Consider the following 41,319-nt stretch of genomic DNA (forward strand, 5'->3'; position numbering starts at 1 on the left):
AGAGGTGACGGACCTTTTCATCTATGAAGGAAAAATCGATGTACTTATCAATCTTGCGGAGCATATGATCAGCTGGAACTAAATCTTCAATGGATACCAGCTCGTAGTTTTGTTGTTTATCTCGATTCGAACGCAGCATACCCTACACCTTCTGTTATCAATGTTACAATAATTATACCATATTAACGCGGTGCTGTATTGAATTAACTGAACAAAAGAAAAGCTGTCGAGACTTACTTTCTCGACAGCCTGAAAAGCCGTGATACGGCTTTTTTTATCGAGCAATGCTGGGTTACAACTTGTTCGCCCTATCCTGCTCCTCTATTCTCCACCCAGCGGAGTAAAGCTTACTCCATATGCTACCGCAGCTGTCAGAACTGCACTCCAAAATACAATCCCGATCGTCATCCACAAAAACAGCTTTCGTGGCTCGGCGCTGAACGAAATACCGATTGCTGCTCCCAATGGAGCTCCGGTTATAAGTGGAGACAATAAACCAAGTCCAGCAATGCCATACTTATGCCAAATGCGGGTCATAGTGCCGCCTCTTCCTCCCGATTTGCTTTGAAATCGACGTACTAGCCAATTGCGCAGCGACGATCCGAAGAAAATAACGACAATTGCACTGGCTATAGAGCCTAATGAGCTCAGGAATGCTGTCATAACAGGATGAAGCTTAAGAGCAAAGCCAAGCGGAATCGCTGCCCATAGTTCCAATATGCCGGTTCCAAGGACTGAAGCCCATGAAAGCAGACTACTCATATCCATCACCTACATTACAAAAAAAATGATAATTCCAATCCATATCTTTTCCACCTTCCAAGCTGTTCGTAACAGTCTTAGAAAGTACATACGTATCAGCAGGCAAATTGTTACAAGAAAATGATCGTCACTTTTTCGCATCACGGCTTAAAATAGTGTACAATGCAATAATGAACATGAATCGAAATTGTATAGGGAATTAGGAGATGCAGGAATGGCAAACGAAGAAATTATATTAACTCCAGATGGTCTGGCCAAATTAGAACAGGAGCTCGAAGAGCTCAAAACAGTAAAACGCAAGGAATTAGCCAGCCGCATTAAAACTGCTATCAGCTATGGCGATTTAAAGGAGAACAGCGAATACCATTCCGCCAAGGATGAGCAGTCATTCATGGAAACAAGAATTTTAACGATTGAGAAAATGTTAAAAAGAGCTCGTGTCGTTGATAAAGTAGACACTTCTGCCGTTAATGTAGGCTCAGTAGTCGTTCTGCTGGATATGGAGTTTTCGGAAAAAATTGAATATAGGATCGTAGGCCCTTCCGAAGCGGAAGTGCTCGAAAACAAAATATCCTATGAAAGTCCTTTGGGCAGTGCGCTTATGGGCAAATCCGTTGGAAACGTTGTCGTAGTCAACGCTCCAATGGGTGAAATCAAATACGAGCTGTTGGAAATAAGAGCAAATTAGATTGAAAAATTACTCAAGGGGCATGCCTTCACGGCGCATGTCTCTTTTTATTTGATTACCGCCCCACTCGGTCCGAACCAGCCATCCAAATAGTCCCAATGCTCCATTAGCCAGATCATTTCCTCAGCAAAGCGCTTGGGGGGCGCGCTGAACGCGTCCATCTCCGTTTTTAACCACCAATGGGCCTCGCGGCACCATAATAATTTCAAGGATAACGATAATCTCCCCAGAGGAAACGGGCGTTCCTCTCTATATCCCCTCAAGAACGCTGCTGTTGGTCCAAGACGAAGCTGCCCTTCATGTAAGGCAGCCGATAAGATCGCTCTTGCCACATCGATTTCCTGATAACCGAACTGAATCGTATCAAAATCGACAAAACATACATCCCCGTCTGCTCCAACCAGCATATTATCAACCCATAAATCCCAGTGTGCCCAACCAGGCTCCAAATGATGGAATATAGATAGATCCAGTTGGGACAGCAGCTGTCCCTGTCGTTCAAGAACACGCTTGAGCCGGGTTTTGGAAGCAGGCAAATCTGCTGCCCTTTCAAACTGCATCTTCCATTTCTCTTGCATTGTTTCAAGAGTAGGCGTCCAAGGCTCTCCTTCTCCCGGATGACGGGATAGTACACTGTGCATACGTCCGGCAGCCTGTCCAAATCGGAACATCATCTCTGGATCCAAACGTCCGGCCCCTGCCGGCGTCGTTCCTTCATAATGCTCCATAACCACATAGAAATAACCTGAATTCGATTCGAAAATAAATTTTCCGTCCTGGCTTAATATGGCTGGACATACTTTAGCTTGTTCATGCACTATTTGTTGAATAGATAATGATCTGGCGATAGTTAATCTACATTTTACATCTGTTAACGGATAACGCTTGGGATGATAGCATTTTACGAACAGCTTGCCAGATTGCGTGATTACAATCCATTTCCAATTACGAAACCCCATATGAACAGCACTATAGCTACGAATCTTTACCTTTAACTCTTGTTCTAGATGTGCGAAAATCTCCTCGCGAATGATAGAATCCTCTAGTGCATGAGTTTCAGCTGAAACTGTCACTGAACATCTCCTTCTTTCTAATTGCATTATATTCAAGCTTATCGAGCTCTTGTATACCAAAAAACCAGACTGCTCTCATAGCAGCCTGGTTTCTGTTTATTTAGAAAGCAGCTTCTGCGCTACGATGTAGCCTGACCCTCCGTTGATTCCATGTCCCGGCCAAGTCGCAGCTCCGAGCATGTACAGGTTCGGTATTTCCGTCTGATGACTCGGTTGCGCTTGAAGCGGTCGAAGCAGATAGCTTTGCGCTAAATCATGTGATCCTCCATAAGCATCTCCAGGTCCAGAGTTGATGTTGAATCGAGCAATTTTATCTGGTGTGACTACATACTTGCCGATTACAGCGCTCGGGATATTCGAAATATGTCTACCTACGATAGACAACACACGCTCGGTAAAGCGTTCCGTCAGATCCTCGGTCCAGCTTCCATCACCCACATCGATTTGGCTTGCCGCATCTCCTCGAGGACGGCAAGGCACCTCGAGTACTTGAATCCGCATAATGGCCTTCCCTTCCGGAGAGCGGGTTGGGTCCAGATTAGTGGAGCAATCCACTGTAAAAGTCGGCTTAGTCGGAAGTAAGTCAGCCATTCCCTGCGCTATCGCCTGTGTAAATCCATCTAACCCATCAGTCAAATGAGGCTGCCCGACTCTATTGAACCGTGGATCCGGCCATCTAGGCGGCTCACTCAAAGCAAGGTGGATTTGTACGCAGCCTCGGCCGTAACGGAATCGCTTGGCTTGCTCACGCAAAACAGGACTTACTTTCGTATTAGCCAAGAGGGAGAGGTACAGCTGATCGGGTCCGGTCGAAGCAACAACTGCTTGCTTAGCATGAAATTCTTCGCCTCCAACCGTACGTACGGCGACAGCGCGACCGTGCTCCACCTTAATACGATGAACTTGACTGTTCGTCTGAATTGTACCGCCGTGATCTCGGACGAGCTGCACAAGGGCTCGAGCAAGCATCTCGCTTCCGCCTTCTGGAATCGGCATGCCTCCTGCCATCAGTGCCATAGCTGTTAGCGGAACCCAAATCCCGCTTCCAACCTCATCTGGAGTACGACCGAGATGTGTAACCCATGGAGCCAGCATAGAACGCATGACTGGAGAATGAAATGAACTAACCGCTTGACGAGCAGTAGACAACACGGAAGCAGCGAAAGCTGAATAGCCTGGCCGTCCCTTGTCGTGAAGCAGTTTCTTCAGCGTTGCGGTTGCTTCCGGCGACGTTAAATCCAGATTAAATAATCCAAATACATCTCCAGCATATGGATTGAATTCATCAAACATACGGGTCAACGAGGCACCGTCTCCAGGAGAGATAGACTCGGCTTCTTCCACAAACGCCTCCATGGAACGAGGAAATATCCCGGTCCTTCCGTCTTCCATCGAAACACCCGTCGGCAAGTCCGTATTGATGTAACGTAGTCCTCTGGCTTCCAAATCCTTACCCAGGTCGGCATACGCTGGGCCTGTCAGCAATAAAGGATGAGCAGCTGCGTAGACATCATGCTTGAAGCCGGGAAGCGTCAGCTCCTCGGTTCTCAGGAAGCCTCCCGGTCGATCGTTCTTTTCAAGGACCAGCACGCTGCGTCCTGCGCGTGTCAAATAAGCTGCTGCAATCAAAGCGTTATGCCCACTGCCGATCATAATCACATCATAGGTCTTCAATATACGATATCCCCCCTACTCATAGATGTTTTGATTGTAATTCATTCATAGGGAGAGGACTGCTGCATTATGTCGACAGCTTCAAATTTTCATTAACCAAAAAAAAGAGACCCACATCAACGGGATGCGGGTCTAAAGTTATATATTAAAAAGGGGGTCTTGAGTACATTATAGATCGTGTACATTAAATCCAGGTGAAAAACATATTACAAGTTGATTACAAATAAAGACAACTTTGCTTCTGCCTGATTTCAGCAACCGCTTCTCCTTACCCCAAATAGCTTTCCAGTCTTAATTTGATTTGAGGCCATTCTTGATCAACAATGCTGTACACACAGGTGTCGCGTATATAACCGTCGTTCAATATCCGGTGACGTCGCAGCTCCCCCTCTTTGACCGCACCAAGCCTTTGAATCGCCTGATTGGATCGCACATTTCTCTTATCCGCACAAAATTGCACACGAACGGTGCCCATGGTTTCAAAGCAATGCTTCAAAAGCAAATATTTGCACTCTGTATTAATACGTGATCTCCATACGGACGGATGATACCATGTCCATCCGATTTCCACGTTGCGATTCGGTTTGGAAATATTAATCAGCCTCGTAGAGCCTACTATACTTTGAGTTTCCTGGTCCCATACGACGAAAGGGATCTCCGTTCCTTTTTCCTTTTCAATCAAAGCCTTCTCTATAAAATTACGTGCATCCTCTGCGGAGTTAATTTTCTCCGGAAGATAAGTCCATATTTCAGGATTTGATGCAGCCCTGTACAAGCCTTCAGCATGCTCTCTATCAAGAGGAATCAGTTTAGCGCGAACGCCCACAAGATCAATTGATTGTAAATTCATCATTCCACTTCCTTTTTAGTTTACATTTATGTAAGCATCATATTAATCTACTTACTAGATGAATGAAAGAACCGATTTTTTCATTTTTCGATAGTCCATTATTTTTTAAAAAATATTGCAATCCCCAACCTTTTCCAACCGAACACAGAATCGGGAGGAAGCAGAGGATTTGGCCCAAGACATTATGCTTCAGCTCCTTAAATCAATCACTTCATACGTTTGGACTAATGAACGAGCTGGTTGACCGCAATAGGCTTAATCAGCCACTACCACATCAGAAAAAAACAATCACGACACTGATGGGCTTGATTAAATAAGCTTCATTTCCTAAATAATAACAAGCCGGCTCCTCCTTTTGAGAAGCCGGCTTGTTATATTATAACTATTTCCACACTACTTCTGAATGGTCCGTGCTATTAACTGCTGGAGATCACGGGTGCGATTAGGCGTACTCTCAGTACAATGGCTCAGCATGTCGCATAAGGCCACGAGATCCTCCAATTTGGATATTAGCTTCCAGTTTTCCTGAAGTTCTTCTCCTTGTTCCTGATAGGCCCTAATAAAATGCTTTTCAAAAAGGGACCCATCCTCCTCATACCGCAGTATATTGGCGAGATCGACATGCCTTCTCCACGAAAAGGCAAACTCCCAATCGAGAACAGCCGAGACGGAATAACCAGCTCGATCCTGCTGCATCAATATATTTAGGCCATTGAAATCCGAATGAACGAGTACCGGCTTGTCCCTAGTTTCCGACAATATCAAGCTGTTGGCTTGGCAAAATGACCAAAGCCTCCGTGAAAGCTCCTCTCCAAGCCAGCTACAGCACGGGCTCTGGAACAAGATTTGTTCCATAATCAGAGCAAACTGCTCACCGCTCATAGGAAGAGGATGATGGATGCATAGATCTTTATCCAAAAAGCCGGCATTCGAAAATTTGTACTTGTGGATTTTGGCAAGTACACCGCCTACAGAAGACGCTGCTGCAGCAATATCTTCAGTAGTCCCGTGCTTCAGAACATCACGTAGAAGAGTGCCCTCTTTCCATTCCAACACACACCAAGGTTTATCCAATATACTACAACTCGTATCCATATGAATATATTCAGCAACCGGTACCGTTTCGTGAACCCATTTGGCTATAGCATTCTCCTTCTGCAAGACATCTCCGCTTCCATTGAATATCCGCAGCACGTAGGGATTGTCTTTAGACTCGAGAAAGATTTTGTAATTCGAGTTACTTAAACCGACGCCCAGTCGTTCAGCCGCAACGATCCGTTTGCCTGTAAAAGCCGGATGAATGATTTCATTCAACTGCTCTAAATTTAAAGGAGTTGTCCCCCCAGTCCGTTCCCAGCCTTCCTTCATCTTCTCGACTCCTAGTGGTATAATGTTGGAGTATCTCTAACTCTAGCTACCTGGATACTCCGCTTTCAATTCTTCAATCGTTTGAAATCGTTGTGTTTCAAAAACAAACTTTGCCGGCGCTTTATCCGTCTTATCTTTTAGAATATGACCATAGAACTTTCCGTCTTTAGCAAAAACAACCATTGTTCGACCGGGTTCATTTGCCAGTGGGTATTTCTCAACCATGGATACGTTCACCTCGCCATTATTTATTCCTAGTTTCTATATTCTTGAGAACTCTTTCATATCCTCTATTTTCCAATTGGTTTTAGTAGTTTACACATAACAAGATTCTATTCATTCATTCCTTATGGTATTCTGAAAAGGAGATCTTACATAGAAATTTAGGAGGCAATTATGATTACTTTACAATCCAAAGCCTATGAAGCCCCTTACCAGGGTGAGCCCGCGGTATGGCTGACGTATGGTTCTTATGAAGCTGTTATCCTGCCTGCCATTGGAGGCAACTGCATCGCTTTTCGCGACACGGTGAATCAATATCGTTTTTTGCATGAGCCTACACTTTCGGAGATGGAATCTTTTAAAGCAAAACCCATCATTCACGGCATCCCAGTACTCTTCCCGCCAAACCGGTATGAAGACGGCAAATTCCCATGGAACGGCAAATGTTACGAGTTTCCGGTGAACGAGCCTAGTACAGGAAACCATTTACATGGTTTTTTCCATGATATTCCTTGGGCAGTAGAGCAGTTCAGCGCAGATGACTACTCCAGCCGAATAACGCTTGTTCAGAAAGTCGGTACGGAGCATCCGGTCTATAAATACTTCCCTCATGAATTCTCCATGAAGCTTAGCTACACATTAAATGAAATGGGCTTGCACCAGCACATTCTCGTCCGCAACGACGGTGCGGAATCGATGCCTTGTCTATTAGCGTTCCACACATCCATTAATGCTCCATTCGCTTCCAATAGCCAAGCTTCGGACTATCGTTTCAAGATGACTACAGGACAGCGTTGGGCTCTCAATGAACGCATGCTACCTACAGGACAGTTTCAACCTCTTACTGAGGAGGAAGAGCTTATGAAAACTACGGGTCTCTCTCCTTACTTCGAAGCGATGGACAACCATTATACATCACAGCCGCAAAATGGCCGTAACCGTATGGAACTAACGGATACATATAATCGTGTCACTCTCGTTTACGACGTAGGTACCTCCTTCAAGCAATGGATGATCTGGAATAATAATGCGACTGAAGGCTTCTTTTGCCCGGAGCCGCAGATCAATCTGGTCAACGCTCCTTCGGTTCCACTTCCAGCCGAGCAAACAGGCTTGATCTCTTTGAACCCCGGAGAGATTTGGGAAGAAACTGGACGCTTGTACTGTGTTCAACAACAAGAGTAGCCTTATATACGAACAAACAAAAAGGCAGAAGAACACTACGTTCCTCTGCCTTTCTCCCATCTAAGTAGGAAATTCAACCTCCGTTTGATGAAACGGCTCCTCCTTCCCCCGTTTGCGTAGCTGCAGCTGTAATGCCCCGTCCTTGTATACTGCCCTACAGCTCGTTGGGTCCACCGGATGCGGAAGACGGAGCCATTGAATCTCCCGGTTATCCTTCCCCTCCAGCTTGACTTGATGCTCAGCTGTAAACACGTTAACTTTTCGTGCTTGAGCTCTATCCGGAATATTAATTTTCAAGATAAGATGCTCCATGGTCTCTATAATCTCTGTATCATAACGAGTAACATTAGAATTGGAGTCCATGGTTGGCACGTTTTCCTTCAATATTTGCTGTACATAATCTTCTACCCAATGGGACTTGTTCTTTGGATCAGCTGAGCTTTGCGGTAATATACCGCGGAAATATTGTTCGAACTGGCTCCAGTCAAATTCCGAAAAGGGATTATGTTTAGGATCCATTTAAGCCTTCCCCCTTTTACCGACCGTTCATCTCAGTGTAGCCGTAGGCTGATCGATTAAAGCAGCATCCGACACATTATTAATATTTGGGCCATTTAAGGTGTTGACGATATTGCCCGTATTACTTCCGCCTTGACCTGAAACGGATTTGGAATTGGTCGTAGGTGAAATGCTCAGTGCATCTCCAAAATTGACCGTCCCGCTGTTGCTGTTAATATTCACGGACTGAACAATTGATGGCAAAGCAATTCCCCCCTCCATTCATTCATGTCATATCAGGCCTTTCTTTCAGTAGATGCCGGATATGCTTGATCCGTGACTGGGCTTGCAAATTATCGCTCGAACCGATATGAAAGATAGAAGAAGATGATGCTAGGAACATATTGATTTTATTCACGGTTATGTTGGGCGTTTCGTTAACTCGGGACATGTAAATATTTTCATTAATTATCGGCACCAGAAGTGATCGGGAGAACAAGGAATAATCGGAGAAACGAAATTCGTTTTGAATAAAAATCGCTTTCTCCCGTTGTACAGCGATCGTATAATTGAATGGCGTCAGCTGGTCGGAATCACCAATCTCCAGAACCGTGGCGACCCCCAACGTATTGATCTTCAAATAGCCAACAGTCGACACTCTCTGATCCACTGAATACCCTCCTTGTTCAATTATATAACGCTGGATTTACTCAATGAAAGGGATCGTTACCCCAACTATCACTTTCTCGGGTGGTGATTCAAAAGCGCCGAGCAGCGTTATCGACCTGATATCCCCTACGAAAAACACGGATGAAGTACTTAGGTAGGTAATATCGATCTTATTAACATTAATTTCTCCGTTAATAACATTAAATTCCATTAAGCGCCACCCTCCCTGCGCGGCAAATTTTTGATAAACGCTTCAAAGGTTCTTTCAATATCTCGCTTCACTTCTTCAAAGATAGAATCTTGCATATTCCCGTTCCGCTCTGATCCCATTTTGTTCATATAATAATGAATGCGCTTGTCGATTTGTTTTTTTACATCTTCTACAATAAACCTGCGGTAGGGTTCATCCAAAGGGTTCTGATACATCTGTTCATAATGCTCTAATGCTTGATAAGCTCCGCTGTTGAAATAGTCATCCACTTTGCTTTGAATTCCCTCGAACGTCTGTGGAGTGCTCATTTCCCCGGAAGATGGAGCGCTCACGGACTGCCCCACTGAGTATTCCTCGATGGAGGAGTCAGAGTCCTGCGCATTCGGATTGATGCCGATGTTCAAGGTTCCTTCCAGCTTCTCCACCTTTAGCAAATCAAACCGGTATTCGTTACGGACCACAGGAGGTTCGGGATTTTTTCTTTTTAAAGCATTGATTTCTTTCATCAGCTCATCGATCTTTACATTCAACTGCTGTATTTGCTGATTCTGATATTGTAAGCACTCGTTCACCTGCTGCATATAGCGCATTATTTCCGGGCTCAAGTAGTACATATCGATCAACCTCTCCCACAATACCTAACGGGTTCAATTACCAGACGTTTCAATACGACCTTTATAATCTGGGTTCAGATAGAGGAATAAACGGAATTGTAGATCCTCCTAGAGCCGGAGCAGGCTCAGTGAATCCCCCCGTATTAAACAGCTGAGATACCGGTTTAATGATACCGGCGCTGCCAATCTGAAGGACAGACGAATTCGATATTGCTTCAATTTTCAGGGTATGTATGACAATGTTTTGCTGAATAAACAAATTCATGATGTCTGTTCCTCCTCTTGGATAACCGGGGTTTGTGATGAGTCAACGCTTCTTTGCACATAAGCTTCAGAACCGTACACATTGATGACGCTCGACTCATTGTGAATATTCAACGTATTACCGGAATTGAATGATCCTCCACCTGCATATGTTGTACTGAACGTACTTGGAGAGATGATCCCCACATCGCCAACATTGAACACGCCGCTAATAATATTTACGTTAATCACTCCAACCAAGGCCGGCATATCATGACATCCTTTTTAATAAAATGTCTTTATTGTAGTTTATGACGGGTGTTTCCATGTATTCATCCATTTATGAAAGGAGAGCAGTCCACAATGAAAATGACCGTCAAAAATAAGTGCATTCATGTCGGCGATATGAAAATTAGCGGCGTCGGGGGAGCATCCATTGTTCTAGTTGGAGATGCAGAGACTATAGCTAACTCCTCTTACTTTGATACGCCTGCAAATTCTCTCGTATTCAGTCCCAATATCCCGCTGAATCCAGTACATAGAGAACAGAAAGAAAATTCCTAGTTAAGAAGTAAATGGTTTAATGTCTTTAACATATAGGACAAAGTCGGATGGTCATACAGTCCGTTTTGTCCTTTTTTCATATGGACCTTGTAATAGCCGTAAAAAGGAGAAATTGGAAGAATAACAGCTGTTATTCCTCCATACTCGGGATTTCACTCTGAAAATAACATCTGGAGTATGCTAAGGATGGATGAAATATTTAGTGTGCCGAAGTATAATTAACAATCGAGACCATAATAACAAACAGGATGTGGATTCTATTGAAGGAGCGGCGACTGCTAGCGGATTATCTTAAAGCTCATTGGTTATTTTACTTACTGGCTATTGTTTTCACCAGCGTTGCAAATATTACTCAATCTTATTATCCGAGGGTTCTGGGTAATTTTACGGATCAGCTGCAATCGGATGGAATCACGGAAAAGATCATTGTCGACTACAGCGTACTATTGTTGGAAATCGGACTCATCTACGGGGTTTTGGTCGGACTTGGCCAGTACACAGTCATGCGTCTTGGACGGAGGTTCGAATTCTTTACCCGCCGAAGGCTGTTCCAGCATTTCTTAACGCTTAGCGAGAGCTACTATTCAAAGAATGGCGTCGGACGACTGTTAAGCTATGTGATGAACGACGTGACTAGTGTGAGAGAGGCCATCTCCAGCGGTTTTAACCAAACGACGAACGCGGTTATCCTTATTATTTCCGTAATTGTAATGATGTCGTTAACCAACATTCCTTTCTACCTGATTATCGTCTGTATAATCCCGCTTCTCGCAATTCCCATTGTCGTCGTATACTTCGGACCGCTCATTCGCAAGCGTTCTATGAAGGTACAGGAATCATTAGCCAAAATGACGGAATCGGCAGAGGAACAATTCGGGGGTATCCGAGTAACCAAAAAATTTGCGGTTGAAAACATTATGCGTAAGCGTTTCGGCAAAACCGTCGATAACATCACCGACAATCAGCTGAGACTAGTTAGACTTTCTTCCTTATTCCAAGCTATTTTGCCTTTCTTAGGTGCACTGTCGCTGATCGTATCGATCCTTTTCGGCGGTTACTTGACGATACAGCATAAGATCACATTAGGTAATTTCGTATCACTAACCTTGTACCTACGTATGATGGTCAACCCACTTCAGCAAATTGGCAACGTTATCAATACAATGCAAAGATCTCGCGCTTCGCTTGAACGGATCAATCAACTGCTCGATCTTAAGCCTGACATTCAGGAAACCGCTCAAGCAAAACCGCTGCAGCTCAACTCTGCAGGAATTCGTATCAAAGGTTTAACGTTTGCATATCCCGACTCACCCAAATCGGCATTGCACGATATCAACCTTACAATACAGCCTGGCAAGACGGTTGGCATCATCGGGAAAACCGGAAGCGGCAAAACGACGCTCGTGAAGCTGCTCCTGCGGATTTATGATCCTCCTAAAGGAACAATCACAATCGGAAATGATGATATTCACCAGCTAACACTGGAAAGCCTGAGAAATGATATCGCTTACGTTCCTCAGGATGGTTTTCTGTTCAGCACGACAATTCGCGACAATATTGCTTTCTTTAATCGGGATTCCGCATTTGATGCAATTGCCAAGGCCTCCAAGCAGGCACAAATTCATGATAATATCATGGAATTCCCCGACCAGTTCGAGACCAAGCTCGGTGAGCGCGGCGTCACACTGTCTGGGGGACAAAGGCAAAGAACGAGCTTGGCGCGTGGATTCATCAAGAACGCACCTATACTAATCTTGGACGACAGCGTCAGTGCGGTCGATGCAGTTACGGAAACGAAGATCATCGAAAACCTCCGTCTCGGGCGGAAAAATAAAACGACGATCATTATCGCACACCGGATCAGCGCCATTAAACACGCAGATGAAATTATAGTACTGGATGAGGGAAGGATCGTACAGCGGGGAACTCACCATCAATTGATGGCAGAGGAAGGAATTTACGCTACCCTATATTCCATTCAGGAGGAGGGAACCCGTTATGCCGAAGGAAACAGGTAGCATGAAGCCGCAGGAGGAAATCAGCACCGCTTACCACGTCAGCAAGGAAGACCGGCGTGCGGCATTTCGCTCTACATTAGCTTATGCGAAACCTCACCGTTGGAAGTTTCTGCTTATCTTTTGCTGTACAATGCTGGTTATCGCGGCCGATTTGCTGCAGCCTTATTTGGTGAAGATCGCCATAGATAACAATTTGTTAATCGGCAAGAATGATTTTAGTATGCTGACAGTCATATGTGGTGTTTATTTACTGCTTTCCGTCATCAGCCTTGTATTTACCTACATTCAGAACAATCTGCTCCAGTTCACGGGGCAAAGCATCGTAGGTCGGATAAGAAAAGAGCTGTTCGAGCATATTTCCAAGCTGTCGATGCCGTTCTTTGACCGGTTTCAAAGCGGCAGTCTCGTTACCCACGTTTCGAGCGATACCGAATCACTGAACCAGTTCTTTACTCAAGTGTTCCTAAGCTTGATTAGGGATGGGATGACCTTAGTATTCATCATCATCCTTATGTTCCATCTTGATCCTGTATTGGCAGGCTACAGCATGATTCTGCTGCCTGTTATTGCGATCATTGCCATTGGTTTTCGTTCGTATATGCGCAAGACGTATCAAATCGCACGTACGCAATTATCTCGATTGATCGCCTTCGTTGCTGAGAATTTGGCAGGCATGAATTTGATTCAAGCATTTCATCAGCAAAAAGAGCAGGAGAAGCGGTTTACAGAGCAAAACACCCGTTATTACCGTGCCAACCTGCGCGAAATTCGTACCAATGTGCTGTTTAACCGTTCCTTTGATATTCTGGGCAATTTATCTGTCGCATTCCTAACCTGGATCGGGGGTATGGCGGTGTTTCATCATACGATAGAATTCGGTGTTCTATATGCTTTCATTACGTATATACGACAGTTTTTCCAGCCTATCAACTCCATTACCCAGCAGTGGAATACGCTTCAGTCCACTACGGTTTCCATGGACCGGCTGCATCGAATCTTTTCCATCAAACCGGACATTAAGGACGCTGATAAGCCAGTTCAAGTGGACTTAGCAGAACTTAAAGGCCAAATTGACTACAATCACGTTCAATTCGGTTACCAAGAAGGAATCCCCGTTATTCGTGACCTTGATCTGCATATCCATGCAGGTGAAATGATCGGAATCGTTGGAACGACCGGTGCCGGCAAAAGCTCTCTTATGAGTCTGCTTTGCCGATTCTATGACGTGAACAAAGGAAGCATTCTCATTGACGGAACCGATATTCGGAACATTCCGCAGGAGCAGCTTCACCGAATCATCGGCCTTGTTCAGCAGGAGCCTTTCCTTTACTCGGGAAGTATTGTAGATAATGTCCGCCTTTTCGATGAGACCATTACCCGTGAACAGGTTATTGAGGCCTGTACGTTCGTAGGCGCAGATCCGCTTATTCAACGCTTGAAGGACGGATATGATACTCTGCTCTCAGAGAGAGGCAGTGGTCTCTCAGCAGGTGAACGTCAGCTTATCTCTTTTGCAAGGATCGTAGTGTTCCAGCCGAAAATATTAATTTTGGACGAAGCAACCGCGAATCTCGACTCCCAGACGGAGCAGTTAGTCCAATCGGCACTGAATGTCGTTTCTGCGGGTAGAACTACCCTGGTTATTGCGCATCGTTTATCGACGATTATGCAGGCGGATCGTATCATCGTCATGCGGCAAGGTGAAATCGTAGAAGAAGGAAATCATACGCAGCTGATTGAAAAACAAGGCTACTATGACCAATTGTACCGTCATTCACAGGGCAAAATGGCCATGGGTTCAATGTAAAGGCATAAAAAAATAACGCTCCGACGTTAGGCGAAACGCCTTTGCTCGGAGCGTTTTGTTTTATATCATTACATTCGGTTCGCTTTGGCGGATTGAATAAAATCTACGATCGGCTGCGGCTCTTCCAAGCTGTGAGGATGATGTCCCACTCCCGGCTTTATGATAACTTGCGGTTTGCCTCCCCATTGCTTCAGCTTTTTCTCAAAAATAGCCGTATTTTCCTCCAGAGGCACCACTTCATCCGCATCTCCGGCAACGATCAAGATAGGAATGCCAGCCTTAACCAATACCTCAGCTTTATCCAAAGGATTTTCTTTGAAATAAGGTGCTGTTGATTCGGTTAGACCGTAAACTGCCAAGCAGTCTTCCCAATTTTGTTGTGAAGGAACGCCACTGCCTTTACCTCCAGGCCAACTCGTGATATCAAGCACCGGAGCATCCAAGTAAAGCGCCAGCACATCGTCCGGATATGTAGCTGCGTATTGAACCGCGTAAAGGCCTCCGCGACTGAAGCCGAACAATGCCGGTTTCGCTGCCAGCTCAAACTGCCTGATCACATGAGCGTGAAACCGATGCATCCGCTCCACAGCACCCGGACAACCGTACATATTGCTCAGTCTGTAATATACAATGTGCCAGCCCTGTTCAAGTAAAGCCATATCCGCATAGGCAAATGCATTGAAAAACTCCGTTCTCCAGATCCAGGGACGCCCCGAAGCAGGTTTTTGCGGTGCAACAACAATTACTTCCCGCCCTTCAAAATCATAATCCGTCCGGGAATAACCCTTCCACTCCGAATCAATACTGCCATTAACGCTGCGATATTCAGCAAGCGCATGATGTATCTCCGCATCAAGCTCTGCTGCTTGACTTATGGCCTCCGCCAATGGAAGCGCCGGTGTCTTACTCGGGTTTGTATGGCCCACATGCTCCTTCCATCCGGCACTTAGAAATCGATGGCGTTGCATGACTAGTGCAAACCATTTCGGAAGCGCGTTATCCGGCAGCCCTACATAATCCGGTGTCCTCTCCAGCGAAATATTGAACAATCGACTGAGCAAGGTTTGGGCGATGACCCAGTGACCTCTTTGGTTCGGATGAATGCCGTCACCTGAAGAATAATCAGGATTCTCGGCATGAGCCCTCTCAAAGTCTTTAGCTAACCGATCATGAATATTGATCACTGCATCAGCTTCGTCTTTAAGAGTAAGGCACCAGTCTGCATATCGTTTTAACACATCGTTATAACGGGCATAAGGATTTTTCCAGCTGTAAGAAGGACTCTCCCCCTCTCCATCTCTCGTATCAGACTCATCTGCCAGATCTCGCTTAATTGATTTGACATCAAACGGTGGCGGCGTCATCACGATCGCCTTGGCCCCTGCCTGCATAATTTTATGAATTAAGGAAAGTATCCCGTTACGATACGCTGCAAAGCGGTCTTCTGAAAACGGATGATAAATACCGTCATTCATTCCATAGCAGACAACAACCCAGTCCGGGTTGCTTTCCTTCAGCGCGGCATCGATCCGCTCATGGATACAAGGGCGTGGAAACGGGTGCTCTGGCTCACTAAGTCCTGAAGCGGTTTCACTGCTCACTCCAAGATTAATGAAAGTTATGTTTTGACCCGGCATATGCTGTGTAAAGTAAGCGTGTACAAAGGCGATATAACGACCGTTATCTGTAATGCTATCTCCCAAAAAGGCAATCTTAAGCGAACCGGGTACAACCCCATCCTTCAGAAACAAAGTCCCCATCTTTCATGAATCCTCCCATTATTAATATCTCGCTTATTATAACATGTTAACGTGTTCAATTGGATTTTTTTAGGAATCGGAGTTGAAATTTGTCATACTTTGCAGGGGTTTGGGCTTTTATGGCGAATAGTAAATTTTAGTATAAAATAACCATGAAAGGATGGGATACAGTGAGTAATGCAAGAATTTTTTTACTTATAACAGCCCTTCTGGAAGGTATTCTGGGGATTCCGATTTTAGGCGGATCGATCGTGATCGGCTTTGCCTATGTTCCATTATTTATCATGTTTGTCCTCCACATCATTACGCTCGTGCTAGCGTTGAAAGAGTATAAAGATAAGCATGGAAGTATTGCCGGAATCGTCACCTCGTGCATCGCCTGGATTCCGATTGTTGGTATGATCTGTCACATTATTACCGCTATACTGCTCTTTGTGAGCTATTTTAAATACGACTATGGCAGACAACGTTAAAAACGCTGAACCCTCGTTCAGCGTTTCTCTTTATCCCTCTAGGTCAATAAGCGCCTCACTTTATCCGCGCAAGCATCCTTGTTAGCATAGTTGTAGTAAAGCCGTGAAGAGACTTTCACGGAATCTCCGAAGAAGAACCGCTCATACAAGCTCTGCCTTCCTGCAAAGGAGCTTGAACTCAGCTCCCACGCCAGTCGAAACAAACGTACTTTTTGCTGAGCGTCCACCTCTATTCCTTTTAAATACCTAGTCAAATCGGCACCGATCTCCGACTGAAAATCTTGATCGTTCGGAATCATAACCAAGCCGCTGGCTCCAATCAGTTGAATGATGTCCATTAACCGTGGAACCACTTTCGGGTATAAACAGTTCGCCGTATATAGCGAGCTTGGATTCGGTAGCATCGTTCCCCATTGGTCCGGTTTAGCTTGAACCTCCGATGCGATAAGCAAAGCTTTTAAAGTTTCAAGTACTGTAATCACTTCCGATACTTTCTCTATCACCTGCGTATAAGTGCGGAGTCCAAGTGCTTGAACGATAGACTCTATAGTTCCGAGCATAAGCTCCGTCTTAGCAATGCATCTGCACAATACTTGATGAGTAGCATGAGTGTGAAAATGGCTTTCCTCGATAAATTTGCCTAATAGGGTCTCATCCCCGTATATAAACACACGATCATGCGGCACAAGCACATGATCCAACACAACCAGCGTATCCATCTCCTCAAATTTCGAGCTAAGTGGATAATCGTGTGCTGAATCCCCTGCAACCAGACTTTCTCTGCAAATAAACTTCAAGCCGGGAAGATCATTAGGAATGGCAAATGCGAAGGCATGGAGGTTCTCATCCGCGAACGAAGGCAGTGCAGGCGGGAATATAAGAATTTCTTCCGCAGTCGCACCCTGAGTTGCAAGTAAGAAGGCACCGCTTACGATAATTCCTTCCTTCGTCTTCTCGATGACTCTCGGAGCATCCGGCTCTTCCAATGTCCGCATAAAGCTCGACATTCTCGCGGTTGGAGGCAGAATAAACGCATGAGAGAGTGTAATATCGTTTTCCCGGCAGTATTCGTAGTACTTCTTCATATTCTCGGCGTACTGTGGATTATTCTCTTTCAGCAAATCTGCAGCCGCACCGAACGCCATAATGGCAGTATTCATGTAATCCGGAGCACGGCCCAATAATCCATGATGGCGATCACACCATAACGACATCATGATTCTTCTCCGTTCGAGATCTTCACGGGATTCCGGGCGAAGAAAAGATAATCCAACCGGATCTCCGGTTGTGGGGGACGTATAAGTCATCCGCGGCTTATACCCCTCTCCCCCTTGCATGTCATAGAGCTCCACCTGGGTAGAAATCAGCCCGCGAAAAGCAGGATGACTGGATACTGGACCGTCTACCCGCTTCCCTTGAACCCAAATATGCGGATTGGATTTATTCAGACGATCGACATACTGCTTTCCGTTTTTGATCGGCATAGGTAACCACCTTCTAAACTTTTGTATTATCATACGTCAGCCTTTCTGGATGGGTAGGGCGTAAGCTTATACATTTGAAAAAATATGGGGTTGTGCCGATAGAACCGAACGCAAAAAAATGCCGACTTTTTCAGTCGGCATCTCAAATCATTTTACCACTCTTGACGTGTAAGCAGCGAAGACAAGAAGGTCAGTGCCAGACCTTGACCCCAGCCCTGCATCCGTTTGTGCGGAACGCCTTTGTAGCCTTCCGCATCACGCATAACCGCAGTTCCTGCCGAAACGCCTCTGACTGAACCGTCCTCATCAATACGACTAAGGATGCCTACGACGGATTTGTTCACATACTTGTTATACATTTTACCGCTCGAGATCAACGCGGCTGCGATCCCTGCCGATCCTGAAGTTTCGGTATAGGAGGTCGGATCGTTCAACACCGTGTGCCATAGGCCAGTTTCCGACTGCAAGCGTACCAGTGCGGCCAATTGATCCCGCAAGGAGCCCTCAATGACCATGAACGAAGGATGCGTCACGTGAATTAATTTCAATGCCCGCGCCATTGTGATGGCCGCCCAAGAGTTTCCACGCGCCCAATATATGCCGGACATATGGCTTTGTGCCAGGTTGTCCCAGCCATGATAATACAAGTTCGTCGATGGGTCCTGTAAGAACTCCTCATGACCATGATACTGCTTAATGCCATCCTCCAAGTAGTCGTTGCGACTCAGCATCGTACCGATTCTGACCAAGAAGTATCCGGCCATAAACATCGTATCAACCCATGCCTGCTCAGGAAAGTTATAGTCCTCTGAGTTCACCGTATGTTGAAAAATACCGTCTGCGAAACGTTCTGCATCATTTTTCAGAAAATCTGCCATTTGTACCGCGAAATCCAAATATTTTTGGTCTCCTGTCGCTTTGTACAAGCTAAGTAGCGAATGACCGATGGAAACCCCGTTCACCGTCAGCTTCGGCAGCCCGTCCTCCAGTTGTTCGTCGACCCAGCCTTTTAACAGCTCGATATATTCCTGATTGCCAGTCGCTTCATAAGCTTCTGTTACTCCGTAAAAAGCAACACCGCCTGGCCAATCCCAGTTGTAATCCATTTGAAATGTACGCCGGACTACACGATCGATAGCGGTTCTGATTTCTTGTTCATCATATATAAGTGCTGGCATGTCCATAATTCCTCCTCTAAGATGAGAGTCTGTTCGATCGTTCTCGAACAGACTCGATAATGGTTAGGCTCCAATTAACCTTTCAGACCACTGGTGCTGATCCCTTCAACGATATATTTTTGGAATATAAAGAACACAATAACGATAGGGAGCAGCGAAAGCGTCGACATGGCGAACATCCCGCCCCAGTTGTTGATCGAATCTCCGTCTAGGAACAGCTTCAAAGCTAGCGATACAGGATACAGGGAAGGCTTATTCAAGTACAATAACGGATTGATGAAATCGTCCCATTTCCAATAGAATTGAAAGATGGTTGCTGTAACCAGCGACGGAATGATCATAGGAACGATAATCCGGAAGAAGATCGAGTACTTATTGCAACCGTCCATTTTTGCCGCTTCATCCATTTCAGGCGGAATGGTACGGATAAATTGCATAATCAAGAATATGAAGAACGGAACTCCGAAAAAGCTTGGTACAATAATCGGTTTGAACGAAGACAACCACTCCAGCTTAGCGAACATAACATATTGCGGAATGACAGTAACGTCATGCGGCAGCATCATGGTCATCATGACGCAACCGAACCAGAAGCCGCTTCCCTTGAACGGGATTCTTGCTAATCCATATGCAACGAGTGCGGAAGAAGCTACGGCACCAATAGTAGAGAAAATAACGATAATAAACGAGTTTTTAAAGAATGTGCCGAACGTATTCCCTGCGAACCCTTTCCAGCCGGTTGCGTAGTTTACGAATTCAAGCCGACTCGGAATCAAGCTGTATGCTTGAGAGAAAATTTCACCGTTAGGCTTGAGCGAGCTTACAGCCAACCAAATTATCGGATACAGCATGAGCAGCGCCAGGCAGCCAACAATCAAGTGATAGAAGACGTTTGAAATTGTTTTGGTTCCAGCCATCTTATTTGTCTCCTTTCGCCTCGTAATGCACCCAGTACTTGGATGATTTGAAGATTACCAAAGTAATAAGGCCAATGATGATGAGCATAATCCACGCGAGAGCCGAAGCGTAACCCATTTCGAAGAAAACGAACGCTCTGCGGTACAGGTACAAGGAGTACAATAAAGTATTATCTAACGGTCCACCTTCACCACGAGAAATGATATAAGCGGGAGTAAAGGTCATAAACGCAGAAATCGTCTGCATGATCAAGTTAAACAAAATAATGGGGCTTAACAGCGGAAGCGTAATTTTGAAAAATTTATACACGCTATTGGCTCCATCTACGCTAGCCGCTTCGTACAGAGATGCAGGAATGTTCTTCAAACCTGCTAGGAAGATAAGCATCGAGGATCCGAACTGCCATACCGACAAAGCAATCAACGTCCATAATGCCGTTCCAGGACTTCCGATCCAGGATGTTTCCGTGTGAATCCCAATGACTCCAAGGAACGAGTTGAGAAGCCCTTTATCACCGAAGATTTGCGTCCACATGATGGAAACAGCAACGCTGCCTCCAATCAGGGAAGGAAGATAATAGGCCGAGCGATAAACGCCGATGCCGCGTGCGGCTTTGTTAAGCAGCATGGCTACAATCAGGGCAAAACCAAGTCTCAGCGGAACGCTGGCAAATACGTAAGTAAAAGTAACTTGAAATGACTTCCATATTTTGTCGTCATCCGTAAATATTTTGGTGTAGTTATCAAACCCGATCCAGCGGGGGGCTTCCATCAAGTTATACTCGGTAAATGAGTAATACAATGACGATAGAATAGGATACAATGTGAAGATAAGAAAGCCGATAATAAACGGAGCGGTAAACACGTATCCGACGACATTGTTGTTGTCCCGCAGCTTCATGGTATTCAACCCCTATGCATGTAGTTTGCTTTGCTTCTCTTAGCTTATAACCTTATTATAAAGACTGCTCTCAGACTAAAGAATGCAAAAAACCGTTCATTTTGTTTAAAAAACAGACTCGGCTTTCTATACAAAAAAAGCGGATCAGACTTCTCACAGGAGACTGTCTTGATCCGCTTCACGGGTTACTTTTTATTTTTTGCTAGGATGGCATTGGCGTCTTTACGGAACTTCGCCGCAGCATCTTCAACCGAAATTTTCTTATACAAAATTTGCTCGCTCAAGTCTTTCAACAGCTTTTCTACCTCTACGGAACCAACAGGGTTCGGAGGATCCATTGGGCTGCTGTTGGTTTCTGCCCAAGCTACATAGTCGAATACTTTTGCTTCAGCAGGAGTCAATGTAGGTTTCAGCGCTTCTTTTACTTTGGAAGAAATAGGGACACCGCGCTCGCCTTTAATAATTTTGTTCGCATCGATATCGTTAATGAAGAAGTCAAGGAACTTAGCTGCTTCTTCTTTTTGCTTCGAATTTTTAGTGATGGAGAAGCCCATACTAGGTTTCAAGAATAAGCCTTTTTTGCCGTTCGGACCTGGAATAGGAATGAGCTCCGTGTTACGCTTAGCAGCAGCGGACCAAGCTACGTATTGGTTGGACCAGGCGAAGCTGCCGAAGGCGTTGCCGAGAACCATTTCATCGTCCTCTGGTGTAGATTTCTTTTGAGCCAATTTATCCAAGCTCAGCAAATAGCCGGAATCATACATTTTTTGGTAACGTTTGAAGTAATCTACGAAAGCTTTATCATCTGTATATCCTAAGGTTGTGCCGTCAGCACTGTACATTTTTTGATCTACCGTACGCAAGTAGTAAGGGAAGAATACATCATACCGCAAGTAGTCCATCAAGATTTTCCCATTGCCTTTCAGCTTTGCACCTAAGGCATCGAGGTCATCCCAAGTCCAATCTTTTGCTGGCATGCTTGCACCGGCTTTAGCCAGCATGTCTGGATCAACTGTAGCTCCCAGAGCATTGACGCCCAAAGGAATTTGATACAGCTTGCCGTCATACTCGCCGCTTTTCAACGTGTTCGCGTTTACTGCGCTCATGTCCAGCTTACCGTTGGTCGTATAAGGACGAAGATCTTCCAACTGGCCTCTGCCACCGAATTGGCTCAAGTAAGACATATCCATTTGAATGATATCAGGCAATCCATTAGCAGCCGCTTGCGGGGCTAGTTTTTTCCAGTAGTCGTCAAAGGAAGCATATTCAGCTTCGATTTTAACGTTAGGATTTTTTTGTTGATAGAGCTCAATAACTTTCAGTGTGTAGTCATGTCTTGCTTGACCGCCCCACCATGCAATGCGCAAAGTAACCGGATCTTTACTGCCCGAACCCGAGCTTACTGCATCCGTCTTCTTGCCGGCATCCCCACTGGAAGCCGCGCCTCCACACCCTGCAGCGGTTAATATCATCGATAGCGAGAGTACCATTGGCAACGCTTTCTTCATCTCTATTTCCTCCCCTGTTCTTCGTCTTTACATTGCTATTATCTCGCTTTGGACCAGGAAAAAGAATTCAAAAAACCGTCAACCTTGTTTAAAAAACAGAGTTGTTCCGCCCAACATTAAGTCGTTTTCATATATTCTGACGGCGTGCAGCCTGCATACTTTTTGAATACTTGGCTGAAATATTGAGGATTGTCTCCGAATCCAAGCTCTTCGGCAAGCTCAAATATTTTAATGTCGGATTTTTGATGAATTAGCTCAATGGCCTTGGAGATTCTGACCCTCATCACATAGTTGGAAAATTTTTCGCCGGTCTCTTTTTTGAATAGCTTGCCCAAATAATCCGAGTTCATGTAAAGCATTTGATGGGCAACCCAATTCAGCGATAGCTCAGGGTTTCCCAAATGCTCATTGATTATATCGACTACCTTGCTTACGATGGCACTGTGCTTAGTTTTCGTCTGCTCGTAATGCGTTGATGTGATCTCATCCGCAGTCTCTTTAAAGAACGATTGAATGGCCTGCAGTGTGTCTAATTGCATCAGCTTCACGACTTTGTCCATATATCCGTGCATGTTCTCGGAATCGCCTAGCCTTATCATCGCCATAAACAGCTGAATAACGTAAGATTTGGCTGTAGTAATATCCGAACGAAGCTCCGATAACTTCAGGAAAAATAGCTCGATTTCACGTACTGCCTCTTCCCTATTCCCTGTTTTGATCTGCATAATCAAATTGTCTTCGTTAAAACCGAGCTCCTCGATCTCCGTTCTTCCCAAACCGACAATATCCAATTCTGTGATCAAGCTTCCCTCACCGAGGTAGAAACGGTAATTTAAGCATTCAAGCGTCTGCTTATACAAGCTGCGTGCCTGGGTGATTTCACCCGCTTCACTCAATGCTATAGTGAGATCAATCTTGTAGTACCGCAGGAATGTTTCACGGATAAGTCCAATCCGTTCCTGAAGGATACCCTCCGTAGTTGTATTCTCCACGACAATAAGGACGTGATCTCCGACGGTTGAGCTTAACACGTTGTTTTCCAACAGCTCTTCGGCAATATTTTTCACAGCAAACAAATGCTCAAACTCGAACGGACCATCGAGATGAAACAAGATCAGTCTCACCTTGCGATCGCCTAGATCCAATTGGAACAAATGGCTGAAATATTCCCAATCCCGGTTTCCATAAGTTTTATTCGTTACAAACTCTTTCAGAAACTGCTCCTTCACATGGGGCAGCACCTTGGCCAAGCCTTCCTTCATATTGCTCACGAATTGCTCGCTCTGACGTTCCTCGTTCAGCTCCAAGACCAGCTCTTGAAGAACCTCCATTATCTTGTTCTCGTTACATGGCTTTAGCAAATAATGCTTTACACCGTACTCAATAGCCGATTGAGCATATTCAAATTCTCCGAAGCCGGATAGAAGGATAAGCTTAATCTCCGGAAATTGAGCGGATACTTTAGCCGCTAGCTGGAGTCCGTCCATCCCAGGCATTTTAATGTCACTAATAATAATGTGAGGCGGATCCTCTATGATCTTATCGTAGGCCTCAATACCATTGCGAGCAGTTCCCGCCAAAACGGTACCGGCACTCTCCCAATCCACAATTCTAGATATGCCGTCCAGTATGATTCGTTCATCGTCTACTAGCAGTACTTTGTACACATTAATCCCTCGTTTCATCCGGAATGATGATGGCGACGCTTGTCCCCTTATCTTGCTGACTGTCCAGCCGAATGCCGTATTCTTCTCCATAGGCCAAGATGATACGTTCCTCTATATTTTTCAGTCCGATCCCGCTGCCGCGCGTGCGGGCTTCTCCTTTTCTAACCTGTTCAAGCAGCGTTTCATCCATGCCGGGTCCATTGTCTTCCACCACGATAAGCATCTTATCGGGTTCCCTTTTGGCATAAATTCGAATCGTGCACGGTTCGAGCATCTGCTCAAGCGCATAATGGATGGAATTTTCCAGCAGAGGCTGCAATGTCAGCTTAGGCAGCATGAGCCTTTTGACTTCATCAGGAATATCCATTTCGAACACAAGCCGTTCCTCAAAACGGTATTTCTGAATCGTAATATAACACATCACGATTTCCAATTCTTCTTCAACCGTAATCAATGTTTCTCGCATACTGATCGAGCTTCTTAGTAAAAATCCTAGCGCCTCAACCATTTTGGAAATTTGAGGCTGACCGTTTGTTTTGGCAAGCCAGTTAATCGACTCCAATGTGTTATACAAAAAATGCGGATTGATCTGCGCCTGAAGCGCTTTAAACTGCGTTTCTTTTATGGTTAGCTGCTTGGCATAGTTTTCGGTAATCAGCTCGTTGATTTGCTGCATCATCATGCGGAAGGTGCGGTGAAGCTGGCCGACTTCATCCATTTGCAAAGCGATCGGATCCGCCGTTTCCGATTCACTAAGACTGAAATCCCCTTTTTGGACCTGCTTCATCCGGCCGATCAAGTCTTCTATAGGTCGTGTCAGGCTCCTTGCAAAATTAATGGCTAGCGCCATAACCGCAAGCAAGCTAACAATAAAACCGATAAGCAGAAACCTTTTCATCAGGACGATTTTTTGGAAGATGGTGTCATACGGGACCAGACTGTGATAGGCCCAGCCCAAATAGCCTGACTGAATTTGTGTCCAGAAATAAGATCGCCCGTTGAATTGCTTGATCTCATAATTGTGCTGCCATTGATCCGTAATCGGAACGAACGAGCCTAGCTCATAATCCGGCTTGGTCGGATAAATGATATGCTCACCAGAAGCGATTCTCATTTCCCCGTTCTTCAGCTCCGTACCGGCAATAACGTCATCTACTATTTTCTCAAATCGAATACGAACGACCAGCGTTCCGATCCGATTCAGACTGAAGTTTTGATTTTGATAAGAGCGAATTTCACGGGCGGCTATTAAATTCGCGTCCTCGGAGTCCGGGAGAATCCAGCGAATCTCTCCGGAGCCTTTGGCGGATTCGTCAAGAATCATTTGTTTTTTTTCTTTTGACACTGTTGAGGATTGACCTGCCAAAGCCTGTTCACCTAGCAAGTCGGTAACCTCTATCGAGTAAATATATTTTTCATACCCTGCGTATTGTACCAGCTTATCGGATATATACGAACGAATGCGCAATTTTTCAAATTCCGGCGTATCGTCAGTGATTGAGACCAGCATGCTTTGAATCTGCGAATCCGTTGCTATACTGAACGATAGCCTGTCCATCTTCTTCAGTTCATTCTCAATCCCGCTTGAGGATAGGTTGAGCAGCTGAGAGGATTTAGAATAAAGCTGTTCGTCATAGATCGAATAAGCATACTGCAGCGAAAAATACGTAATAAGAAAACAAACCGCCATAATAAGAGAGATAAGCGAAAATACTTTATGCTTGATCTTCCAGTTGACAGCTGTCTGGAAAAAAGGAAATGCAAACCGTTTCATGCTAAGCGGCTCCTCCTTCGAGGCTGTTCGTTTTCTACCTATCGTACAATATCTCGCAGCAAACAGCCAATGACATTTCGAGATTGCAGCATAGTCTGTGGCCATGCTATGATAAACCCATTCCATTATTTGGGATTCGATATCACTTTACCGGGCAGAAGATAGGGGTACGTAATGGGCAAACGAATTGGATTATTTCTTATTTGGCTATTTCTTTTTGTGTTCGGCTGTCTATACTATTATTTACTGCATAACACGAATCAACCGCTTCTGTTTTATTCCACAGCCTGTCTGATTATAGTATTGTGCCTTACCTGTTTTCTTCTGCTGCTTCAACGGTACAGATTCGATTGGAAGACGATTGCAGGCACCTTATTTCTTGGACTCCTTCTTGTTTTTGTTGTCAGGCAAGGATTGGATCAACGGATGAATTTTAACTTGCAGAACACCTTAAGCCGAGAGCTTCCCGGGGTCATTCTTGACATTAAAGCTTCTTCATATCATGCAGTATGGGCCCGGCCCATCGATCCTCAAGGAAACTATGGCAATGAAACAAGAACAGAGGGGCATTTTTTTCCATCCCTCCCCTACTCCCAGTCAGAGGTTGTATTAGCGGATCATCCCGCTGAAGATAACGTAGATACCATTAGCTACAGATTCATAATCAAGCAGCCCTACTTCGTAGACAATAAAGACGTATCCGCCAAATATTGCTTCGTTTTGGGGGTATGCAGCTACTTTTACAAAGGCTACGCTGATGTGAATGCTCAAACTGGCGAAGTTATTGGTCTCAAAATCGTGTATAGCGATATCAAGTAAACTCCCCCTTAGAGCATACGAAAAAACCTTAGCAACCGAAGCCACTAAGGTTTTTGTCTTTTAATCCGATAGTTTATTACCATATTTGGATACGTCCTCTAGGTCATCATTCGTATGCCGCTTCCATCTTCCCCTCCGTTCTCGCCTGCCATAAGTGGGTACAACATCTATGACTGCATCCGCGTCTATTTCGGTAATCCAATCAGTCAGAGCTGCTTCCTCCAGCCTGGAAATCACTAGCCCCAAACTACTAATCGAAACCCCAAAGCCATTATCTCTGCTAGCCAAAAGCTCCACTTTCCGTCCAAACTTCCTTTGGATAGCCTCTCCAATTTCTTCTGCACAGCTCGTTTGGATAATCATGCTGCGAGTCCAAGTGGACTCATTCACAAGTCTCCCTATTACGTCCCTCACATGTCTCAATTGAATTCCCCCTCACTATAATGAGTTAGAAACTCTTCTTTCGAACTAACCGTATAGGCTCATCTATCCGAAGCAGCAGCTTGCTCTCTTCTTTCCTTTTGCTTCTCTCTTGCAGACAGCTTGAACATTCGGTCTAACACACGGTATATATGCTTCGTCTCTTTCGTCAGCAGCGGTCCGATGACAGCAAGAATTAGTACATACAAGGCGGCAAAAGGTTGAATGATCGGCAATAAGCCTCCTGCTTTTGCAAGATTCGCCATTATGATCGAAAACTCCCCGCGGGCTACAATAGTGAAGCCGATATTGACTGATGCTTTCGGGGAAAGCCCCGCACTGTGTCCAGCCCACATCCCGGCGGCAAAATTACCGGCCAGTGTCAGAAGCACCGCTCCCAAGGACAACCATACCGCTCCTCCAAGGGTAGTGGGGTCAATGGTCAAACCGAAGCTGAAGAAAAAGACGGCGCCGAAAAAATCACGAAACGGCATAATCAACTGCTCAATCCGTTTGCGATGCTCCGTTTCTGCAAACACCAAGCCGACAAGCAGCGCTCCAATGGCTTCTGCCACATGAATCGTTTCGGAAAAACCTGCGATAATGAATAATATAGCGAAGATCACAAGTAGAAACAGCTCATTGGACCGAATATTTAGCATCCGATTCAAGAATGGCACCGCCTTGCGGCCTACGATCAGTACGAACAGCATAAAGCCAAGTGCAACAAGCGCAGACAAGAGGATCCCACCTATAGAAGAGGAGCCGCTTAGTATGAGACCCGAGATGATGGATATATAAATCGCAAGGAATACATCCTCGAACATAATGATGCCTAGAATCATTTCGGTCTCAGGATTAGCCGTTCTTTTTAAATCGACCAATACTTTAGCAACAATGGCGCTCGAAGATATCGTTGTAATCCCTGCTACTACAAGCAGCTCTAATAAGGGCAGCCCGGCGGCAAACCCGAACAACAATCCGAGCGTAAAATTAATCAAAATATAAATCGTGCCTCCAACGGCAATCGACCGCCCGGATCGAATTAACCGCCCCACTGAAAACTCTAACCCCAAGTAAAATAATAGGAATAGAACCCCTATCCTTCCCAAAAATTCAATCAACGGCGCACTCGAAATAAAGCGGAGATCAATATGCCACACTTCAAAGGAATGTGGCCCGACCGCCATACCAACCAATATATAGAACGGAATCACGGAGAAACGAAGCTTCGCCGACAATAAGCCTGATAACGCGATGAGCGCAATAGCCACTCCAATCTCAAATACGATGTAGTTCATGCGTTCCATCACATCCATTCGTCAAAATTGTTTTAAAAAGCTTCTGCTGCCTCCTCTCTCCAGCTACTACGAGTGTTGAATCCGCCGTTAGCACAATTTCCGGTCCCGGATTAATGTGCTTAACGGCTTGATGCTTTTCTACAACAGCAATAATAGTCGCTCCGCACGTCTGGCGAATGTTCAGCTCTCCTATCGTTTTTCCGACACAGAGATAATCGTCTTCAACCCGGTACCATTCAATAATGAGATCATCCAGCGCCATTTCTATCGTTTCAAGCGCCTTAGGCTTATACGTCATTCCCCCGATGATCCCCGCAACTATGCGAGCCTCGTCATCATCGAGAGAAATCATCGAAATGCTTTCATCCGCTTCAGGATACTCATAATGGTAGCATTCGCGTCTGCCGTCGTCATGGACGACAATAACGAGCCTGTCTCCTCCCCTCGTTGTCATTTGAAATTTTTTTCCGATCCCTGGAAGATCGGTTTCTCGAATGGTCATATCTCCATCCTCCTTTGTCCTATTTCGTTTTTAGGCATAAGCAAACAGACCCTCAGACTCTCCTTTTTTTCAAAAAGAAGACATAGAGCTTGGGAGCAATGCCTGATCCTTTTATCTGAACGAAACGAATACGTACAAATGAACAACACAAATAAACCGTCTGGATTGAGCTAAAAAATGGCTGTAGGAACGGTTGACTTTGAAAAAATCAATTGGAGTGAACCCGAAATGATACTAAACGAAGAGAGAAGTAAACTTGATGGGGGATAAAATCTGCCGAATGAGACGGCGGGCAATCAGGGGTTGAAACGTAACGTGGGTTTCCGGAATAGCGCAGCGTAAGCCTTGACTCATGCTAATCAAGAGAAAAGAAAGTACGGAGAAGAACATACTCCAACGCATCGAATCCGAGGAAGCATTTTGTTTGCGCACAGTAGCCTTGCTCGTAAAATATTCTACCCCTTGTTGGACCGAGGTGCGTGCCGTTTCGCTTACGTTGGACTCTAAGCTTGGAGTAGGTGTAGCAAACAGCATGAATACAACGATTAAAATCAATGATAACCAACGATTGGACGAGGTATCGCGAGATAACATACACATTCACCTCCTTTTTCCTCGAATTTAACTTAATTATAGCATAAAACGGCCTTTTTTTCAAATTAGAGAACGGTTTCTTGCTTAGATTGTTATTACACCGAGAAACCGAAATAAGCTTAGCCGGAGCCAAAGCTCCTGAACTAAGCTGAATGTTGGTGTAGATATGTAGTCAATGATAGCATTAAATTTCGATATCAGATACGATGCTGTCTACGCGACCAACTTCTCTAATAAAAGCAGCGACTGCCTGGTGCTTCGGATTTGGACCGTATGCCTCGAGCGCAGCCTTGTCTTCGAAACGAACGGAAAGAACAACCTGATAGCCCTGATTTTTTTCAGAAAAGTTAATGCCTGCTTGCAAATCGACGACGCCGTTAAGTTCGCTTCTTAGTGCTTTAAAACGATCTACAACCTCTTGAAGCTGTGCTTGTGTCGTGCTTTCGCCGAATTTAACCAATACGATGTGATCGATCATCTTAAGTCCCCTTTTCATAAATCAATACGCTTCACTATACCATGTTAGCCCAGGTTTTGCTATATCTTCACCTGTCAATTCTGCTGTCATACGGATGAAATTCATTCAACGAAACAGGCCCATCTCATTGGTTGACGTAAACCCTAGAGACTCGTACAACGGTCTAGCTGCATCGGTCGCCCCTAGCCGGTATAGACGGACATTGTTCACAGCGAACCATGCCAGTACTTCGTTTGTCAGCGTGCGAGCAAAGCCTTTCCTTCGATAGGCAGGCTCTACATAAACGTCCGCTATAAAGCCGTAAACCTGCAGCTTGAGATAACGATATGGAGCATCATTGCGAATAAATCCGCCTGCGCATGCAATGACGCTTCCTTCCTGCTCAATAACAAAATGCTGTGCCGTGCCTGCTCGATACAGCTCCCTGTAATCCTCTGTGACCATCCGGTTAAAATCAGCGTGCAATCTTGGTGCCATCCCGGATTCTTCGAACATTTTGTACTTCAACTTCACAATTGCTGGGATTTCTTCTAGGTCTGCTTTTCTCGTTTCCATATGACTTTACCTCCAGTCACAGAGTACCTTCATGTAAATATACACATCGACAAACTCATCTGTCTTGGTTCTAAATGCCCCAAAAAGGGTTCCAGCTCGTTGAAAGCCCAATGACTCCCATAAACGGACCGAACCCGTATTGGAGGATACGACCGAATTGAATTGAAGCGCTCGATAGCCGAATTGCTTTGAGATTTCTATGGAATGTAAGCCGAGCATTTTACCAATCCCGCGGTTCCTGTAATCGCTGCGAACGGCATACAACGCATTAGCTACGTGAGAGCCTCTGCCCGATGCATTTTTATGCAGAATATAAAAGCCTGTCAAATCTCCGGTCTCATGGACAGCACAATAAACCGCATCCTGCCGCCGGATAATATCCTCTATTTTTTGTCTGTCAAACGGTTCAGTCCAATGAAAGCTCTCGCCCTCTTGTATCACTTCATTCCAAATGAATTGTACCGCATCGAGATCCTTCTCCACAAAAGCTCTAATATGAATATCCATATTGCATTTACAACGCTAAGTACTTGGAATCGTTTTTTTCCAGCCCTAAATAGTTCAAGAAGCGAATCAGCTCCATCTCCCAGAACTCCCACGTATGCCCGAAGCCTTCCGCCTCATGGTATTCATAATCGTACGTATTGCCTTCCAGCCCCACAAAGAAATCTCTTACCAGCTCATTCAAATCCAACCACGGGTCGAGACTTCCGCAAGCATGATATACTCTAGGCAACGGAGTACTCTTCTTGAGGGCTTCTTTGCCTAAATGCTGCAGATCATTTTTCGTCCCTCTCATATCGCCGTCTCCGAATAAAATAATCCGGTCAAGAGCCTTGCGGGAGCCATCGTTAACAAAAGGCACATCCGTCTTGTCGCCTGCCGAGAACGCCCCAATAGCCCCGTACAGATCAGGCCTGGAAAGACCCGCTTTTAAGCATCCATAGCCCCCGTTAGAGAAGCCGGAAATCATATTGTCTTCCCGTGCTTCAGATAAGCGAGGAAACAAGTGGCGAAGATTGAGCGGAAGCTCCTCCGTCAAGTAAGTCAAAAACCGGCCGCCATGAGCCATATCGGTAAAACAAGAATGAAGTCCTCCCGGTACAATGAGCGCTAAGCCATACTCCATTGCATAGCGTTCTGCATTCCCCATTCTCAGCCACGCAGATTCGTCACCTGAACCTCCATGCAAGAGCCACAGTACCTTCAGCTTGCCATCTCCCGAATAAGGACGCTTCTCTTGAGGAAGCACGACATTAACCGTCATTTCCATACCTAGTGCTTCAGAGAAAAAATGCGTTTCGAATAAAGCCATACTTATCCCCTCCTCAATCCACGTTTGTTTTACGCAAGGGCAGCCAGTGAAGCACACGTTCAATACATGTATCCCAGTGGCCCCATGAATGATCCCCCGGACCATCCTCATAAGTGAGGGGCAGCCCAAGCTCCCTAGCGTGGTCTCTGAATCGCACATTACTGTCATATAAGAAATCCTCCGTGCCGCACCACATATATAAATCAGGACGTGGCTGCTCGGATTGCGAAAGATTTTTAGCCGCTGTAAAAAGATCGTTGACGCTCCCTCGAACCGACTCTTTGTTTCCAAAAATGTCGGCGGCAAGATTTGGCGATAATCGGTCATACATATAGACAGCATCCAGTGCACCCGAAAACGATGCGACAGCACGGTACTTGTCCGACGCCAAAAGCCCCGCTTTCATTGCGCCGTAGCCGCCCATGGACAAGCCGGCGATAAATCTGTCCTCTTTGGAGCTTGATAACCGGAACTGTCTCTCGCAAAACTCCGGAAGCTCTTCTGTAATGAATTGAAAATAATCCCTGCCTCTTGCCATATCCGTATACCAGCCCAGATGTCCAGCAGGCATGACAACCGCAAGCGGCAAACGTTCTACGTACCTTTCAATGCTGGTTCGTCTCAACCATGCGGTATGATCGTCACTCATCCCATGTAATAAATAGAGTGTTTGGTAAGGACCCGGGTCCTTCACCTTACGTGATCCTCCAGCCACATGCTGCGGCAGAAGAACCTCCATCGGTACAGGCATTCTCAGCGTTTCAGAATGATAATGCATATGAAGCCAAGCCATTTGTATACCTCCTTTTCTCACTACAACTTCCATTTAGTAGTAATTCTTCTTGCTGTTGAAATGTCCTTTTTTCCATCTAAAAAACCGTTTGATTGACGTCGAGTATGCTGAGAAACCCATGAAAATTCAGATGTCCAATTATACTACGGTGGGGTATCCCCTTTACATGAGAGCAAGCGTACACTACTATGAGTATGACTGGCTTTTTATTCCAATTAAAAGTGGAGTTAAATGGAATGTCAGTATCGAATTCTACGCATTGGAAATTCATAAACACTATGTATCTTTTAATAGTAACTGTACATGATGAATAAAATAACTGTTTTTCTTCAATCTAACACGGAAAAAGGATGACAAATTCAATGAACAACCTAACGAAATTTAAAATTAAAAAACCGGCAAATGAAGTATTCGAAGCATTTGTCGATCCTTCAAAAATCGGGAACTTTTGGTTTACTTCCAGCTCGGAGAAATGGGAGCAGGGCAAGACGATTACATTGATTTATGAAGAATACAACGCAAAAGGGAATATTGAAGTACTGGAAATCGATACTAATAAGAAGATTGTATTTCAATGGGGTTCAGAAGGAAATGTAGTTACAATACATCTCAAGGAATTGGATCATTCCGCAACCATAATCGAGGTTAACGAGGAAGGCTTTAATGAACAGGATGATGACCTATTAAATAATATGATTGGCAATAAAGAGGGCTGGGTTTTTGTTTTGTCCTGTTTAAAAGGTTATCTGGAATTTGGAATTAATGATTTGAGAACAGGATTAGTGAAGGATTAATTGAACAAACTCAGTTCTTTCTCTATCGTTTTAATAAAAATAGCGGCAGCCAAGGACTATTCCCGAGATCCTAAGCTGCCGCTCCGTCTATATATGTATGCGTTATTGATATGGTTGATTCTCCTGATCTTGCTCCTGATCTGCTTTCTTCCGTTTGATAAACAAGGTCATCAATGCTGTGAAGACTAATCCGCCAATGAATCCGCCTAAGTGAGCGTAAATGTCCACATTCGGTATAACGACGGAATAGATGAACCCAATGATAACAATAATTCTTATGGTTTGCTTGGTTTGATAATCGATCAGATCCTTACGGAACACAGATAAATACAAGTAAGCAGCGTACACGCCATAGATCGCCCCTGATGCCCCTGCACCAATATAATAATCTTTGTGCAGCCATGCGCTGACTATATTACCGGCAATACCGCTCAAAAGATAAAATATCGCATACCGAAACGAGCCAAGCATCCTCTCAAGCGGAGCGGCAAACACATAAATCGCGAAGCTGTTAAACAGTAAATGCTCAAAACCGATGTGAACGAAGATAGACGATACATATCTCCATAGCTCCGGCTCCATGCGTGGAAGATCGAACATCGCCCCGAACCTTATTAAGGTTGAATTATCTTTGGATGAGCCGTATATCGTCATCCCGGCCATCACAAGCAATTGAATAACCAATATGGCAGTATTGACCGGGTACAACCGTATATACTGTTTCAAGCTCTCTGTTCTGCTAAACACAGTTCCCCTTCCCTTCTGCTCTGTTTACATTGTTTCTTCTATTATAGCTTAGTTCCAGCATGGATACACGGTATAGTAATGGGGACTGACATAAAAAAGCTTAGTAAGCAGTCAACAACTGACCTACTAAGCCTTATTAGAATTTATTTCGTTACATTCACCGTTATCTTCTCGCTAGAAACAGCTCCCGCATCGTTGATGAGTTCTCCTACATATTGATAGGTTCCAGGCTGTTTCCCCTTAATTACGGTTATTGCAGACTGAGCGGCAGGTGTTGCCGATACAAGATTTTGCGTGTCGATCAACACACCATTTTCGTACAACTTATAAGTTTTGCCGTTAGTTCCCCACCACATATTCATTTGTACATCGTAGCTGCCGTCACCATCCCAGTTATTATGAGACAATACAGGCTTAGCAGGAACCGCTTGATTGACTTGTACGGTAACCGGTTCACAAGTCGTCGTGCCGTGACGATTGATTAGCTCGCAAGTATACTTGTAAGATCCGTTAGGTTTTCCCTGGACGAGAGTAGAGGCAGTCTGAGCATTCGGTGATTGATCCGCAAGTGTCTTCACATCGATCAATTTGCCGTTTTCGTACAGCTTGTAGACTGTACCGTTGCTGCCCCACCACATATTCATCGTAATCTTGTATTCACCGTCCTGGAGGCCAGTATCATAGCCATTATCGCTGGAAAGCACTCCTTTACCGGGTAAACTTGATGCAGGGCCATCAGGTATTTGAATTGTTATAGCCCGTTGTGCAGATATACCGGAGCCATCAGCCACCGCTGCTTTAACTACAACTGCTCCTGGCGCCAGCGCTTGAAGAACTCCTTCAGCATCTATCGTAGCTAGTGCAGTCGAAGCTCCATCAGGTGACTGAACGGTCCAGATGACGGATTTATTAGAAGCTGCGTCCGGTTTCACTTGCGCGTTCAGCTTCAGGCTTTGTCCGGCATCCACCTCATTTACTGGAGAAGTTATCGAAATTTCGGTTGCTTTTAGCGGAACGCGGTTAATATGCGGCACTGGAGGCTCCGCCATGCCATCCCCCAAATAAAAGCTCGGATGAGGAGGTTGGTTATAACCCACATTTTGCCACGCAATAGACAAGCGATACTCTGGATCGTCTAGCAGTGTGTACAGTCGATGCGATGTAATATCTGTCGTTGTATAAATGCGAAGAGCACTGCTATCATCCGTACGCCAGATCGCTTCCTCTCTCCAATCACCGAACAAGTCCGCCTGCAAAGACGGGTTTCCTTTAGTAGTGTTATTGGAGTTAGTCCCCGTTGCTGTTAGTACATTTATGGATTTACTGTTCGTATAATCCCACTTATCTATTTTGCCTATACCTATCGGATCCGTCCACTGGTGATCCAGCAGCTCGCGAAGCAAATCGCCATCCCACCAAATCCCAAAGTTTACCGAAGGTCTGGATGAGCTAATCTTCTCGCCTTTTGTGTTATAAACACCGCCTGCGTCACCTGTCGCCCACATTTCTTCACCAAGATAACGTGGATCGATGTCTCCGGACATCCCTCTTCCTACATCGTAGTTTGTCGGAACACCCCAGATGAGCTCACCTGTCTCCGCATCGCGGAATTCAAGCCCTGCAGGATTCGGATATTCCTCATGCACTCCGAAATATTCCATTCCTGGACGACTCGGATCCAGATCCCCTAGATGCATTGCATCTCCATGACCAAGACCGGTCGAGTACAATATTTTCCCATTATCATCGATGGCCATAGCACCGTAAGTAATCTCGTCTTTACCGTCATGATCTACGTCCGCGACGGAAAGATTATGATTTCCTTGCCCTGTATATTTGGCATTCTCGGCATCATTCGTATCGAATTTCCACAGCTTGGTCAGCTTACCATCCCGCCAATTGTAGGCCACTAGCACAGTACGAGTATAGTATCCGCGTGCCATGACAAGACTTGGCCGTTCACCATCCAAGTAAGCGATTGCCGCCAAAAACCTGTCGACACGATTACCGTAACTGTCTCCCCAGCTTGATACACTGCCGCGTGGCGGATCATAGTCGGTTGTAAACATTGCTTTTCCTGTCAGTCCGTTAAAAATAGTCAAGTACTCAGGACCACTTAAAATATACCCGCTTGAGTTGCGATAATCCGCATTGGCATTCCCGATGACCTGACCTGTGCCGTCTACCGTTCCGTCCGCTGTCTTGAAGGCTACCTCCGCCTTGCCGTCACCATCCAGATCATAGACCATAAATTGAGTATAATGTGCTCCCGCCCGGATATTTCTCCCCAAATCAATACGCCACAGAAGCGTTCCATCCAGTTTATAAGCATCAATGAACACATTGCCGGTATAACCCGATAGTGAGTTATCTTTGGAGTTGGACGGATCCCATTTAAGGATTAATTCGTATTTCCCATCACCGTCCAGATCTCCGATACTGGCATCGTTTGCGTTATATGTGTACTTTTCACCGGAAGGCGTTACACCATCAGCCGGTTTTTGCAAAGGAACATCCAAATATTTCGTATTCCAAACGCTGAATTCTTCACCTTGAGTTTCTTCTTTACCGTTCCTTACTGCTCGAATCTCATATTTGGAATCTTGCGTACCTGCAGCATCTAAGTAATTTGTGCTGTCTGCTATAGGCGATGCATTCACCTTTTGACCGTTTCGATACAGATTGAAGGTCGTCGATTTATCATCTGTACCAAACAAACGCCATCCCGTGTATACACCACCTTCTACTTTTACAGCGACCGGGCTGCGGTCCAAGCTCTCCATCTGACGATTCAAGATTGTCATCACAGGTACCGCCAACACCTCTGATCGGTTGGATAAGCCACCGGAATTGACAGCCGCGACCTGATAGTAGTAAGGCATTGTTGTGAAAACATCATGATCAACATATGATGCTTCTGTAGTCGTACCTGCAAGGATAAATGGCCCCTGTGCGCTCTTGGAGCGATACACGTTATATTGAAGTGCCTGTTCAACAGCATTCCAACGAATGGTGAGCTGATCCTTAGCGGCATTGGCTACATTCAGACCGGTAGGTGCTGCGGGTGCAGCAACAGAGCGATCCAATACGGCAACCGTAATCGGACTGCTGGCTGCTGATTCGATATTTTTCTGCATCAGCTGCGTCACTTGATATTGGTATGTACTGCCGAGCTGTACTGTACTGTCAGTATAAGAGGTTCCTGAGCTGCCACCGATTTTAGTAAAGTCACTGCCTCCTTCGCCCATTCGGTAAATATTATAGCCTGTCGCACCATAAACAGCTTCCCATAACAAACTAACGGACGATTTGGGATAGTAAGTAACGGCGGATACCGTCAAACCCGTCGGAGCTTTCTTCGGGGTTATTTCGATAGCATTCACACGTCCGTCCTTACTGAATTGAAAATTCATTTGACCGTCTGTGAGCTGAACGGTTTTTGTCAGCTCGGCATAATTCCCTGTACTCGAAGAAAGAGATTCTGTGGAAGCGCCTTCAATTTTGACATCCGTTTTATTAGAAGCGATAGCATCCCCTGCGATAATACGTACAGAATATTCGCCATTGGGCAGATCCACCATAAAACTAAAATCCGAAGAAAGGACAAAATCCCTTAATAAAGGATCAGCCGTGCCACGATCACGGTTATTCACAGCTTTATTCAAGCCGTATCCTTTTGCGGCACTATAGACTAACGAGCTGGAAACCTGAGTATAGCCTTCAGCTACAGGACTGCTATCAGAACCAAAGTCGAATTTAGAACCGGATGGGCTCGTAGAGGATGCTGCTGCAGCTTGTCCAATCCCGATATTGCCAATCCCAGCGAACATGGATACCGTTAGTGTCACAACCATAAGTGAGGACAATTTTCTTCTTAAAGATTGCAATGTATCTCCTCCTCAAAAATCTTTGTACAAGCTGAGCTTGTAGTTTTATAAACTTTAGGTCTGCTTACCTAATTGAATGTAGGCTCGCAATCAGTTGTGTTTCCTCCCTCGCTTTCCCCTTCATCTGGATAATCGTTGTCATATATCATTTCTTCATGATAGCGGTTACATAATAGCACAGGTACATGCTGGAATCTTTATAAGCTTTTGCTGATTTTATTGAAAAATTTATTTTTTTTGTCAATCTAATCAAAGTATATACCTAACCATTTCTATAACAGCCCCAGCTCGGGAGTAATTGCCTATAAACATATTAGATTGTATCCGTCGAGGACCTTCTAGGTATTACGGACCATAAAGTAGCGTGAAACAAAGGAAAACGGCGGCTTTGATTTGTTATTTTCAAAACCGCCGCTTGGTCTTGCCGCTATTGCATTGTCATTCAATGTAAAGTAAGTATTTACATATTTACATGTGTTCTCTTATATAAAACTGGTAATGCCGCTGCTATAAGGATCATACCCATAACAGCGGGTGCGGCATGACCAAGTGATACATAGATTTGGCCTCCAATGATAGGCCCAATCATTCTTGCTAAAGCCTGAATAGATTGGCTGCCTCCTTGAATCCTTCCTTGTTCACTAGAATCGACAGACTTGGAGAGCATCCCATTGAATGAAGGCCCAAAGATCGAATCACCAAAACCAAATATAAACATTCCAGCGATAAAAAGAGGATAGAATGAGAACAAAGCCGAGGCTGCAATAAGACTGTAGCCTATAATCTCCGAAACCATTCCAAGAATTGCTATCTGTTTATCATTCAGTTTTGTCAACAGCTTTGGCATTATGAAACCTTGTGAAATGATGTCTTGGACGCCCATAATGGAAAACATAAGTCCGATTAGTGCAGGCTTCCAACTGAAAGTATCCATTGTAAATTGTGAAAAAACTGCCTGTAAAGATCCGTTGGGAATCCAAAGTAAGAACGCTGAGATAAGCAGCCTTTTTAAGTTTTTCATGGAAAGCAGATTTGCAAGCTGTGAAAATGGATTCAGTCTTACAAAGGTAATCTCTTTCAATCTATTATTCTTGTCAAGACTCTCAGGCATAAAATAGAATCCATAAACAACATTCAACAAAGTTATTATTGCTCCAAAATACATAGGTACAGAATAGCCAAACTTAGCAAGTAATCCGCCTAGAGTCGGGCCAATGACGGTGCCTACACCTACTACCGCACTCACCCATCCAAAGTATTTGGTTCTCTGTTCCGAAGGAATGATATCCGCAAAATATGCGAAAATCGTGCCTATGCTCCCGCCTGTTATACCTTCTATTATACGCCCAACAAATAGGACCCATAGAGCTCCTCCTATGCCAAAAACGAAGTATCCGATTGCAGAACCCAAAAGGCACACTAAGAGCAATGGACGACGGCCATATTTGTCGCTCAAAGCTCCAAGAACGGGTGCCGCAAAAAACACGCAGAATGCATAAACAGAGGTCAGCAGAGTAACAACTATAGCTTGTTCTCCTGGATTTCTTGTATAGGGCTGCACTAAGAATGGGACGACAGGTGCTATGATACTGAAGCCTATTCCGCAAAGAAACACAGAGATAAGACCGAATATTAAAGCGTGTTTATCTACGGTTTGTTCTGTGTTCTGTTCACTGTGCGATCTAAATATGGACATATAAATTCTCTCCTCAAAAATTATCATTTTGTTTCCTTGTCAACAAATAATAACTTTTATTTTGTTTCCTTGTCAACAAATTAATAGCAATAAAAATGCAGCCCGTTCTCAATAGAGCCCGGCTGCCTGTGGTTTCATTTTCACTATTCAAATTTATTCCGACTTAATATCTATACCCAGTTTCTTTATTTCTGCATCCAAGTGCCTATTATACTTTTCCACGAAGCTAAGCATACTGTCAAACTGTTCCTCGGTTACCTGCTCAAATACGGCTGTATCCCGAGCTTGAAACTCTTTGTGCAGGTCATCATGGATTTTATAAATTACTTTACCTTGCTCTGTAAGCCTAAAATAGATTTCTTTCTTGTTATCCGACTTCTGGTAGCTTTCGATAAGGCCTTTTTTTACGAGCTTCTTAGTTAGTTTACTTATAGCACCGCGAGTCATATAAAAAGACTCCGCAAGTTTTGTCACGTTGGAATCTACATTTCTTTCAATGTATTCGATGCAATGTACTTCAGAAGGCTTATAACCCTTAAGTCTGTCTTCCATCTTATCCTTATTAAGCCAAACCATCTTGTTATATAAGTCCCTGAAACCCATTATGACCTGTTCTTCTTTGTTCATGGCCTGTCCTCCCACAAGTAGGTGTGCGGAGATCATTTCTCTTTTCTCTTCTCCGTCCGTCTTATCTCGGTAACGAAACATTACCATTTTCCCGTCATACTCTTCTTTTCGGCTAACCGCTATCGCCGGTCTTCTCATACCTCTACCTTACCAAAAACAAAAACAGAGTGGTAGTCCTGCTCCCACCCCGAAAATTTATAAATTCTATAATGTTAAAAAAAGAGCTGTCCTGATTGACAGCTCTTTCGCCTTATTTTATTCTACTGATCTATTGATGAATTAGGTTTAGGTACGTTATTTTCCTTACCGCTACCTTGACCTTGGTTATTGCTTTCGTTATTACCTTGGTTTTCGGTTGGACCATGGTTTTGATTATTATTTTGACTGCCATTGCCTTGGCCTTGGCTTCCGTTACCTTGTCCACTACCTGGGCCTTGCTTCATATTGCCGCCTTTACCTTGCTCGCTGCCGGGGCCTTGCTTCATATTACCGCCTTTACCTTGTCCTTCCTCTGGGGCTTGGTTCTCACTTTTCCCTTTTCCACCCTTAAACCAGCCGCCTTTCCCCTTGCTCTCACCCTGTCCCTTGTTCTCGCCCTGTCCTTGGCCTCCGCCTTGTCCTTGGCCTCCGCCTTGTCCCTTACCTCCGCCTTGTCCTTGGCCTCCACCTTGTCCTTGGCCTCC

At 44.9% G+C, this 41,319-nt stretch carries 43 protein-coding genes and 2 pseudogenes; 9 read left to right on the forward strand and 36 right to left on the reverse strand.

Features of this window, described 5'->3' with window-relative positions:
* Positions 1-139 (reverse strand): annotated as a pseudogene (locus BP97_RS40515) (IS5/IS1182 family transposase); the annotation flags it as partial.
* 182 nt (positions 140-321) lie between these two features.
* Positions 322-762: a small multi-drug export protein gene (locus BP97_RS0132465; protein WP_028552796.1), complete on the reverse strand. Its 441-nt coding sequence runs from the start codon at positions 760-762 to the stop codon at positions 322-324.
* A gap of 214 nt (positions 763-976) precedes the next feature.
* Between BP97_RS0132465 and greA the strand changes: the two genes are divergently transcribed.
* On the forward strand, positions 977-1,450 hold the full coding sequence (gene greA, locus BP97_RS0132470) for a transcription elongation factor GreA (RefSeq protein ID WP_028552797.1): 474 nt from the start codon (positions 977-979) through the stop codon (positions 1,448-1,450).
* Positions 1,451-1,497: 47 nt separating this feature from the next.
* Here the strand turns inward: greA and BP97_RS0132475 are convergent, their stop codons facing one another.
* The 3 genes from BP97_RS0132475 to BP97_RS0132485 all read right to left on the reverse strand — a co-directional run bounded on the left by BP97_RS0132475 (position 1,498) and on the right by BP97_RS0132485 (position 5,047).
* On the reverse strand, positions 1,498-2,523 hold the full coding sequence (locus tag BP97_RS0132475; protein WP_028552798.1) for a phosphotransferase enzyme family protein: 1,026 nt from the start codon (positions 2,521-2,523) through the stop codon (positions 1,498-1,500).
* A gap of 96 nt (positions 2,524-2,619) precedes the next feature.
* Positions 2,620-4,197, reverse strand: a complete 1,578-nt coding sequence (locus tag BP97_RS0132480) for a phytoene desaturase family protein (protein WP_028552799.1) — start codon at positions 4,195-4,197, stop codon at positions 2,620-2,622.
* Between the two features lie 268 nt (positions 4,198-4,465).
* A complete protein-coding gene (locus tag BP97_RS0132485; protein ID WP_028552800.1) occupies positions 4,466-5,047 on the reverse strand; it encodes a GNAT family N-acetyltransferase in 582 nt (193 codons plus the stop codon).
* Between the two features lie 115 nt (positions 5,048-5,162).
* Here BP97_RS0132485 and BP97_RS41820 point away from each other — a divergent pair, with 115 nt between their 5' ends.
* Complete coding sequence (locus tag BP97_RS41820) at positions 5,163-5,291, forward strand: sigma factor (RefSeq protein WP_197035580.1); 129 nt, start codon at positions 5,163-5,165, stop codon at positions 5,289-5,291.
* A 149-nt stretch (positions 5,292-5,440) separates the two neighbouring features.
* Here BP97_RS41820 and BP97_RS0132490 read toward each other — a convergent pair whose 3' ends face one another.
* A complete protein-coding gene (locus BP97_RS0132490) occupies positions 5,441-6,415 on the reverse strand; it encodes a phosphotransferase family protein (RefSeq protein ID WP_028552801.1) in 975 nt (324 codons plus the stop codon).
* Between the two features lie 42 nt (positions 6,416-6,457).
* Positions 6,458-6,640, reverse strand: a complete 183-nt coding sequence (locus BP97_RS0132495) for a hypothetical protein (RefSeq protein WP_028552802.1) — start codon at positions 6,638-6,640, stop codon at positions 6,458-6,460.
* A gap of 171 nt (positions 6,641-6,811) precedes the next feature.
* Between BP97_RS0132495 and BP97_RS0132500 the strand changes: the two genes are divergently transcribed.
* On the forward strand, positions 6,812-7,822 hold the full coding sequence (locus tag BP97_RS0132500; protein ID WP_036746976.1) for an aldose 1-epimerase: 1,011 nt from the start codon (positions 6,812-6,814) through the stop codon (positions 7,820-7,822).
* A 60-nt stretch (positions 7,823-7,882) separates the two neighbouring features.
* Here the strand turns inward: BP97_RS0132500 and BP97_RS0132505 are convergent, their stop codons facing one another.
* The 7 genes from BP97_RS0132505 to BP97_RS39290 all read right to left on the reverse strand — a co-directional run bounded on the left by BP97_RS0132505 (position 7,883) and on the right by BP97_RS39290 (position 10,327).
* Positions 7,883-8,341 carry an Hsp20/alpha crystallin family protein gene (locus BP97_RS0132505; RefSeq protein ID WP_028552804.1) on the reverse strand — a complete coding sequence of 153 codons (459 nt, stop codon included), beginning with the start codon at positions 8,339-8,341 and terminating at the stop codon, positions 7,883-7,885.
* 27 nt (positions 8,342-8,368) lie between these two features.
* On the reverse strand, positions 8,369-8,584 hold the full coding sequence (locus tag BP97_RS0132510) for a spore germination protein (protein ID WP_028552805.1): 216 nt from the start codon (positions 8,582-8,584) through the stop codon (positions 8,369-8,371).
* A gap of 22 nt (positions 8,585-8,606) precedes the next feature.
* A complete protein-coding gene (locus BP97_RS0132515; RefSeq protein ID WP_028552806.1) occupies positions 8,607-8,990 on the reverse strand; it encodes a spore germination protein GerPE in 384 nt (127 codons plus the stop codon).
* A gap of 36 nt (positions 8,991-9,026) precedes the next feature.
* Positions 9,027-9,200 carry a spore gernimation protein GerPD gene (locus BP97_RS40520; protein ID WP_156043480.1) on the reverse strand — a complete coding sequence of 58 codons (174 nt, stop codon included), beginning with the start codon at positions 9,198-9,200 and terminating at the stop codon, positions 9,027-9,029.
* Positions 9,200-9,814, reverse strand: a complete 615-nt coding sequence (gene gerPC / locus BP97_RS0132525; RefSeq protein ID WP_036746977.1) for a spore germination protein GerPC — start codon at positions 9,812-9,814, stop codon at positions 9,200-9,202. Before gerPC ends, BP97_RS40520 begins: the two co-directional genes overlap by 1 nt.
* Before the next feature lie 61 nt (positions 9,815-9,875).
* The gene (locus BP97_RS0132530) at positions 9,876-10,079 is read right to left on the reverse strand and encodes a spore germination protein GerPB (protein ID WP_028552808.1); all 204 of its coding nucleotides are present in this window, start codon (positions 10,077-10,079) and stop codon (positions 9,876-9,878) included.
* Positions 10,076-10,327, reverse strand: coding sequence for a spore germination protein (locus BP97_RS39290; RefSeq protein ID WP_051621139.1), 252 nt, complete (start codon positions 10,325-10,327; stop codon positions 10,076-10,078). The genes BP97_RS0132530 and BP97_RS39290 overlap by 4 nt, the downstream gene beginning before the upstream one ends.
* A gap of 93 nt (positions 10,328-10,420) precedes the next feature.
* On the opposite strand from BP97_RS39290, the gene BP97_RS0132540 reads away from it, so the two are divergent.
* From BP97_RS0132540 to BP97_RS0132550, 3 genes are all read left to right on the forward strand, one after another.
* Positions 10,421-10,621, forward strand: coding sequence for a hypothetical protein (locus BP97_RS0132540; RefSeq protein ID WP_028552809.1), 201 nt, complete (start codon positions 10,421-10,423; stop codon positions 10,619-10,621).
* Positions 10,622-10,881: 260 nt separating this feature from the next.
* Positions 10,882-12,639 (forward strand): ABC transporter ATP-binding protein, encoded by a 1,758-nt coding sequence (locus BP97_RS0132545; RefSeq protein ID WP_028552810.1) that lies wholly within the window; start codon positions 10,882-10,884, stop codon positions 12,637-12,639.
* Positions 12,620-14,446, forward strand: a complete 1,827-nt coding sequence (locus tag BP97_RS0132550; RefSeq protein ID WP_081824479.1) for an ABC transporter ATP-binding protein — start codon at positions 12,620-12,622, stop codon at positions 14,444-14,446. The genes BP97_RS0132545 and BP97_RS0132550 overlap by 20 nt, the downstream gene beginning before the upstream one ends.
* A 68-nt stretch (positions 14,447-14,514) precedes the next feature.
* On the opposite strand, the gene BP97_RS40010 is transcribed toward BP97_RS0132550, so the two are convergent.
* Positions 14,515-16,206: an SGNH/GDSL hydrolase family protein gene (locus BP97_RS40010; RefSeq protein ID WP_081824480.1), complete on the reverse strand. Its 1,692-nt coding sequence runs from the start codon at positions 16,204-16,206 to the stop codon at positions 14,515-14,517.
* A 170-nt stretch (positions 16,207-16,376) separates the two neighbouring features.
* Here BP97_RS40010 and BP97_RS38275 point away from each other — a divergent pair, with 170 nt between their 5' ends.
* On the forward strand, positions 16,377-16,679 hold the full coding sequence (locus BP97_RS38275; protein WP_036746980.1) for a hypothetical protein: 303 nt from the start codon (positions 16,377-16,379) through the stop codon (positions 16,677-16,679).
* Between the two features lie 38 nt (positions 16,680-16,717).
* Here BP97_RS38275 and hpaB read toward each other — a convergent pair whose 3' ends face one another.
* The 7 genes from hpaB to BP97_RS0132595 all read right to left on the reverse strand — a co-directional run bounded on the left by hpaB (position 16,718) and on the right by BP97_RS0132595 (position 26,108).
* On the reverse strand, positions 16,718-18,163 hold the full coding sequence (hpaB, locus tag BP97_RS0132565) for a 4-hydroxyphenylacetate 3-monooxygenase, oxygenase component (RefSeq protein WP_028552813.1): 1,446 nt from the start codon (positions 18,161-18,163) through the stop codon (positions 16,718-16,720).
* Positions 18,164-18,315: 152 nt separating this feature from the next.
* Positions 18,316-19,341, reverse strand: a complete 1,026-nt coding sequence (locus BP97_RS0132570) for a glycoside hydrolase family 88/105 protein (RefSeq protein ID WP_028552814.1) — start codon at positions 19,339-19,341, stop codon at positions 18,316-18,318.
* Between the two features lie 74 nt (positions 19,342-19,415).
* Complete coding sequence (locus BP97_RS0132575) at positions 19,416-20,258, reverse strand: carbohydrate ABC transporter permease (protein ID WP_028552815.1); 843 nt, start codon at positions 20,256-20,258, stop codon at positions 19,416-19,418.
* Position 20,259: 1 nt separating this feature from the next.
* Positions 20,260-21,159: a carbohydrate ABC transporter permease gene (locus BP97_RS0132580; protein ID WP_028552816.1), complete on the reverse strand. Its 900-nt coding sequence runs from the start codon at positions 21,157-21,159 to the stop codon at positions 20,260-20,262.
* 185 nt (positions 21,160-21,344) lie between these two features.
* On the reverse strand, positions 21,345-22,667 hold the full coding sequence (locus tag BP97_RS0132585; protein ID WP_028552817.1) for an ABC transporter substrate-binding protein: 1,323 nt from the start codon (positions 22,665-22,667) through the stop codon (positions 21,345-21,347).
* A gap of 116 nt (positions 22,668-22,783) precedes the next feature.
* Positions 22,784-24,334: a response regulator transcription factor gene (locus BP97_RS0132590; RefSeq protein ID WP_028552818.1), complete on the reverse strand. Its 1,551-nt coding sequence runs from the start codon at positions 24,332-24,334 to the stop codon at positions 22,784-22,786.
* A gap of 1 nt (position 24,335) precedes the next feature.
* Complete coding sequence (locus BP97_RS0132595; RefSeq protein ID WP_028552819.1) at positions 24,336-26,108, reverse strand: sensor histidine kinase; 1,773 nt, start codon at positions 26,106-26,108, stop codon at positions 24,336-24,338.
* 174 nt (positions 26,109-26,282) lie between these two features.
* Between BP97_RS0132595 and BP97_RS0132600 the strand changes: the two genes are divergently transcribed.
* Positions 26,283-26,927, forward strand: coding sequence for a hypothetical protein (locus tag BP97_RS0132600; RefSeq protein WP_028552820.1), 645 nt, complete (start codon positions 26,283-26,285; stop codon positions 26,925-26,927).
* Between the two features lie 60 nt (positions 26,928-26,987).
* Here BP97_RS0132600 and BP97_RS0132605 read toward each other — a convergent pair whose 3' ends face one another.
* The 9 genes from BP97_RS0132605 to BP97_RS0132645 form a co-directional block, all read right to left on the reverse strand.
* On the reverse strand, positions 26,988-27,350 hold the full coding sequence (locus BP97_RS0132605) for a hypothetical protein (RefSeq protein WP_028552821.1): 363 nt from the start codon (positions 27,348-27,350) through the stop codon (positions 26,988-26,990).
* 59 nt (positions 27,351-27,409) lie between these two features.
* Complete coding sequence (locus BP97_RS0132610; protein ID WP_028552822.1) at positions 27,410-28,648, reverse strand: cation:proton antiporter; 1,239 nt, start codon at positions 28,646-28,648, stop codon at positions 27,410-27,412.
* A complete protein-coding gene (locus BP97_RS0132615) occupies positions 28,629-29,150 on the reverse strand; it encodes a cation:proton antiporter regulatory subunit (RefSeq protein ID WP_028552823.1) in 522 nt (173 codons plus the stop codon). The genes BP97_RS0132610 and BP97_RS0132615 overlap by 20 nt, the downstream gene beginning before the upstream one ends.
* Positions 29,151-29,384: 234 nt before the next feature.
* Positions 29,385-29,744 carry a hypothetical protein gene (locus BP97_RS0132620; RefSeq protein ID WP_028552824.1) on the reverse strand — a complete coding sequence of 120 codons (360 nt, stop codon included), beginning with the start codon at positions 29,742-29,744 and terminating at the stop codon, positions 29,385-29,387.
* Positions 29,745-29,928: 184 nt separating this feature from the next.
* Positions 29,929-30,222 carry a Dabb family protein gene (locus BP97_RS0132625; RefSeq protein WP_028552825.1) on the reverse strand — a complete coding sequence of 98 codons (294 nt, stop codon included), beginning with the start codon at positions 30,220-30,222 and terminating at the stop codon, positions 29,929-29,931.
* A gap of 105 nt (positions 30,223-30,327) precedes the next feature.
* Entirely contained in the window at positions 30,328-30,777 is a 450-nt protein-coding gene (locus BP97_RS39295) for a GNAT family N-acetyltransferase (RefSeq protein WP_051621143.1), read from the reverse strand.
* A 6-nt stretch (positions 30,778-30,783) separates the two neighbouring features.
* Positions 30,784-31,284 (reverse strand): GNAT family N-acetyltransferase, encoded by a 501-nt coding sequence (locus BP97_RS0132635; RefSeq protein ID WP_028552826.1) that lies wholly within the window; start codon positions 31,282-31,284, stop codon positions 30,784-30,786.
* A 7-nt stretch (positions 31,285-31,291) separates the two neighbouring features.
* Positions 31,292-32,092, reverse strand: a complete 801-nt coding sequence (locus BP97_RS0132640) for an alpha/beta hydrolase (protein WP_028552827.1) — start codon at positions 32,090-32,092, stop codon at positions 31,292-31,294.
* Positions 32,093-32,105: 13 nt separating this feature from the next.
* A complete protein-coding gene (locus BP97_RS0132645; RefSeq protein ID WP_028552828.1) occupies positions 32,106-32,885 on the reverse strand; it encodes an alpha/beta hydrolase in 780 nt (259 codons plus the stop codon).
* Positions 32,886-33,247: 362 nt separating this feature from the next.
* On the opposite strand from BP97_RS0132645, the gene BP97_RS0132650 reads away from it, so the two are divergent.
* On the forward strand, positions 33,248-33,679 hold the full coding sequence (locus tag BP97_RS0132650; RefSeq protein ID WP_028552829.1) for an SRPBCC family protein: 432 nt from the start codon (positions 33,248-33,250) through the stop codon (positions 33,677-33,679).
* Between the two features lie 102 nt (positions 33,680-33,781).
* On the opposite strand, the gene BP97_RS0132655 is transcribed toward BP97_RS0132650, so the two are convergent.
* From BP97_RS0132655 to BP97_RS40860, 5 genes and pseudogenes are all read right to left on the reverse strand, one after another.
* A complete protein-coding gene (locus BP97_RS0132655; protein ID WP_028552830.1) occupies positions 33,782-34,426 on the reverse strand; it encodes a rhomboid family intramembrane serine protease in 645 nt (214 codons plus the stop codon).
* A gap of 143 nt (positions 34,427-34,569) precedes the next feature.
* On the reverse strand, positions 34,570-38,280 hold the full coding sequence (locus BP97_RS41515) for a rhamnogalacturonan lyase family protein (protein WP_036747030.1): 3,711 nt from the start codon (positions 38,278-38,280) through the stop codon (positions 34,570-34,572).
* Positions 38,281-38,773: 493 nt separating this feature from the next.
* Positions 38,774-40,009: an MFS transporter gene (locus tag BP97_RS0132665; RefSeq protein WP_028552832.1), complete on the reverse strand. Its 1,236-nt coding sequence runs from the start codon at positions 40,007-40,009 to the stop codon at positions 38,774-38,776.
* 153 nt (positions 40,010-40,162) lie between these two features.
* On the reverse strand, positions 40,163-40,636 hold the full coding sequence (locus tag BP97_RS0132670) for a MarR family transcriptional regulator (RefSeq protein WP_028552833.1): 474 nt from the start codon (positions 40,634-40,636) through the stop codon (positions 40,163-40,165).
* Between the two features lie 260 nt (positions 40,637-40,896).
* Positions 40,897-41,319 (reverse strand): annotated as a pseudogene (locus tag BP97_RS40860) (peptidoglycan-binding domain-containing protein); the annotation flags it as partial.

The sequence above is a fragment of the Paenibacillus sp. UNC451MF genome (genome assembly GCF_000686845.1).
Classification (GTDB): Bacteria; Bacillota; Bacilli; order Paenibacillales; family NBRC-103111; genus Paenibacillus_S.

Bases quoted from the DNA above. Each gene is read 5' to 3' on its own strand.
- BP97_RS0132620 (WP_028552824.1), bottom strand. From the start codon at position 29,744: ATGTTATCTCGCGATACCTCGTCCAATCGTTGGTTATCATTGATTTTA.
- BP97_RS0132640 (WP_028552827.1), bottom strand. From the start codon at position 32,092: ATGGCTTTATTCGAAACGCATTTTTTCTCTGAAGCACTAGGTATGGAA.
- BP97_RS0132645 (WP_028552828.1), bottom strand. From the start codon at position 32,885: ATGGCTTGGCTTCATATGCATTATCATTCTGAAACGCTGAGAATGCCT.
- BP97_RS41515 (WP_036747030.1), bottom strand. From the start codon at position 38,280: ATGGTTGTGACACTAACGGTATCCATGTTCGCTGGGATTGGCAATATC.
- BP97_RS0132530 (WP_028552808.1), bottom strand. From the start codon at position 10,079: ATGAATTTGTTTATTCAGCAAAACATTGTCATACATACCCTGAAAATT.
- BP97_RS0132495 (WP_028552802.1), bottom strand. From the start codon at position 6,640: ATGGTTGAGAAATACCCACTGGCAAATGAACCCGGTCGAACAATGGTT.
- BP97_RS0132610 (WP_028552822.1), bottom strand. From the start codon at position 28,648: ATGAACTACATCGTATTTGAGATTGGAGTGGCTATTGCGCTCATCGCG.
- BP97_RS0132550 (WP_081824479.1), top strand. From the start codon at position 12,620: ATGCCGAAGGAAACAGGTAGCATGAAGCCGCAGGAGGAAATCAGCACC.
- BP97_RS0132670 (WP_028552833.1), bottom strand. From the start codon at position 40,636: ATGAACAAAGAAGAACAGGTCATAATGGGTTTCAGGGACTTATATAAC.
- BP97_RS0132600 (WP_028552820.1), top strand. From the start codon at position 26,283: ATGGGCAAACGAATTGGATTATTTCTTATTTGGCTATTTCTTTTTGTG.
- BP97_RS0132500 (WP_036746976.1), top strand. From the start codon at position 6,812: ATGATTACTTTACAATCCAAAGCCTATGAAGCCCCTTACCAGGGTGAG.
- BP97_RS0132575 (WP_028552815.1), bottom strand. From the start codon at position 20,258: ATGGCTGGAACCAAAACAATTTCAAACGTCTTCTATCACTTGATTGTT.
- BP97_RS0132570 (WP_028552814.1), bottom strand. From the start codon at position 19,341: ATGCCAGCACTTATATATGATGAACAAGAAATCAGAACCGCTATCGAT.
- BP97_RS0132485 (WP_028552800.1), bottom strand. From the start codon at position 5,047: ATGAATTTACAATCAATTGATCTTGTGGGCGTTCGCGCTAAACTGATT.
- BP97_RS39295 (WP_051621143.1), bottom strand. From the start codon at position 30,777: ATGGAAACGAGAAAAGCAGACCTAGAAGAAATCCCAGCAATTGTGAAG.
- BP97_RS0132595 (WP_028552819.1), bottom strand. From the start codon at position 26,108: ATGAAACGGTTTGCATTTCCTTTTTTCCAGACAGCTGTCAACTGGAAG.
- BP97_RS39290 (WP_051621139.1), bottom strand. From the start codon at position 10,327: ATGCCGGCCTTGGTTGGAGTGATTAACGTAAATATTATTAGCGGCGTG.
- BP97_RS0132665 (WP_028552832.1), bottom strand. From the start codon at position 40,009: ATGTCCATATTTAGATCGCACAGTGAACAGAACACAGAACAAACCGTA.
- BP97_RS0132650 (WP_028552829.1), top strand. From the start codon at position 33,248: ATGAACAACCTAACGAAATTTAAAATTAAAAAACCGGCAAATGAAGTA.
- BP97_RS0132625 (WP_028552825.1), bottom strand. From the start codon at position 30,222: ATGATCGATCACATCGTATTGGTTAAATTCGGCGAAAGCACGACACAA.
- BP97_RS0132585 (WP_028552817.1), bottom strand. From the start codon at position 22,667: ATGAAGAAAGCGTTGCCAATGGTACTCTCGCTATCGATGATATTAACC.
- BP97_RS0132505 (WP_028552804.1), bottom strand. From the start codon at position 8,341: ATGGATCCTAAACATAATCCCTTTTCGGAATTTGACTGGAGCCAGTTC.
- BP97_RS40520 (WP_156043480.1), bottom strand. From the start codon at position 9,200: ATGGAATTTAATGTTATTAACGGAGAAATTAATGTTAATAAGATCGAT.
- greA (WP_028552797.1), top strand. From the start codon at position 977: ATGGCAAACGAAGAAATTATATTAACTCCAGATGGTCTGGCCAAATTA.
- BP97_RS0132490 (WP_028552801.1), bottom strand. From the start codon at position 6,415: ATGAAGGAAGGCTGGGAACGGACTGGGGGGACAACTCCTTTAAATTTA.
- BP97_RS0132635 (WP_028552826.1), bottom strand. From the start codon at position 31,284: ATGGATATTCATATTAGAGCTTTTGTGGAGAAGGATCTCGATGCGGTA.
- gerPC (WP_036746977.1), bottom strand. From the start codon at position 9,814: ATGTACTACTTGAGCCCGGAAATAATGCGCTATATGCAGCAGGTGAAC.
- hpaB (WP_028552813.1), bottom strand. From the start codon at position 18,163: ATGCCGATCAAAAACGGAAAGCAGTATGTCGATCGTCTGAATAAATCC.
- BP97_RS0132540 (WP_028552809.1), top strand. From the start codon at position 10,421: ATGAAAATGACCGTCAAAAATAAGTGCATTCATGTCGGCGATATGAAA.
- BP97_RS40010 (WP_081824480.1), bottom strand. From the start codon at position 16,206: ATGGGGACTTTGTTTCTGAAGGATGGGGTTGTACCCGGTTCGCTTAAG.
- BP97_RS0132615 (WP_028552823.1), bottom strand. From the start codon at position 29,150: ATGACCATTCGAGAAACCGATCTTCCAGGGATCGGAAAAAAATTTCAA.
- BP97_RS0132580 (WP_028552816.1), bottom strand. From the start codon at position 21,159: ATGAAGCTGCGGGACAACAACAATGTCGTCGGATACGTGTTTACCGCT.
- BP97_RS0132465 (WP_028552796.1), bottom strand. From the start codon at position 762: ATGAGTAGTCTGCTTTCATGGGCTTCAGTCCTTGGAACCGGCATATTG.